Raw genomic sequence first — 57671 nt, forward strand, 5'->3', positions numbered from 1 at the left:
ACTCCCCAGTTAAACCAATGTTGTAAGTCTTATCACTATAAATAAAACTAAAATTCTTCATTAGCTTTGAAGCAACGGACGTGAACCATTTCACACTTTAAGTGTACGGACCCGCCGGGATTTGAACCCGGGACCACCGGCTCCGAAGGCATAGAGAAGAGCATTTATCGATCTAAAATTGCGTTAGTTGCCAATTTACGCCAATTCGCCACGGAGGGCAATATTAAGTCCTTTTACGAATATTTGATAAAAGAGAGGGGAATTAGTGAGAAAACTGCCAGAGAATATGTTTCCGCCTTAAATAGACCTTATCGTGAAACACGAAATACGCAGAAAGCTTACAGATTATTTGCAAAGTTTCTTATGTCGCGCGGGATAATAAGCGAGAATTTTGCTGAAAAGATATTAAAAATCATAAAAGTAAAAAAAGCGAATGTAGACCTTTATATACCTTCAATTGATGAGGTAAGACAAACATTAGAGATCGCCCGCGAATATAGCGAAAACATCTATTTTATTTATCGTCTCGCTTTGGAATCTGGGGCGAGACTTTCTGAAATTTTGACCGTATTAAGAAACCCTGACAGAGATGTCTGTGAGGACATATGTTATTACCCTCTGTCATGGGAACGTGGATTTAAGCGCAGTTTTTATATTTTTCATATCACACAGCTGAAAAAAATAGATATAACGCAGTGGGCGGTAAGCGATTTTGAAAAAAGGTATGATGTTGTTAAAATTAAATATATTCGCAAATTCGTGGCGACTAAGATGGCTGAATTAGGCATTCAACTAGATATTATCGATTTCATTCAGGGCAGAAAGCCTTCCCGCGTACTTACACAACATTACGTCTCATTGTTAGGCATAGCTAAAGAGAATTATAAGAAATATGCGGAGTGGCTGAAAAACGTTTTGCAATGAAATGAGAAGAAAAAATTAATAACGGTTAAAGATAAGAGTAAATTAGGGGAAAGGGGTCAGCTCCCAAGCCGTTCATCCTGGCTCAGTTCTGGCGTGGCTCATCATTCCCCTTTCCCCGTTTTCTAGTTTTGCAAAATAGGTTTAAAAACTTTTCTGTTTTTATTTTTGTCCTTTTAATATCTCATTAGGAATAATATTTTAAAAGGTTATTTAACTTCCTTCTTCTCTACAACTATTATTAAGAAACTCATAGGGGGTAATTTAGAAGAGACGTAACAAGACACTTCTAAAGGTTCCTTAGCTCTAATTACGCTCTCTTTTATGAATTTTAAATGAAGATCAGACGACACTAATACTAAATACTTAGTACTATCAGGAATAAAAAATCTAAAGAACTTTTCATAACTAGAAATTATTCTAGCGTTAATGAAATAAATAAAATTAATTTGCTCCCGATTTATAACCCTTAATAAATCCTCATCAACATAAGTTTCTAGTTCTTTAGGGCTTAACGATTTCATATAGTATATATCATGTGTGAAGACATTTATTAAGTTTATTATAAATTCTTTAATGGTGTAGTTCCATTGCTGCAAATATCATTATAATTCCTAGTACTATTGCCAATCCGTTAATTAATGAGCTATCATACGAGAAGTGGGCTAATGCTACCCTCTTCCACTTTCCGTTTCTCTTAACGTAAATCCCATTCTCAGTGAAGACGTCTAATAGCATATGTGATGGTCCAACTAAAATCCCATCAATTAACGCTGTCAAAATTTTTGTGTTTAACATACCGTATGCTAAACCTAACACTATTATTACTGGCATTGAGGAAATTAAACCCCAAAAAACACTTCTTGGCAGGGTATGAGTTAGAGGAGTCCTAACCGGAATTTTCCCATACCTTGTACTTATCTCTTTATGCCCCAACCTATCGATAAGGGTATTTCCTAAGACACTTATAATAGCAGATATTATCAAAGAAAAACCGAAAAAAGAACTAGCCAAAGTCAACAACCCAATAGAAAACACAAAATGAGTTTTTAACTTCATACAAGTCTTTTTATTAAATAATATTAGCTTATAAATAGAGAGGTATTCGGTGCTGTTCAACCCTATGCTCATTACTAGTAATCCCGTGATGATGCTGCTGGCCCTGCTAACTGACTTCCTCATGCCCTTTACAGTAGACCCAAAATCACCTCCTTAAGCGTTTCTACTAGATGGAAAAATTCTCTGGATCAATATCCTATTTGAAGATTATTTTGGTGAGGGATACTGAGTGTTATCATTTTGCTCTCTCACGCGTAATGCACCTTCTCCCTCACCTTAAACTTTTTCTCCAAATCTTTCATATTGTTACAAATTTCATTACCCTTCATTAATGCTATATTATTATATCAGGGTTATTTTTTACAATATGATTTTGTGTCTATCGTGAATGGTGAGGCTTTCATTTTTCTGTAAGGTAAGCAAGCATTGCTCCACTTATAGTAATACTATTAGTAAAATAATATTTTTATCGTTAAGTTTCATATGTGACTGTATTACCTAAGGGATATATAAACCAACGTATACTAATTCAATTTTACCTTTCTAATAAATAATATATGTTATATCTTTCTTAGAAAATCAAATGCCAAATTATTTATCATTCTCTTATTTCCAGCATTTAATTGCATATTCCTTCATTTATATTGCATATTTATTATAAAATATATAACATAATACGTCATGAACGGTTATAAATATGATTTTGAGAATTAATTATTACAAAATTTGATATAATATTACTAACATATTTTTATTAACAGTTAATTTATGATCTGTACTTTCAAATCCAATTATAAAATTTAAAGATTTATAATGGGGCTACTATTAGTTGATATAGGAATGAAAAAGCTATATAGCGTAAAGGTTAGAATATTACATAAAGGATGTTGGACTGAAAAAATAAAACAGTACAAGATAAGGACTATTAAGATCTCTCCTTACGGGAGCAAAAGAGTGAAAGTTATAATAGCGTCACCAAGTCATCAGATAATAAAGGACTTAAAGGAGTCAGAAAACGTAAATGAAGTCATTAAATATAGAAAATTAAACGGCGGATATTTAATTGAGTTTTCGGAAGATAAGGATAATACTATAGCTGGAATGCTATTAGAATTTGAAGACAAGATATTGAATTACTCTAACGTCATCAATAAGGGGGTTGAGTTTTGGGACTTCGTTGCTACAAGTAAGGGCGTTATAAATTCTCTTAAGGAGAGGTTTGGAATAGAGGACATCGAAGTTAAGGGGGTGAGTTTAGATAAATTTTTAGGAAACGCGTTAACTGAGAAGGAGGTATTGATCTTAAAGATAGCATTAAATATGGGATACTTTAACTATCCTAGAAATATTAAGGCAAAGGATATAGCTGAAATATTAGGTATTTCTAAACAAGACTTCCTTTATCATCTAAGAAATTCCATTAATAAAATAATTACCTCAATAGATTTAGACAAATAAGCTCTATATAATAATTTCTTTAAGGGAGTTTAAAATATTTTAAAAACTTCTCCTTTAACAGTGTATAATGAAAGATCGTAAAATCTTATCGTTACGAAATGTAAAGAAAAATAGATAGTTTTGTTTATTAATATATTTAAACATGGACGAAAAAAGAGAGCTAAAAAGAGAAGTATTGGGAACATGGCTAGTCGCGAGTTATGGAATAGCCGCTAACGCACCTATAGCTGTAGCGACACTATATTTTGTTGGTATTGCAGGTTTAGCTGGAGGTTCAATGCCATTGGTTACAGTTCTCTCATATTTGATCTACGCCACAACGCTCCTAGTGGTTTACGAGTGGAGTAAAGATATTGCAGCATCCTACGGTTATCTCGCTATGATTAAGAAGGGATTGAATAGTAGCTTAGCAGCTTTCACTGTAGGGTACGGTTATATATATCAATATTTAGTTGCGGGAGCAGCAGGTTTCGGAGTATTAGGGGTAACTTCTTTCCTCTATCTCGTATCCCCTTCCATAGCCTCTAGTATGCCTTGGTTATGGGCTGTAATATCAGTAATCGTAACATTAGAAACTACGTTAATTATGTGGCTTGGCGTTAAACCTGGAGGTATGTTAAATCTCATAGTGGGCTTAATATCTATAGTATACCTAATAATTACTTCCATAGCCCTTATCATTATAGCCGGAGATAAGAACACCTTAGCACCCTTTACAGCACAGCCGGTTAACGGAAATTGGGTGTTAATATTAACTTCAATGATATTCGGAATTACTACTTTTGGAGGTGCTACTACACCAGTAGGAGTTGCTGAAGAGGCGAAGGTACCTAAGAAAACTCTACCTAAAGCCTTATTATTGGAATTCTTACTGTTGGGAGTAGGGCTAATATTGAACGCTTACGCTCAAACCGTAGTCTACGGTGTAAATAATATGTTCAATTACGCTAATCTTCCAGATCCCATGGTGATAATATACAGTAAATATTTCAGTACCATTACAGTGTTAATACTAATAGTTTTAGTAGCGTTCATGTTCAACTCTTCCACCATAGCTTTTGCTACGAGTGGAAGTAGAATGATTTACGGAATGGCAAGAGATGGAGTACTATATCCTAAGATTTTCACTAAGATAAATAAGTACGGGGTACCAGGTAACGCCATTCTGTTAACCGGTATAATTACGGGAGCCCTCAGTTTGATAAGCGGATATATATTAGGACCTTTAGAGGCTAGCATATTTCTGATAACTTTCGGCTCTTTTTACGTGTCATTGGGCCATCTATTTGCCGCAATAGCGTTAATTAGGCATAAGGTTAAGGTGAGAATGATTAATATCGTTAAACACGTTTTAGTACCTATAGTTTCCTCAATTGCTTATATTCTTACAATTTACTTCGGTACTTATCCCGCTCCAGCTTTCCCACTAAATATAGCGGTTTATGCGGCGTGGGCTGTACTCTTAATACACGTGATTCTATACTATATATTAAAATCTAGGAATCCAGAGGCCATTAAGAAGTTAGGAGATTTCAGTCTGTGATAAAATTTTAATTTCCTTTTTCATGCTTGATTTACACTTCCTTTTTTATTACTTAGTTAAAGGCTATACTTTAATATGGAAATGCGTTATCTAACTTATGGAGCTTAACCTGATTAAAAGGTTTGAAAAAGAGTTCGGTGACAGATTTACAACTGATGAAAGAATTATAGAGGAGAAGTCGAAAGCCCCTTATTTGGTCTCTCCCATTCTCTCGAAAATGGGCAAGAAGGCATTGGGCGTTTTGTTTGCGAAAGACGAGGAGGATGTTTTAAATATATTGAAATTCAGTGGTGTTTCACCAAATTATTTCATTTGAAAGATATAATATTAGTCCTTTCAAAAAGAGATTGATATAGAGAAAAACAATAAAATTATTATGAAACATAACATGTTAAGGTAATTTGCAAAAAATATAGCGTACAATTCTAATAATAAGAGGAGAATTCTGAATTTTTCTCACGTGGTGAAAACGACGTGCATAGTCTCCTCTGAACACCGAGAAAGTTAGAGAAGCTTGACGAATGAATCGAAGGACAAAACCTTCTTACACGTGGACTTGAAGTTAAAGAGAAGATGATTCACTAGATTCCACGCAGAATCCAGAACCGTGTAATAGAGGAACAAGAAGATCTTATTACTCAACTTCCTAACATACCTTATCCTTGCCTTCCTAACCTTGAAACCCTCCTCAACCTGCCACCTCAACCTATAGAGTTCAGCCAGTTCATAGGGATCTCCCTCGAAGTTCGTCACGAACATAAAGTGCCTCGGCTTTCCCTTAACGTAAACCACATCGTAATAATAAAGCCCTTCAAATTCCAAGACCCTATACGCAACGTAAACCTTGTCCTTAACCTCGTATCTCTTCTCAACTAATGGAACGTTAGATAGTTCCTTGAATCCCTTCAAGTTCGACTTCCCTCTCACAATGGTCTTCACGGGCATTTCCTTGATGACCCCTAGGTTCAAGAATCCGGCGTCAGCTACAACGTAATCTATTTCCATGTATTGGCTTACTTCCCTCACGCTCCTGAGTAGGAACTGTGATGGACTGTCGCTTCTCAAATCTGCTACCTCCACTAGGAGGGGTAACCTTAAGGGATATACGAGGTCCAAGGATCTCATCTTTACTCCTTTTCTCTTCCAGTTGTAGAGTAGAAAGCCCTCTGCTTTTTCTTGTTCCTTTTCTCCCACGGTTAATCCGGTCTCATCTACAGCGACTACGTTGATCTCTCCCTTTACTTCTCTGTAGATTGGGTAGAACTTGAAGGTTCTCTGACCTTTACTAATTACTTTCTCGCCTCGTCTTACTACCTTCAAGTAGTATTTTCCTCTGTTTCCGGTTAGCAAGGATGGTGCTGCTTTCACTATTTCCGGGTCTAGATCTTGAGAGATAACGTTAATATTGTTTGTTGCTAAATTTATAGCGAGGGACTTCAGCTCCGTTTTGGATACTTGTATGGTTTGCATAACGGAGTTATGGAGTCCCTCGCTTTAACCTTTTCTTGTTCATCTCGTCCTTCCACCTACTTTCCTCTATTGATAATACTAGACAAATGGTATTACTCTTTATATATAAACTCGTTTTCTGTTAGTTTCTTCAACAAATATGAAAATTTTTTGCTTCTTGTGTTGAAATAAGCCGATTTTTCTAACTCCGCTCTGATATTTTTCTCTTCCATAGAAATTGTATCATTTTGAGTAAAATTGGTGAAACACCACTGATTGAAATTATGTGATGAGTATAGAATTCCATTAGTGCCAAGAGGTGCGGGGACTTCTACTATAGGGCAAGTCCTTCCTATTTACTCCTCAATTATATTAGACATGAATGATATGAAGGAGGTTATAGAGATTGATGACAAATGGGTTAAGGTCACTCCCAGCGTGAAGATTTTAAGGACTTTAGATTACTTAAGGAGAAGGGGGAAGGAGTTAAGGGTTTACCCTAGTAGTTTTTACATCGCGACATTAGGGGGATACATAGCCGGAGGAGATGTTGGTATTGGATCCTTCCAGTACGGTTATCATTTCGATAATAACGGTATTAATTCCGTGAGAGTTTTAGGAGTCACCGGTAAGTATACTTTAAATGGAAAGGACACTTTAGCAGTGGCTCAAGCAGCAGGTACTACTGGAGTTATAACTGAGGCGGAATTGGCGATAATAGACTATGAAGACTGGAAAGATCAATTAATAAGGTTAAATGATTTAGAAGAGGTAGTGAAGATTTTAAAGAAGTTAGGAGAGTTTAGGAGTAAAATTAGGAGAATCACAGTAGAGGATTATGAGGCATTATCCTTAGTTGGGAAGGATAGGTTAGATAAAGTAGGGAAGTGGAACGTTATAGTAGCGAGTACTTTAAGCTTCGGAGAGGAGGTTAATTTGAGGTTTTTAGATGAGTTAGCTTTCGCTGCTATTTACGTTACGATGAGTAAGCTGACTAAATTTAAGGATTACTTTTACGAGGTTAGGTTGCTTTCTTTGGATAGCTTTCTGAGGGTTGTTAAACAAGTTAAAGAAGCTCTAAACTCTAACGTTTTAATACACGGTGATGTAATGACTTTAAGAGGTGAAATAATAATTTATACTGTATTTATTTCTGATAAATCAAATTTTGAAATAATAGACTCGATAATGCTAAAGGAAGGGATACCGTTTGAAATACACTCAATAGAGGTAAACGATAGGGTTGATGAGGAATATAGACTTGAATTAATGAAGAAATACAAGCGAATTATGGATCCACATAATATTCTGAATCCAGGGAAGTTGAGACTATGATGCTTAAATCATTAATTGATGCTATAGAAATACTCGAATCTAAGGACCCTTTAAATCTACTGAGAAGTAAATTAAAGGGTGTGGAGTACGAAGAAAAGAAAATAGGAGAAGTAACTTTCGTAAAGGTATATTACGGGAGTGGGGGAAGGGAAAAGGTTGAGATTTTAGGTAGATTAGGAGCAATTCAGATGCAAAACGCAAGCAAAGGATTGGTTTCAGATGCCGATGGTGCGATAGTAACATTAGCTGTACTTCTAGAGCTCTTAAACCTTAAGGAGAAGGGAATAGCTTTAGACTTAGACGTATCTTTCGTAACGAATATTTCACTTAACGCTAAGCTAATTCCCCATCAACCATTTAACTTTATGGTACCTCTTATAGGATTAGATGAGGCGTTAAAGGAAGAAGTAGACCCTAAGGCTGGCCTAATCCTTTCTATAGATTCAACTAAGGGAAATAGATTAGCTAAGTTTGATGACTTCGCTCTTACACACGTAATTAAGGACGGTTATATATTGAAATTAAAAGATGAGGTAATAGACATTTATAATAGAGTAACTGGACATGAAGTGTATTTAGTTTCTTTAACTACGGGCGATCTAACTCCATTAGATTTCAATGTTTACCATATAAGTACTTTAATTTCCCCTTGGCTGTATACGGATTCACCAATAATCGGCATAGCTACTGTTTCTAAGCAGATGATTCCTGGTTACGTTACGGGGGTTCAAGACATAGAAATGTTAGAACACGCTTCTAGATTCTGCCTAGAAATGCTAAAATACGTTGAAGGTGGAGGTAAGGTCTATGACGAGAACGAGTTAAAAGAATTAAAGGAGAAGTTAGGAGAATCTAACCTACAGAGGGTAAAGAAATGGAAAACGTAATTAAGATATTATCGGAATTGGTATCTTTTAAAACATATAACTCTCCTGGAAAAGATTACGATAAAATAGCTTACTATCTAAGGGATCTATTTGAAAGTATAGTTTTTCTGTTGAGTTAATTGAAATACCAGAGGAATATTTAGATAGAAATTATATTTATTCTCCAAGACATAAAGGAAATAAAAGGATAATAGTTTTAGCTAAAAATAATGATGAGCCTTTAATTCACTTCAACGCTCATTACGATGTTGTTCCCGCAGGTAACGGATAGTTAACAGATCCCTATAAACTGAAATTGGTAGGTGATAAGGCTTATGGAAAAGGAGTATCGGACATGAAGGGAGGAGTAGTTAGTATGTATTTAGCCTTAAGTGAAACTAAAAGACCAGTGGAAATTTCACTGGTCCCAGATGAGGAGAGCGGAGGTATAGGTACTAAATATTTAACTGAAGTGAGGAAAATAAGAGCTAAATACGTAATCATAGGTGATCCTAGCTTCCCTAATATATACATAGGGCATTTGGGAATAATAAGGGGTGTTATTAGGCTTATTGAGAAACAAGCTCACGCAAGCAAGACTAAAGAAGGAGAAAATGCTTTCATAAATGGGGCAAAATTAGCTTTAGAAATACAGAAAATTTATGGTGTTAAAGAAGTATCGTTAAATCTAGGCGGATATACGATCAACTCTTCAGATAATGATGGCGTAGTTCCGGGGGAGTTTGTTTTCAGTTTCTACAGAAGTACTTTACAGAAAAATGAAAGCCTCGCCATTCACGGTAGACTCAAAATCACCTCCTTAAGCGTTTCTACTAGATGGAAAAATTCTCTGGATCAATATCCTATTTGAAGATTATTTTGGGAGGAGGTTGTATTATAATCTTGCTTCATCATGTAGTAATGCACCTTCTCCCTCACCTTAAACCTTTCTCCAATTTATTAAATCTTTCATATTGTTACAAATTTCTTATCTTTATGAATAATACATTATTATATCAAGGTTATTTTTTGTAATACGATTTTTGGGTCTACCATAAAGTGCGAGGCATTCATTTTTCTGTAAAATAGTTATCACGTTAAATTCAATAAAACCGTGGAGTTAAACTAACTTTTCCATAATTTCCGTTAACTTATTTGCGTGGTTTCTCCAAGAGTATTTCTTACTTGTTTCTAAAGCGTTAATTGAAAGGCTTCTTCTAAGCTTGTGATTCTCCAAAACCTCGTTTATTCTGTCTACAGCCTCCTTCCAATCTTTTACCACATAACCGTTTTCCCCTTCAATTACGAATTCCTTTCCTCCTAATCCGTCATTTGCTATTACAGCCGTACCATTACATAGAGACTCTAAGACAGCCATACCTGGTCCTCTTTCATTAAATCCAAAGCGTATAGTTAAGGACGCTTTTTTATAAAGTTCCCTCAGTTTATCTTCACTAATATTGCCAGTTACTATAACTTCTGGGTATTTTCTTTTAAACTCCTCCATAGTATCCCTTCTTGCCCAAGATCCCGCCATTATTAGCTTTCCCTTTATTCTTTTAGCTATCTCGCCGTAAATTTCTGGTTTCCTCCCCTCATCCCACATTGACACCGTTAGAACGAAATTTTCCTTGTCTTCTTCAATCTTATCTATTGGATAACAACCTGGATATAACACTTCAGCTTTTATACCTTTATCCTCTAGGATTCTTTTGTTCCATTGTGAATTTGTAAGAACGATTTTAGCGTCTTCCAGTACTTTTCTTTCCATTACTTTAGGTATTAAATATTTAATACCCTTTAAAGTTAAAGAAGTTTCATGAAGGTATATAGCGTAATCTTCTCCATCAAATACCTTACGTAAATAACCAGTAATCCCAGCAAATTGATCGTGAAACAGTGCGGGACCCTTAATAATTCTAGACGCCTTAACTATAAGATCTAAATCCACAGTTGCCTCATCACCCCTATTTTTAGCGTAAATTTCCGTTATCCTCCTAAAGAGAGGTGTGAGAAATCCTTTCTCTCCTTTCCTTCTCAAGAATTCAACGTATATTCCACTGAGATCGTAATTGTAGAAGGATTCTCTATATACTAATAATTTAGCCTTAGCGTTCCTAGCCTGTTCCACTGCAATTCTGGCAACTCCTCCATTCCATAAAACTCTTAAAGCGATGGTAAACATCACATATTATCTAAAAAAGGGCGTAAATATAAAAGTTAACCTAACTTTCTCCCGTTTGTCCTTACACTTTCATTTCACTCATTTTATTAAGTGTAGGGACTTAGCCCTCAACCACCTTTTAGGTGGGTCATGGGAGCCCAACAGCACGGGGCTCACATCTCTATAATTTGGGCATAGCCCACATCGGTGTGAGAGATCATCTTTTTATCAACAAAAGCATTATAAACTAATATAAAAAGTTTTCTATTAACATGAAGAGTGTGTCCAATTATTTTTGTTTTTTGTATAAAATTTTAGTAGGGCGGTGAGATGGTAATATAATATGAGAAGCAAGTTGGAACGCCTCATCGCCCTTAAGTTATGTTTTTCATTAAACATTTCCCCTCGTACTAGGGATGAAGTTGCAAGAGTTTTATCAGCCTGTTGAGGAGGGTCGAGGCATTATTTCACGTATTGTGTCGGAGGAAGTTGGGCGAGTACCCTCACCCTATGCTTTTGATGAGAATTAGGGTAGTCAATAACTCAGTTTATTGGGTCGTGAGGGATTTAAACACGGTATTTGTGGTCTGAGACTAGGATTAAACTTTGAGGGATTAAGCTTGACTGGTAAAATACTTCACGACGGTGGACCTTGGTATACTTTCTGCTTTTGGTGCAAAGCATGAGACATTCAGTGAACTTGGTAGAACAAGCAGAAGTTTGAAGTTAAGGCTTGCAAATTGGTAAACACTTCCTACACAACGCTTCAATAATGAGGTGGATTAAGACGTTCTTTACTTTATACAACCTATTACAACAAGGTGAATAAAATTGTTGGACACACTCGCTGAGTAGTACAAAAATTTATTAAAACGTAGGCTTAAAATAACGTATGGAAAGTCGCAACGTGGTTCTAAACTTTAACTCTGTGAGTAATGCTCAAACCCCTTACACTACTTACTCCTTCTCTTCCTCAAATACAATTGTTATTGATAACAAATCTGGCATCATAATAAGGTTCAAGCCTCACTGGACAAGAGTGGAGTACCACGAAGGAAAGGTAATTATTTACCGAGACGAAGACGGAAGCGTAAGTATCGTCGAGGTAGAATACGAAGATGAGTGAGGCCGTTTATACATTTGACGTGACTCTAATTAAACCTACCGTGTTCAAGTTCACAATTGGGGAGGAAATAGTCACCGTAATGCTTTATCTCATCCCTCAAGCTGTTATAATTTCAGAAAAAGAAGAAGAAGGAAAGAAACTTCCCTCAGTAGTATCGATGGGCACCCTCACTGTAGTGTCTAATAAGCCAAAAATGGGTGAGTTATGCTCTGCAGATAAGTTCTCAAGGCACACGCCTTTTATTCCAAAAATAGAAATTGTGAGCAATGGAGTGACTGAGGTTAAAGTTAACTATATGAAGATTAAGATTAGCGCAAAAGTCACTAACGTTAACGTTTACCCAGATTTGAGAGATAGTTTGGGAAACCCGTGTGTGAACGTTTCATGGATTCAATTGATAAGTGTAGAATAGAGTGCAAATTCGTTGAGAACAAGGATAAAAGGGAGTTTCTTGCTGAAAGGCTTAACAATCTCACGAGGTATTTAGAGAGAATATGCAGGGCTCTAAACGACGTCTGTAAAAATTCGGCAACAGTGTCTTGTTACCAGTGCTTTGACGAGGTAAACAAGGCTTATAATACTGCCGTCTGTGAGGATTCGTGCAAGGGGAAAAGTAGGTTATCGTTTTGCTTCTTACTGAGTGAGGGGCTAATACTTAATGTTATAGCAGAAGACGAAGGAGGATGCAGAACAATAATTACTTTTTACCCCATTAATAGAGACCGTGAAAGGACTATAGAAAAGAAGTGCGATAAAATATTCAACCAGGTTTAAACGAGAGACTATAAGTGAAGTCAATCGAGAGAAACCATCAACTTACGATAAGACCACATGTTCACTGTAAACTTATTACCCTTCTCCTGCACAATGTTAAATGGATAACCTAGATAAATTGTTGACACTCCTAGTTCGTGGAGTGTTTCAATAAGGTGAGAAGCTAAGTTACGATATAGATGAGTGAGCCTCCTAGTTAGTTTCTTAAAAAACCTCCTCTTTTCCCTCAACAATTCTAGGTACGCATCATATTCACCAATGTTTCTGGTTCTGTCAGCTAACGATTGCACTTCTGAAATCCTTCTTTGGAAGTAAAAGTAGTCCTCCTTTGTTCTAACACCCTTATACAACAACCAAGTTCCGTCGTTAACTACTACACTAGCTATTACGTTGATGCCTAGATCGATTGAAGTTACTTTGTTTCCCTTTGGTTTGGAAATCTGGATGGACTTTCTCTCACCCTTGACGACGTGCTTACTCTTCTTTCCAGTTTCCTCAACACCTACTTCAATTGGTATGTGAGCATACCAAGCGTTCTTGGTCTCGTCAAAAATTATTTCTAATCTACCTTGTTTACCATACCATTTGAGTCTACCGACAAAGTCTATCTCCATGTTAAAGTCCTTGTGATTTCCAGCATCTACCTTGTAACGATCTTGTCTAACAACTAGTATTTGCTTTCTTTTCCCTGCTTCTCTGTCCTTCCAGTATCTAGGCGGAGAAACGCGGTTCATGTGTGGTGGTAGTTTTCTTTCCTTCTTCAGTTTTAACAAGGAGAAGAAGGATGACCACGCTTCATTATTCTTCTGAAGGACAGCTTGAGCATTAACACCCAGTATAGTCTTGTACTTCTCGTAGTATTTGTTCCACGTTCCCTTAAAGTCTACTTTCCCTTCGTGAAAGAATTGTTGCCTCCTTTCGAAGTTAACTTCGTTGAAGAGCTTTGCAGAGAGATTAGCTAACCTCCTCAGCTTTCTTTCTTGAAAACCATTTGGAAGAAGACGTACTACATTGGTTCTTCGATTTGAGTATTTAACTTCGTAGACACCCTCCTCTGGCATTGCGGGAGTAGGAGTCGGCTCCCGCTCCTCATCCCCTAAGAGTTGACCAGAGGAGGGTGCCATAACTACTCGTTATTGCTGAAGTTTAAATAGCTTTACCCTGCCCCTAGAAGGGGCGAGGTTTTTCCTTTTTAATAAGAAGATTGTTATAGAGTCAAATGTTCAAGAGAATATTAGTAGGATTTGATGGTTCTAAGGAATCTTTAAAGGCGTTAAATTTAGCTCACCACTTCAAGTCATTAGCTGAGAATTTGCAAAAGAAGTATCCTAGAAGGATTCTACACAGAATTAGTTCTTTTCATCAAAAGGCTAAACGAATTATGGAAGACTTCTCTAGGAAAGTGGGTTGTTGAGATTGCTGAGAAATTGGGTGCCAACGTTATAAAGTTGGAGGACTTGAAGAACCTCATTAAGAACGTTAATAAACTGCCAGCTGAGTTTCACGATAAACTCTATTTGATGCAATATCGTCGTATTCAGTATTGGATAGAATGGCAGGCTAAGAAGCACGGAATGATTGTTAAATATGTTAATCCATAGGTACTCTTCCGTCTCTTGTCCAAAGTGTGGTAAGAAGATGGTTGAGATTGCTTTTCGCTGCCCCTCGTTTGATCGTGACGTCGTTGCTATCACGAATTTAAACAAGGGTGGTTCTCTGGACCACCCGACTGCCCACCAGATGAGGGATGCCGACAGTTTTCGACAAACTATGAAGTTTAAATACTTTGCGTAATTATATTATTAAGGATACGTTATGCAGGTTGTAGAATATTCGATATCAACATATCTACCCAGAGACGTAGTTTACTTTGACGGAACCTCCGTTACGTTACCTCACGAATATGTAATAAAGGAAGGTAATTTAAGACTGTTTGTTCCAAAAAATAAGATTAATGATGTAGTTAATGCTTTAAAGAGTGCAGGGTTTAAAGGTGAGAAATACTCTTTATCGACAAAGTTTTTCAACATCTGGGAACTTCACGTCAGAATATATGATGATGGCTTTATTGACGCTCATTTTGAAGTCAGTAGGGACTATCTTGAACACTTGACGTATCCCACAATCCCTTCAATTTATGAAGTATTTGAAATCTACAGAACAGTTTATGATAAATTACACATCTTTGACAACGGTGCTAAGAAATGGATTAAAGAAGTAAAGACGCACTACTTTGTAACCTTAAACCCACCCAGATCAATAACAGCTTTGCAGCCAATAACAGTCAGTGTAGGAGCTTTAAGTGCAATTGGAATCTTAGCTTATCTTCTCTCGAGACTAGATAAGGGAGAGGATAATATTAGGGAAGTTGTAGAAAAAGCCTTGGATGAGGCAATAAAGGAGAAGGAAAAAGAAAGGCTTAGAGAAACTGCGCTAAAAATTAAGGAACTTATGAAAGACGTGAACGAGGAAGAATGGGCAACAGTCATAAGGGAAAATAGGAATGAAAGGTAACGGGTTTTTATTCGACGCTTCAGCTTTATACCCACTTTTAGACTACATCGACAAGATTGACGTCAAGAAAATTTATATACTTACCTTGACTTTTTACGAGGTAGGAAACGCGATATGGAAAGAGTATTATATACACAAGAAGGTAAAGGACCCAATAACCCTTTCTATGCTTTTTAACGATTTACTTAGGCGCTTTAACGTAGTAGAAGACCCACCTTTAGATAAGGTAATGAAGGTCGCTATAGACAAGGGTTTAACTTATTATGATGCGTCTTACGTATACGTTGCTGAGTCTTTAGGCCTCACTCTAGTATCTAACAATCGTGAGTTGATAAGAAAGGCCAACGCTATTACATTAGAGGAGTTGATAAAAGGGGTTTAATGGGAGCTAACAACAGCAGCATTAAGTGAGATCATCAGTAACCTACCGTTTGTCCCTACACTTTCATTTCACTCATTTTATTAATCATGATCAAGTGTAGGGACTTAGCCCTCAACCACCTGCACGACAGGTGGGTCATGAGACTCCTTAGAGCCCAACGGCACGGGGCTCACATCTCCAGCCCTTTTCCTCAAATTATATAACGCAACAACATCCCTATGCCACCTCTCTCCTCCCTTCCCACAAACACCAACCCTTGGGGCAGAGCCCCCATCGGGCTGATAAATAATCTTCGACCCGTGAACAGGGCAAATAGAAGAAGTATAAGAAGGATCAACCAAGATTACGGGAACACCAAACTCCCTAGCCTTCTCAACAATAGCATTTTTCATTGAAGAAAATGCCGAACGATAAATCCTCAACCTAAGCTGTTTATCCTTCACACCCTTAACCATATGCTCCGGAACCCCCCTTGGCAAATCCTCCAAGACTATAGCACTCCTACTCCCAAAAGCCTCCTTAACAATCAACTTAGCAAACTTCCTCCTAACATCAAGCTTCTTATCCCTCTCCCTCAACTTTCTCCTAACCTCCCTATCCTTAGTAGACCTACCATTAGTTATCGACCTCCTTTTATACTCATAACCCAGAGTAATCATCCTAGTGTTAGTCTCTAAAAGTATCGGTTTCCCATTAATTAATACAGAGACTGAATCCTCATTCAAATCAACTGGAATAAAACCCCTTGGATCGTAAGATTTAACATCCTTCTTAAAAACTATAAAGAACTCTACAACATTCCCCTTCAACAGTTTAAACCTAGCCCCACTAGCAATTAACCAATTGTCGTTATAATACCTCCAGAAGATCTTTGGAAAGATTGGGGAAATGCAAACCCTACCCCTCTTAGTAGCAATTGAAATCACGTTGAGGCTGAACTTCCACAAGTGGTCGTCAAGATGGACAGTAACCCTCCTAACTGACGGTCTGTCAGTATAACTCCTTCCTCTCTTCTTCAACTTATTGAAGCTATCTAGCCTCTCGCTGGCATCTTCACAAGCGGTGTAAATATAATGGGATGGTAAGTCCCTATGCTTCTCCCTCTCAGTCTTGTAAATCCCGGCCTTAATTCTAGTGAATGATGTTGTGTTCTTTGTAAGCCCGTAATTTATTGCCTCCTCTAGAATCTCTCTAGTAAATATCATGCTTAACACTTGCAAAAAACTCGTCTAATCGCCTCCTAGACACAAGGTTAGTCCCTATCGCCACAAAATATATTTTTGTACCATTTGCCTTAGTCCAAACCAATTTTCCCTCATTTTCGTAAAAAAGATTCTCGCAGTAAGGCAGGGACTAAAATACAGCAGAAAGTTTTTATAAAATGTTTCATAAACATATTGTGTAGATTGATATCTATGTCAGTAGAACTTTCAACTCCTTTTGAGCAATATTACGAGACTTTACAGAGAGTGAAAAACAGGAATTTTCCTTTACAGTATTTAGAAAAGATGCTGGACTATTTGCTTGAGAAGTATGAGACAAATTTGTTTGAGATTTATGAAGGCATATTGGCAATAGCTCTGAACCCTGAAGATTTAGATATAAAAATGCTATTAGAGGAGGTTAGGAAAATAAAGGAAGATTTTGAATTATACGCCTCTTTGTTCGAAAATAATACTACCATAAGAGAATACTTAGAAATAACAATTAACGCGTTGGGCAAACTTATTGACGGACTAAGGAAAAATGAGAAGAAGTTTTACGATGAAGTAAATTCTACTAATCCTAATTTCTTATTAACTACGTACTACTCACTGTATCTGCGTTATTTAACAATCGTGTATGCAAAATTGTCCAAGTTAAATATACAGAACGACGTCAAAACGAAAGACTCTCCGTTTAAGAATACGCTTCATTTCGTTAATTTAATCGTTGGACTACTCGGCATGCCTATTCTGCACTATCTAAAGACGAAGGAGGTATTTCCTTATATATCGGAGCTAAGTGGAGTATTGCTACACACATTAACCAACGAGGCACCTATTCCCTCAAGGGACTCGTTAGGATATTATCTTTTTTCCAGAATTCATGCAAAAAATGAGTGAATATGGAGACTTTTTTCTTAGATACTAACATTCTCGTAAAATGGATATATAGAAAGCTCTTGAACGAGAAAGAAGATATTGAAAGATTTATTTCTTCATTGAGCAAAGATCAATGTATTATACTTGATATTAACTTATCCGAATTCGAATCGATAATCAATGACGCATATAACATGGTATCTCATATCATCTACGAGAAGATACTGTCAAGATCTGATTGGAAAGAATTAGATATAAAAGGTAAATTTCAAATTATTAATGATATAAGAAAGAATTTTGATCGGCTTTATGATGAAATACGAAAAACCCATTATAATGAACTGATCTCGCCCGGCGGAATAAGGCAAATACTTGCGAAGGAGTTCTTTAAAAAGTTAGAAGATAAGGTAGTTAACTTGGATCCGGAAGTCCTTAGAAACCATATAGCTTTAAATGGGCGAACTGAAGATCTGATTGACTATCTGTCTAGTGTAAAAGCTATAATCAAACAAAAATTTACTGTACTTGACAACGTTAAGATACTTATTAATGATTATGTTATTAAGGAAATTCAACTAATTTATGAGGGTATTAATAGACATTTGCGTAATTTAAAATCCCAAGGATATAAAAAAGTACCAAGTAGGAAGGATCAGTTAATATTCCAATATCTTTTCTTGCTTTTACGCGAAGGAATTTACGATAATATTGTTTTTATTACTGATGATAATGATTTTGAAAGAATGTATAGGGCTATTCTAAATTATTCTGATGATATTATAAAGGGGAAAGTAGACCCTCGCGGAGAATTTAGAGGACATGCAATGGAAATTAAGAATACATTAGGCAAGTTAGTAATCAAAAATATTAACGAGTTAATTTCCAACAAATGAAAACCAAGGCTATTCTTATATGAACTTACTCCATGAATATCACAGATTACTTGCTCTCCTTTTTCCACATTTCACCTCTCAAAGCCTTGAAAGAACTCCCTTGTTTGAGGTATAACTGACGCGATCAACATAGCAAGAAGAGGGAAAAGCTTCGGCAAATAAATTGCCGTCAGAACTATACCGAGTACTAAAAAACCAGGGGTTTATTAGTGTAGATAAAACTCCTCGAGAAAAATGTTCTTACTCCTCATCACTTTAAGCAAAATGTAATCACCTTCTGGTCTTCTTGGCAAGCACTCAAATGCTCTTATTGCTCCATATCCCTTTAAAGCAATAAGCGTAGCTATGCTGCTATCATTTCGTCTGTAAGCTCTTTCTGAAAGTGTTAGTTCGCCGTAGTGGAGTAAATGGCGGACTCAAACAACGTGTGGCGTAACTTCTCACGGGCTTAATTGGTAATGCACCCTACGAGGGAAACGTAACTCCTAAGTGAGCAGTCACCAGTTTGGAGATTATTAGTAAAAATACACGTAATACCTAAATATAATTATTCAAAACTGTATTTAGAAATGATTAAAATAGCGAGTGGTTTAGTAAAAGTGTTAAAGCCTTTCCAGAACCATTAGGTCCTACAACAAACTAAAACTCCATGTCGTGATAAAATGAGAGACAAACCTCGCCCCTTCTAGGGGCAGGGTAAAGCTATTTAAACTTCAGCAATAACGATTAGTTATGGCACCCTCCTCTGGTCAACTCTTAGGGGATGAGGAGCGGGAGCCGACTCCTACTCCCGCAATGCCAGAGGAGGGTGTCTACGAAGTTAAATACTCAAATCGAAGAACCAATGTAGTTCGTCTTCTTCCAAATGGTTTTCAAGAAAGAAAGCTGAGGAGGTTAGCTAATCTCTCTGCAAAACTCTTCAACGAAGTGAACTTCGAAAGGAGGCAACAATTCTTTCACGAAGGGAAAGTAGACTTTAAGGGAACGTGGAACAAATACTACGAGAAGTACAAGGCCATACTGGGTGTTAATGCTCAAGCTGTCCTTCAGAAGAATAATGAAGCGTGGTCATCCTTCTTCTCCTTGTTAAAACTGAAGAAGGAAAGAAAACTACCACCACACATGAACCACGTTTCTCCGCCTAGATACTGGAAGGACAGAGAAGCAGGGAAAAGAAAGCTAATACTAGTTGTTAGACAAGATCGTTACAAGGTAGATGCTGGAAATCACAAATTAATCCTCAAGGATTTCGACATGGAAATAGACTTTGTCGGTAGACTAAAATGGTATGGTAAACAAGGTAGACTAGAAATAATTTTTGACGAGACCAAGAACGCTTGGTATGCTCACATACCAATTGAAGTAGGTGTTGAGGAAACTGGAAAGAAGAGTAAGCACGTCGTCAAGGGTGAGAGAAAGTCCATCCAGATTTCCAAACCAAAGGGAAACAAAGTAACTTCAATCGATCTAGGCATCAACGTAATAGCTAGTGTAGTAGTTAACGACGGAACTTGGTTGCTCTACAAGGGTGTTAGAACAAAGGAGGACTACTTTTACTTCCAAAGAAGGATTTCAGAAGTGCAATCGTTAGCTGACAGAACCAGAAACATTGGTGAATATGATGCGTACCTAGAATTGTTGAGGGAAAAGAGGAGGTTTTTTAAGAAACTAACTAGGAGGCTCCTTCACCTCTACCGTAATCTAGCCTCCCACCTTATTGAAACACTCTACGAACTAGGAGTTTCAACAATCTACTTAGGTTATCCATTCAACATTGTGCAGGAGAAGGGTAATAAGTTTACAGTGAACATGTGGTCTTATCGTAAGCTAATGGAATCCATAGAATTGAAAGCACAAGAATATGGTATGAAGGTGTTTGAGGTTGTTGAGTACAATACGTCCAAGTATTGCGCTTATCATGATGTGGAAGTAAAGAGGAACCCAAGAGGTGTTGTCAACCGTCCTTTAGGTCATAAACTTCACAGCGATTTGAATGGTGCGTTAAACATTCTAAAGAAGGCATTAGGAGTAATCGCCGAAGCCGTGAAAAAACCATTATCCTTCATTGTGGATCATAACCGAGTAGCACCCATAAAGGGGTGTAACCCTTAAGACCTCGGGAACCCTCGCCCTTTAGGCGGGGAGGAGGTCAGGTTTTGCGGGCTACATGGTTCGCCGAATTTAGGACTATTAGTATCTACCGAAATTACTATATTAATTTGCACACTGTAATTTTCACCGCTCTTAATTACGTGAATCGGTATAGGGAAAATTCTAACCTTCAACTCCTCATTCTCTACTCTAGCAATTAAAATTCCCGGTCTAATAGAAATTAATTCATAATCTGCAAGGGCTATCATTCACTATCGTCCTCGTAAACTATATCAATTGAAACTATCCTTCCATCTTTATCCCTCCAAATTTGAACGTTTGCATCGTGATACTCTACGTAATAAGGGGAGCCTCCAAAATCTATGGAAACGCCATCATTATATTCCTTAATGCTTGGGGTAATCATGTTCGACGAGAAGTTTTGAGAGAAAGTACTATTGAAGCTGAACGAAGTGTTTTCAGCAGAGGCATTAAATGATGAATGTTGATTAAATAGTTCTTTATACATGAATCATTATTCTTACCGTGAAGTTAAAATTTTTTATTCTCCTAGTTACGTTCGACGCATATGGAGCTGAGGGAACTAGCTTAGGAAACTAACTTTCAATCTAATGTCTTTTCGAACTCCTTTCAAATAGATAAGACATATTTTGAGAGAAGAATTACACATCTAAAATAAAAAGGAATATAATACCTTATGTCTTTGCTAAAAATTATTTTCTCCTTAAGAAAACAATAGTACTTCTCTTCGCATAAGCCTGAGGGTTATGGTGTACTACTAACTCTGAGGAGCATGATAGGGTAATGAAAGAAATGGGTTTTTGATAGGCATATGGCGTCGGCTTACTTAATAGCGTTGAAAGGATTAGGAATGATAAATGATAACAAATAGCATAATCATGACTCTTCTTTTTGCCACTAGTTTAGGACGTCCATTAGTCTGACTTCCTTATATAAAACATATTAGTCAGATCTGAGTAATACAGATCTAACTGGGGTGTAGGCCGTTGACTCCCTTGAGCTTAAAGCTCGACGGTGAGCTTGGCCAACCTCCAAATTCAGACTGAAATTGGGCAAAAAGCCCGAATAAAACATAAGGGTGAATACACATAAAGGCCCCAGTTGCAGGGATAGATGTATCAAAAGATAAACTAATAGTATATTTTCAAGGTAAATTCTACGAGTTTCCTAACGATAAGCAAGGTTTTGAGGAAGTGAAGAAAGTCCTGCCAAGAGGTTGTAAAGTAGGTATTGAGAGTACCGGAGTTTACCACGTTAACCTTGCCAAGTGCTTGATGAATGAGTATGAGGTGAGGGTTATTAATCCCTTGGTAATCAAGAAGTTCAAGGATTTTAGGGGCGAGAAGAGTGACAAGAATGATGCTAAAAAACTCGCTGAACTAGTTGTTAATATGTGAGTTTACGTTAAGTGATGCTAGGGAGTTGACGAGTCAATGGGATTTTATCGTTAAGAGTATTGTTAGGGTTAAGAACAGGTTGAGGAGCGACTTAATCCTCTTGGGTTATAGTGATAGCTTGTCTAGGAAGAATTTGAGTGAAGTATTGGAGGGTGGGGATAATATCATCTTGTCTGAGGTTAAGTTTCTTTTGGATGAGTTGGAGAGGCTTGAGGCTAGGAAGAGGGAGGTTGAGAAGAGGCTTGAGGATGTTGTTCCTAGGGATAGTTTGATCTTTACTATACCGGGTATTGGGAAGACGCTGGGTTTGATAATTTTAGGGTTAGGTGATGTTAGGCGTTTTGATGATAAGAGGAAGTTTGTGGCTTATTGTGGTCTTGATCCTGTTGTTGAGTGGGGGGAGTGTTGTGTCGCGAGGTGTCTCAAGGAGGGGTGATGCTGTTTTGAGGAGGGCTTTCTATCTTGCAGCTTTGACTGCTATCAAGGTTAATCCGGTGATCAAGCGTTTTTATGAGGAGCATAAGGGTAGGTTAAAGGGTAAGAAGTTGATTGTTGCATGTGCTATGCTGTTATTACTTGGGCTGTGCTGTATTATAATAAGCCATTTAATGCTAACGGGTGATGACGAGGGCTTTTGTTTGCATAAGTAGTGTGGACTATGCTCAATTTTTGGCTAAAAGTTTTTATACCGGAAGCTCCCCGCCCTAAACGGTAGACCCAAAATCACCTCCTTGAAAATAAATCTATAGTGTAAATAAGCGTTTCTATTAACTTAAATGGAAAATTCTCTGTGAATAAATCAATTGAGAACAAGAGAATGAGCAATAGTCTAAACTCTTCCCTCCCCATCATCTCCTTGAATATACAAGGAGTAGAGCACCAACACGAACACCAACACGCGAAAAACAAACTTAGTAGTGAAGGGGAGAAAGGCCTTAATACCCCAAAATATAGGACCCCTAACCTTATTATACAACCTCAACACTTCCCCCTTAGGCAAGTCTAGGTTAGTAGCCCTAGCAAAGTAAACACGAATTCTCCTCTTCCTCCCTAGTGTAGACAAGAAGCCTAAACTTAGCCTCATCCCTCCTATGCCTCTTACTATATGTAATCCCCATCTCCTCATAGACCTTCACATCCCCAACTGGAACAGCAATCACATGAAATGAATTTGAGCACATCAATAGAAGCCAGCGTCGAGAGTTATTAGCCTTATCTTGAATCCCATAGTAACCACTTGCTCCACGAGAAACTATCTCGTCCTTGCTCATTCCATTGAAAGGCTAGGAGGAGTACTTTATCCTTGTTGCGTAGTTCCAAGAGTTTCCCTTCTCAGAACTCCCAAGCCCTTCCACTGGTTTACCATACCACGTCTATTGATAGGTCTACCTCCTTTACCCCCTTTAATACCTCTATTGATATTTTTCTGCTCTAGGAGTTTCTTAGTTATCTTTATTCCTTGCTTCTTTACGTAGTTTCTTACTGTCTGTGGTTATGTTATATGCTCTTGACTCTCTATTGAGTTTTTCCATACGCGGAGATGAGGGTTTTATCTACTTCTTCTCTTTCCCTTGAAGTTAAGCAGGAAAATAATTTATACCCTATTTTTTGAAGGTTATTTTGGTGAGGGAGAGGTCGTGTTATCATCTTAGATATTCACGTGGTAATACACCTTCTCCCTCACCTTAAACCTTTCTCCAATTTATTAAATCTTTTATATTGTTATAAATCCTATTATCTTTATGAATGATATATTATCCTATCAGAATTATTTTTTGCAAAAAGATTTTGGGTCTACCGTTCCAGGGTGGGGGAGCTCTACACTCAAGGAAGTCAACGGCCTACACCCCAGTCAGATCTGTATTACTCAGATCTGACTAATATGTTTTATATAAGGAAGTCAGAATACCTCAGTTATCGCTTCTTTTAGTAAATTGTCTATATCTACGTCTTCTAAATCTTTCCTGAATATGCCATAATACTTGTCAACATCTACTACTATAGGCTCTAATATTATTTTAGAATCTTCCACCCTCAATTTTAATTTCTTACTTTTAATTAATTCCCTCACTTCTTTAGGTATAGTAATTCTGCCTTTGTCATCAATTGTTAGTATAAACTCCTTACCCATAATTATGCATCGAGTAACCCATAAATATAAATGTTTCTTTAAGCAGTATAGAAAGTGTGTTATCCAAGGCTATTTCATCAGTTCCTTCTCAGCAAGATTGTAATGTTCTTCAATTTCCTCATCCCAATATTCCTTAAAGAATTCTTTTATAACCTTCATAATTTCCTTAGACAAGTAAATGATGTCATTAATAGCTTCTTCCCTTTCGTAATAGTCGCTCGCCCCTTTATAAAGCCCATTATAAGCATACCTATGTAATTCTAACGCAACCGAAGTTAGGGAATTTACCTTATATCCAAGTTCTTCAAGCCTCTGTGAAATTCCTTTTAATCCAGTGGTAGGGGCAAGGAATCCAGACTTATAATACCACTCCTTCTCTTTTTCGTTTCTAGGCATTTTCTCAAGGTTTATGACTGTTAATGCACTTATTATTGCCTTCCAAGACTGAAATACTTTATTAGCGGAGTTCCTGCTAAACCCTTCCTTTAGTAATTTTAATCCTAAAGCTAGTTCATCTAGGCTTTCTATTATCCTTATCTTTACGTAAGCATCTCTGTGTTTCTCTATGGCGGGTATTTTTGACTCCATTAATCTATCATTAACTACAGAGCTAAAAAGTTTGAGAAGCCATTAAAATTAGCGTTTTTGCGAAAGAAATTGAGTAATAATTAATTGAATAAAATAATAATTGCCTCTATCTTAATATATTCCATAGTCTGTCTATAACAGCTAACAAATCTGTAGCTATCTTACCACAGGCGGGATTGACTTAGACGCAAACCCTTCGTTCTCAATGACTAAAGGTTTTTCGTTCTCAACTTCTTTCGGAATTATCTTTGCAATTTTATAATAAGTTTCAACCACGTTATTTAACACTACTGGGTTCTTTACAACATTCATAAAATATTGGCGCAAAAGTGACGGTAAACCATAATTTTCGAGTTTTGTCACTATCTCTGCTATGTTGCTTAATTTCGCGAAACTGAGTTCACCGGATGGTTTCGTTGGTGGTGTGGCTAGGAATGTTGGGTTTTCAATACCCGCTTGTTTCGCCAACATTAAGACTTGATTCGGATTGGATAAGTATAGCTCATTAATTTGGTTAACCAGCTCGCCAACTAGACTTTCACTGTTTTTTTGACCTGTCATGTTAGAAACAAAACCGCGAGACTAAAAAAAGAAAATTCGTAAGCTAACTTCCTTTCTTTTGGATTGCAAATGCAATTAAAAGAAACAAAACCGCAAAAATACCGAACGCGAATAGATACAGCACAAAATCCAGGTTAGACAACAAAGAAGGTGAGAGAGGATGGTGGGCATAAGTGGCGAAAACACCGTTAAGAATGCCGAGTAATAAAAATGCTACTACAATGAGAAAGAGAATTGTGAATATGAATAGAATGACGAAGAACGCAGAATAGCTAGATTCAGACATTTAAAAAAAAATGAGAGAACAAGCAAATAAAAACAAAACAGCTGTGTTTTAAGAACCATGCACTTTTTCGCACGCTTCCATGAAATCTTTGCCTTCGTCGAGAATATAGTGAATCAGCAACTCATTCTTTTTGATTAGCTCCTTCAGTTCACTTGATGGGACTGAATATCCTGTTGGTGTTTCGAGTCCTTCATTTCTGAGATAAAAATGTGTCATAGCTAACGTAAAATCGTATGGATCATTTTTGAGAATCTTTGCCTCTTCAAATGCCTGTCTTAACTTGGTGCAATCTACTTTCATTTCCCCCCCCCCTCTTTAATCTTTTCTCTCAGCTTAAAATAATCTTCAGCAACCTCCAGCGTATGGCTGCGCATGATATGGTTAGAGAGTATTCCAAAATTCCTATAGTGGTTGTGGCAATAAGGGCAAAATCCATTCGCAATTAACCAATAATGTTTGCGGAAATACGCGAGTACTACCTTATGTGAAACTTTCGTATCGCGGGAATAAGAGAGAATACGTTTAATCTTCAGAACTCTCCTCTGCAGTGGCTGATGAGAAGAAAGTATTAACAAACCGCTTTCTGCGCTCTGCATTATTTAAAAAAATCTAATAATGCTTTACAGTTGGACACACTTATTATAATTTATGGAAAAAGCTTATGACTTTGAGGTAGAAGCTCCTCCAGAGGTGGTTAGAGATTATCTCATGAATCCTGAAAACTTAATGAAATATATTCCTCATTTTAAGGATTTAAAACGAGTTGACGATGGCTGGGAGTTATATGTAAGCTGGTTATTTACAATAAAATTAAAAGTTAAGAGAGTTTTCACTAATACAGATATCATCTATTTAGTGGAAAAAAGTGAAGGTTTAATAAAGATAAAATCCAGTTTAAGGTTTACAATTTTTCCTTCGAAAGGAGGAATTACTATAGTAAGGTTAGTATTCTTTTATGATGGACCATTTGAAAGTATAGTCAAGGGGCAAGCTGATGCGTTCTATAGAAAAGGAAAGGAAGTGTTTAAAACTGAAATGACAAAGGAAAAAAGGATTCAAGAGGAACAGAATGGCGTAAAGGGAGAAGTATCAATTTACGAAATGAAAACGATATTTTCGGGTAAAATAAATAAGGATGAGTTAGAAAAGTATCTGGAAATAGCGATGGTTAAGAGCGTTAATTCAACAGTTGTTGTAATTTTATCTGATGAGAGAAATATTATAGAGATAAAATTTAAGGGAGGAGAGCTAGTGGCGCAGAAAGGGGATTTAGACAGTCTTTCGTCTCCAATAACAATATTAATAAAGCAATAAAGGTTTTATTATGAAAATTTTTCTAGAAAATTATAACTTTTATCATTTAGAATCTTGAATGTTTTTATCTTAATTTCACTCCTTTATAGTTTAAGGGTATCTAATAATTTATAAATGAAGAGAAGAAATTTACCTATTCCTCGGAGGGTGACAGTGTATTATCCCTTAAGCCGTTGCTGAATTAGAAAAGCCACGGGTAAACGCTTACTATGGGTTTACGTACCTTTTACTTTTATTTTTTCCTAAGTACTTAAAAGGAACCTTTAGTGCGGCATGGTTCTACTTAGGGTTGAATGGCGAGGCTTTCCGCCCCCTTAACCCCCGTTTTCTGTAATGAAGCCTTGCGAAAGTGAATTGCCTGTTCAATGCTTTCTCGAAATTCAGGCGAGGTTGCTTGAAGTGGTTGAATTCATTGCGACGCATATGAACGCAAGATTTTAGTGAAAAACACAGCTGCGTTTTTCACTGGCAAAAGAAGTTGTAATACCGGGATTTAGTGAGAATTGTTTATTTTTGTTTTTTAGTAGACGGTAATATTGGACGGTTCTTTAATTCACGTTAAGTACGTAATAATTTATGATAGAAAGATTTATAGACATTTTTCATAAAGTGGATTAGTATGAAGAAAGGTAGGAAAGGATTAAGTAATGCAGTAACTGCTCTAATATACTGGTAATAGCTTCAGTAATAATAGCATTAGTAGTTGTTGGATTTGCTTTCGGGCTATTTGGTGCTTTTGGTGCGCAACCGAGAATATCGGTAGTAAACGCATACGTACAAGATAATCAGCTATATGTTATACTGCAAAATACTGGTAATGCACCAGGTACGATAACTGCAATTATAATAAACGGTGGAGCACCTACTTCTGCAAGTATTCCAGTTCCTGTTGGGACAACAATTATATCTACATCTCTACCATCAAGCTTATCTCTCTCCCCTGGCCAGTCAATAAGCTTTACTTTAATTACTAGTAATGGTGTAGATATACCGGGAACAGCAATAGTAGAAAGCTAGAGCGATAGGATATGATTAACAAAAAGGTATTTCTTATTTTTCTTTTTGTTCTTTTAATTTACCCATTTATAGTTTCCTCCTCATTATCTATAGGTTCCTTTGTCATAAAAATTATCAAGCTAATTGAAAATAGGACGAGAGGTTGAATACAAATTCATGAAACCTCAATGAAAGTCCGACCCCTACCTAAGATACGGTCCTACTTTTTTATAAACTAAACTTACCGAACAGAAAAGGAATACCTCTGGCTAAGTAAAGTATATAAAGGGTAAGTCGTCCTTTAATACCACCAACGCATATTTCCCTCCTCTTCCTGCTCACAGACGTCATAAAGGAGTAAGGAGTGTCTTTAAGCACTTTCAAGCTCTTCCCGTAACGGTAATACTTCCTCACGATCTCCTTCAGGGTAAAATCGCCGTAGTGGTAAACTAACTCGTCTTTTATTACAAAAATGTCGTTAGAGAATCCGGATGCCTCGTAATAAATTAGCTCGTGATCCGGGAAAACCACTTGGCTGAACTTTTCTCTCAAATTTTCCCTTAGCTTCTCTAACGAAGCAGTCAGTAACTCCCTCTTGAATAGCCTAGGCAAGGCAAAGCCCCTAACCGCTTCCGGTGAGTTACATTCCATTATGTTCTCCTTGTCCAACTGGGCAGCCCTACTCCAGAACGAGTCACCTAACTCCCTCTCGCCTATTATAACCATGTCGTGAAGGTTCTTAGAGAGTATCTCAAGAGCATCTTTCCTTAAGGGTCTCGTCTCGTCAAGCAAAAAAGCGTAATCACCCCGGCTCTCCTTGTTAGCTAAATAACGAGCTTCCAAAAGTTTAACGTCTTTTCTCACTTCTTTGAAACCGTACTCGTGAACTATATCACTGATTACTCCTCCTCCAGAGTTAACCACTACTACTTCATAATCTTGAAAAGTTTGCTCCCTTATTGATTCCAAGACCTCTCTTAAGTACTTACCGTGAAGTGCTGGGATTTGAATTGAAAACACATAAGAAAGAAGATGAAGTAATTAAAGAGTTTTTACCTATTCATTTCTCTCAAGCTACGAAACGTTTTATCTGCTCTCCCATTTACGTCTACAAAGAGAATTTTAGCTACTGAGCAGAATTTTAACAGTAATGAGACTCAACACCGGCTGAAGACCTACCTCACATTGACCCCTACATAATAGGTTGGCAACACTTTCAGTGGGCATGCTTATTGTATTTGGCTTCGAGGTCTACTGCGGTAAAGTCTACAGCTGGACAAACGTAATTTGTGAGAAGAATAACGTAAAGCTTTGCTAGTTGCGTAGTCGAGGAGGAGTTTCGCTGAACTTACTAGTTAATTTTGTAGCGGATAAGTATCTCAGTGTCTTTATTAATTATACGACTTTCGAGAACTGGCATTCAGTAATGCTCAGTATTCATAAAGAGAGGATAAAGTGTAAACTAAGAAATGGGCAACTACTGTATTTGAAACCTAACGAGATAGTCTTGCTCGCTGGGCTAAAGATCGTTGAACTTAATGAAGATAGTGTGAGATTTCAATTTAATGGAAGGGTTGGAAATTAAGTTATCCAGGTGATTCCTTCTCAGATTATTGGAGAATAGACGTTAGGGGAAAGAGAGTGTTAGATATAGGAGCAGGGATTGGGGATTCCCCAATTTACTTTTCCATTGCAGGAGCGAAAGAGGTGGTAGAAGTAGAGAGTAAGAAAGTATATAAATCTCAGCAGTTCCAAAATAGTAATTACTCTTATAAAGATAATTTTTAACGTAAATAACGTGTGCATATAGTAAGAATAAAAACCAAGGATTGGCAAAAACTGAAATACCATAAGCTGTAGGTGAATAATTACCAGCTTTAACATTTATGGAATTGTTAATAACTGAAATTACTTCCCTACTATTAAGAATTGATAAGGCCTCATTGAATAAGCTACTGTAACATGAAGACGGTACGAGGACTATTTTAACAATTCCGAGGTTATTACTAATAACGTGAATTTGGTGGTTAACTAGATTTAATTTTCCTGCTAAAACCCAGCTAACATTGTATTAGGAATAATTATATAAAATGTAAATTAAATACTACTGTATTAAATTAAAATGTACTTAAAACTGCTGCGCTTTCCTAAAATGATAGAATGAACATAAATTTAAAAAATTAGAATCGTTTAAAGATATTGTTACTGCGTGTAGATATTTTATTATTCCTAGTAAATTTAAAGAATATATAGATAAAATACTCGGTAAACCTTTAGAATCATCAAATATAATTACTAAGACTGGCTAAACCATCAGATACGTCACTCTACATACATAGCACTCTTCACAGAGGCGTTTCTTTTTATATTTGGATTTATTCTCAACAAAAATTAGACAGAAAAGGATTAATGACCTAGATACATGGATAAAAGACTGAAATTTTACAAGAAAAATTTATAAATGCATGACACTATTTATAATTATATACGTATACTTTTCTCTAATAATTTTGTAACCAAAAGATTTATATCTCGTCAAAGATAGAGATTGTTGATGAAAATACTTATAAGTGGAGGAGCGGGATTCTTAGGTTCTCATCTAACAGAGGCATTGTTAGAAAAAGGAGAGGAAATAACAATAGTTGATGATCTATCAACCGCAAAATACTTTAATATACGAAAAGATGTAGAATTTATTAAGAAAAAAGTTGAGGAATTTGAGACAGAAAAAAAGTACGACGTCGTCATCCATTTGGCAGCTAGACCTTCACCGGAGGACTACATAGAACATCCAGTAGATACAGCTCTTTCTAATTCACTAGGTACTTACAAAATGCTCGAAATAGCCAGAAAAAGTAATGCAAGATTTATATACACATCTTCATCTGAAGTATATGGTTCTGCCTCAATAATTCCGACCCCTGAAACGTATTGGGGTTACGTAAATCCTATAGGAATAAGGAGCTGTTATGACGAAAGCAAGAGATTCTCAGAAGCTTTGATAATGGCTTACCACAGACAATATAAGTTAGATACAAGAATCCAGAGGCCTTTTAATGTATATGGCCCTGGTCTAAGAGAAGATGGAACTTATGGTAGAGTGGTTTCAAGATTTATTTATCAAGCACTAAAAGGAGAGGACGTAACAGTGTTCGGAGATGGGAATCAAACTAGAGCTTTTCTATATATATCTGACTGGGTTGATGCTACAATAAAATTAATATACAAAGATGGACTAGAAGGTGAAGTATTTAATATAGGTTCAGACAAAGAAATAAAGATTATTGAGTTGGCTAATATGATAATTAAGCTTACCGGTAGCAAATCTAGAATTAAATATCTTCCCCCTAGACCAGATGACCCACCTAGGAGAGCAGCTGACATAACTAAGGCTAAGGAAAAATTGGGCTGGTATCCTAAAATTTCCTTAGAAGAGGGATTAAAACTTACCATAAATTGGTTTAAGGGTGTATTAAAATGAGAATAGGTGTTGTAGGATTAGGTGTTGTAGGATTAGTAACGGGGGCAGTATTAGCAGATCAAGGACATGAAGTAGTTGGAGTAGACATTGATCAAAATAAGGTTAAAGGTTTACAGTGCAACCGTTCTCCCATTTATGAACCAGGTTTAGATGAACTTCTCTTAAAAAATAAGAATAGATTTCTCTTCACCACAGATTACTCCGCGTTAAAAGACGTGGATATTGTCTTTATTACAGTCGCTACACCTACCGTAGAAGGGAAGAACTATATAGGCTATGTTTTAGACGCTGCTAAGACTATGAAACCTTACCTTAAGAGGGATGCGATCGTTGTTGTGAAAAGCACAGTAGTTCCAGGTACAAGTAGAAAAGTAAAACAGATAGTAGAGAGGGAAGTAGTAGCTAACCCAGAATTTCTAAAAGAGGGTAGTGCTGTAATAGACACCATTAAACCTGATAGGATAGTTATTGGAAGTGATAGTAAAGCGGCTGGAGATGTAATTGAAAACTTATGGTCATTTACAAAGACTGTGGTTTTAAGGACTTCAATTGAAGAAGCTGAAATGATCAAATACGCTGCAAACTCTTTTTTAGCGACAAAAATTTCATTTATTAATGAAATAGCGAATTTGTGTGAGGTAATACCTAACTGTGATGTCAATACCATAGCTAAAGCTATAGGATTAGATAAAAGGATAGCTCCCTATTTCTTAAACGCTGGCTTAGGTTACGGAGGTTCATGTTTCCCTAAAGATACTCTAGCTTTTGCATCCTTTGCTAGAGAATTAGGCGAGGAATTAAAAATAGTAGAAGCCGCGATAAAAGTTAATGAGGAAAGACCTAGAAGAGCTGTAAAGATAATGGAAGAGTTATTAGGCGAACTAAAGGGTAAAACAATTTGTATTTTAGGTATTGCATTTAAGCCTAACACGGATGATACTAGAGAAAGTGTAGCGTTAAAAATTGCTAAACTTTTAGTCGATATTGGGGCTAACGTCATAGCATATGATCCTAAGGCTAAAACATCGTTAGTGGAAATGGTAAGCAGTAAGGAGGAGTGCGTGAAGAGATCAGATGGTGTAATAATAGCAACAGAATGGGATGAATTCAGAGGCATAGAGCATATGCTTAAAGATAAGGCTGTCTTAGATGGTAGAAGAGTTCTTGACCCTAATAAGATGTCAAGAAGTAAATATAGGGCAATAGGATTATCTAAGGTGAGGTAAATATTCACGCAGTAATTACCGCAGCTGGTTTGGGCACTAGATTACTTCCAGCATCTAAAGAAATTCCTAAGGAAATGTTTCCTATCCCTTTTAATGGGCAATTTAAACCTATAATTCAGATTATTTTCGAACAGTTATATGACATCGGAATAAGGGACTTCGTTATTGTAGTCGGAAGAGGGAAGAGAGTTATTGAGGATCACTTCACACCAGACTATGACTTTATTAATTACCTCGAAGCTAAGGGCAAGGTTATCCAAGCAAATTATTTAAGGCAATTTTACCAGAAAGTTGAGAATAGTAGAATAGCTTTTGTTAATCAACCAGAACCTAAAGGTTTCGGCGATGCGGTGCTAAGGGCAGAACCTTTTATTCAAGGAGAATTTCTAGTAGTGGCCGCGGACACAATTCTACCCATGATACCTATATCATCAATGGTTGTTAACTCATTTTTAGTTACTACTGTCCAAGACCCAAGACCTTACGGTGTCGTTTTAGTAGATAAGCAGGGGTATGTGATAGATATAGAGGAGAAGCCGAAGCAGCCTAAGTCTAACTTGGTCGTAGTTCCTTATTACATGTTTGATGAAGAGATATTCGATGAATTAAGACAAATAAAATACGAAGAGGAATTGCAATTGACAGATGGTATTAAAGGTCTTATAAAAAGGGGTAGAAGATTCAAGGCTATAATGGTTGATAAAGTTTACGACTTAGGCACTGTCGAGAATTATATAGAATCCTTAAGAAGATTACTAAACAACGATTAGTATTTAAATTTTAACTTGCTATAAATTCAATACTATTATTTTTGATAGAAAACGTCCCAAATGTTGAAAGAAGTTAAGCTTGGCAAAGAACTACAGTCAACTGATAGTATTAAAAATTAATAAGAATGTTAATTTTAGAGCAGTTAGAGTAATCGATACTTATGATTTAGGTAAGTTTGAGAGGGATATCATACATCAATATTATTTAAATATTGCATACAAAACGAAAATAACAATAATAGTTCTAAAGGTATTGCAGTAGCAATTTATCTATGGAAAAGCTTTTCATATCTAATTTCATTATCTTACTTGCCTTGGATATCATAATATCAGCCTATGACAAGGGAAGCTCTGGAATATCCTCATACACTTTAGAAGTAGCTAAACTGCTATCAAAGGATTTTAAGAAAGATTATATTTAAAAACTTTGGCACCATAGATATACATGCATGATGGTCGACTTACGACCTTTTACGGGGATTCCAGCTAAGGCGATACTCTCACGGAGAAGTGACTTTGCCGCATTTTATCAAGTTATAATAGAAAATATTTACTCTCACCTACTTTCAAGTATTAGAGAAGGAGATGTAGTTATAGATGCAGGGGCCAATATAGGCTTGTTTTCTATCCTTGCATCATTTAAGGTTAAGGAAAAGGGAAGAGTTATTGCTATAGAACCTGAGCCCAACAACTTAAAAATCTTAAAACAGAACGTAGAGTTAAATGGACTAAACAACGTGATCATTATTCCTAAAGCACTGTACGACAAACCAGGTAAAAGGGTCAATATGAGAGGAGAAGGTGTAGGAGCTTTTGTATCTGAGGACGGTGAAGGTACTGTTGAGACGACCACTCTTGACGTGATAGCAGAAGAAAACCGTTTAAGACCTAGAATACTTAAAATGGATATAGAAGGAGCTGAAGGTAAAGCGCTTCTCGGCAGCATAAACACCGTGAAATACCTAGAACTAATTGAGATGGAGGTACATGACGAGGAAAACATGAAACAAGTTGAGGAAATACTATTTAGGTTTAAGTTTAAAAAGAAAGAGGTGGCAATAGAGGATTTAAGAAACGTTTACAGACAGTTCATAAGGCATCCAATTAATATACTTAGGATTGAGGCAGCTAATAGGTTTTCTACTACAAAACGTGTATTATTATCAAGAATTAATGGTGGTAAGGTTTCTCTTTTCCCCAAACAAATAGTTTACTATAGGGGCTAGTGAATGGCTTCTCGTCATTGCTAACTTGTTGGAAAAACTACGTCGCCATAATCTTTGCATCTACGCTTTTATCTTTGTTATTTTCATTCTTGAACTTGCTTATATCTGCAAGTATACTCACACTATTTTATCTCATAGACTTAATTGTACCGCCATTTTATCCAGCTAACGTGATGGAAAAGCCTATAGTCTTCCTTTCTCCGATCCTAATTATATCGATTACAATTTATATTTTGGTGAAATTATTTTTTAGTAATTTAATATTTTTTATATCTCTTATTATATTGTTTATTCTAGACGTGATATTGTCGTTTAAAAGAGCAAAAAATTAAAAATAATTCATGTGGAATACTTAACGCCGAGAATATTGTGAGTTCTGATATCCTTTGGACTTATAGCATACTGAAAATTTCTGGTTTGATCAGTTTACTTGAAAGATAGAATATAACCGAGCAAATTTCTCTAAAGGCTACCAATATTATGAAACTATTTAAAAAGTTAAATTGTAGAGTAATAAAATTGGAAACACATATTTAATCTTTTATTATTTTACTAGAATCGTAAAGGTGCTCTATCACCTCCCCAAAACATCGATTGAGGAAATCTCTAAAGGAATCTCAGTAACGTTTACGTCAAGTATAAACGGGGTTATGCCCTTCTCCCTAATTTCCATCTCAGCAAAAGATGCTATTTCCACACAGTAGGCGTTAGTGAAATGAAACTTGTTAACGTAGTAAGACAAGTTCTCTCCAGTACCGCAGCCTATTTCTAATATCGACTCTTTACTTTTTGCAAATTTTTCAATCGCGTCCTCAGTTAGTTTTATCCTCCTAAGCATGTGGGCTGTTAACTCTAACTTAGCGTAGTGTTGCTCGTAGAATTCCTTTATTGGGTCTTTAGGCATATATGAGTACATAATGTTTATATTTAAAAAACCTATTGTGGAAATGTGGAGTTCATTCCGCCTAAACGATTGCTTGAATTAATAAGACAATATAGTACGACTTTCGAGAACTGGCATTCAGTAATGCTCAGTATTTATCTTCATAAAGAGAGGATAAAGTGTAAACTAAGAAATGGGCAACTACTGTATTTGAAACCTAACGAGATAGTCTTGCTGGCTGGGCTAAAGATCGTTGAACTTAATGAAGATAGTGTGAGATTTCAATTTAATGGAAGGGAAATTTGTTTGAAGGGTTGGAAATTAAGTTATCCAGGTGATTCCTTCTCAGATTATTGGAGAATAGACGTTAGGGGAAAGAGAGTGTTAGATATAGGGGCAGGGATTGGGGATTCCCCAATTTACTTTTCCATTGCAGGAGCGAAAGAGGTGGTAGCAGTAGAAGTAGACAGTAAGAAAGTTGAACTAATGAGGGAAAACTTAAAGGCTAACAGTATCAATAACGTTATTGTGGTAGACAAGGGCGTAGGCATAAAGGACGATGAAAATTATATCAGTTGGCCAAAATTAATCTCTAATTATGGTCCATTTGATGTAGCTAAAATAGACTGCGACGGATGTGAGAAAATCATAGTCCCTTATATCAAGGAAATACCGAGTTTGCTCATAGAATGGGATTATAACTATAAGGATATAGTAAGTAATCTGACTAAAAACGGGTATAAAGTAAAAGTTGAGCACACCCTAAAGAACTTAGGGTTTATTTATGCAAAGAAGCGGTGATAAACCATGAAGATCTTTTTCCTCACCAGTCGTCTTAAAGAAAGAGACGGGGCCAGTAGGGCTATAATAAATTTTTCTAAAGGAATAAAACAAATAAGTCGATATGAACCAGTAATTATTTCATTATCTACCTCAATAGGCGTAAACAAACTTGGAAACATAGAAATAATTAATATCGATAAAGGTTTAGGGCTGCTTTCAAGCTTTAGAATTCTTTTAGGCTCTCCGTCCCCTCTAAAGCCCTTTAAAAAATATCTTCATGATGATGGAATATACATAGTCGCTGTTGAAGACATAATTCCCGTTTCAGAATTTAAAGACGACTTAATCTATTGGAGTCAAGGAGTGTTAACTAGTGTATTTTTCTGGGAACCGTTTATTAGAAGGAATAAGCTAGTTTCAGCATTAGCGTCTCCATTTCTCCTATATAATGCGATAAAATTCTCGAATTTCGTTAAGAAATATAAGGTTGTATTAGCGAATAGTAAAACCTCAGCCGTCTATGTTTCTTTACTTTACAACAGACCCCCTAAGGCAGTAGTTTACCCGCCCTTAAATACAGATTTCTTTAAACCTTCTAAGAATAAAGAGAAGTTCGTGTTAGTGTTTCTAAAAAGAGGATATCCTTCTCACGTAGATCTGCTAACTAAAATCGCGGAAAAAGTAAAGATGAAGAGCATAGGGTATAAGATACCTAACGCCGAGTATTTAGAGAGAGTTTCTGATGAGGAATTAAGGGATCTCTACTCTTCAGCATTGGTTACATTGTACCCTATTGACTTCGAGTATTATGGTTATATACCGGTTGAGTCTATGGCCGCTGGGACACCAGTAATTGCTTTTAGGTATTCTGGGGGACCAGCTGAGACTATAGTAGATGGGGAAACAGGTTGGTTAGCATCAGATGAAGAGGAGTTTTATAGACTAACAATAAAAGTTTATAACGAAGGTTACCCAGAAGATACTAGTGTGAAAAGCAGAAAAAGAGCTGAAGAGTTTTCTATACAAAATCAGACTAAACTGCTGTTATCTATTATTGAGAAACTAAAAGCATGATTATATAGAGAGCATTGAGTTACTCCGAACTTTTTTTAGATAGAGACTTCTGCTTTTCTCCGCTGAGAACACTGATAATAAGGAAAGTCCTTGTAGGAAGAAATTCCACTTATTAGGGTATTTTAGGGAATATCTTAACATCTTTACCATGCTAATTAAAGCGTCTCTTTTACTAATTTCTTTTTTAGAAATAATCTTATATAAGAAATCATGCTGAATAATAGACATTTCAATAAAATCTCTCAGGGCTTTGCTACTAAATATTTGCTTAAAATACAATGCGTCTTCGTATAGCATCTTAAACAATTTGTCATTTACCTCTGTATTACTATTTTGGCTCATAATAATCCTGTAATAAGTCAACTTTCTAAAATCTATCATTATAGGTAGGTTATTTTCTACGGCACAAAATAATAGAAATGTATCGACAGATATATTAACATTTTTCAATAAGTCAACGCATCTCATCGCCAAGTCTCTACTAATTACTATAGAACTACCGTTAAACCCTGCTTTAAACTTGTATAAAAGTTCCTTCAGCCTTCGAGTGTCAATACTAGTATAATACATAAATCTTTGATTATCCGTAGATAAATTAGAACCAGTTAACTTGTTATGAATTACCTCTTGAGCGTTATGATAAAACCCTATATCATATTTACTGAATTTATAGATAACTTCCCTAATTTTATCTTTACTAAATAAATCATCATCATCCAAAAAGAACAATATATCGCCAGAACTCTGATATATGCCTAATGAAATCTTTCCGCCCAATGTTTCATCATCAGTATAAATATTCTTAACATGATAAGTTTCTAAAAACGAGTCAATCTGATAGTCCTTGAAATTCTTCACTACTATAATCTCTGTTGGTTTCAATGAATTTTCCATGACAGACTCAATAGCGTCCTTTATAAACGCCTTCCTCCTATGCGCTGTAACGATTACTGTTGATCTTAACACAAAAACTATAATAGATATAACCTATTTAAACTTTCATAATGGCTAACTATGCATCATTTATAGAGGTACTAATAAGTAATTTCAATAGGTATCCATATACCCTTTTCCCTTTATATGCAAAAGCATACAAAAATCCATTAATTGTAGCCCTCAAATCATTATTAAGACATTACCCATTTGTTGTTGAATTAAAAAACGGAGAAAAGGTTTTAGTGACCGGAAAAGGGTATAAGATCGCCTCTTATTATGCTTTTCTCTATTTAGCTCGCAAAAAAGGTAAAAAAATAAATATAATAGACATAGATGAGAATACAATTAAAATAATTTATGATACTAATGAGATAATTTTGAAGGATTATACTAAAGGTGATATCATTGGAGTTTACATTAAGGAAGAATATCAAGATGTAAACGTAAAAGATAAAACCGTCATTGATTGCGGAGCTGCGATAGGAGATTCTGCTATTTACTTCTCGTTAAAAGGAGCCAAAAGAGTTATTGCGATAGAAGCGTATCCAAAGATAGCTAAAATTGCAGAGGAAAACGTGAAACTCAATAACTTTAAGAACATCCAGATTGTTAATGCCGCGTGCGGAACTGATGGTATTGTAACGGTGAATCCGAGGCTAGGCGGTGGACCAACACCACTGATGAGTTCAAATAACGGTTATACTGTTCCGTCGTTCTCGTTGCAAGGCTTAATAAAAAATTTCCAAGTAGAGAAAGGAAGCGTGTTGAAGCTAGATTGTGAAGGATGTGAATACGAATTCTTATTAAATGCTGATAGTTCCACATTAGAGTATTTTGACCAGATCATAATGGAGTACCATTATGGATATTCTCATCTGAAAAGAAAATTAGAGAAGGCCGGATTTAAAGTGAAGGTAACCAAACCAGAACTATGGAATAATCAATATAAAAAGGGTTTAATCCTAGGTAAATTATATGCTTCTAGAGAATAATTACATCACTAAAATAACGACATTAAATCTCTATAATATCTTTCGACTACTAAATCCCAGTCAGTATGTTTTTCGATAAATTTATCCATTTTGTCATTAAAAATAAGGGAGTTGTACTCATCATCATTCATAGTTAAGATTTTTGTAACTTCGGTCGCCATAAGTTTTATATTATATTCCTCAACGAATTTTACCGCACTTAATCCACTATATACAGATTTAGGCCCAGGTATGTCATAAGCCACCACTGGAGTTCCCACAGTTATTGATTCCAATATAGCTAAAGAAAAAGAATCTTCATGTGTAGGATATATCATGCATCTAGCTTCCGATACCATATTAAATAATTCTTCTCTACTAGTCAGATATCCTTTATATATTATGTTATCTTCTAATTGAAGTCTCTTAACAATTTCGAAAAAAATTGCTTTTAAGTTATCATCAGGAAACTTTCCCATGACTACTATCTTTAACTCCTTATATCCGCTCATTGTTATAACTTCCTTAACTATAAATGGAAGCTCTAGAACTCCTTTTAGTGGAATTAGCCTAGCAAAAAACACTAGATAATCTTTTTTCTTTGACGCCTCCTTTCGCTTATTTAATAACTCTTTCTCAACAGCTAATGGGGATCTATAACTATTGCCTTTTTAGAATTGTTAAGCCCTAATGCTCTCAGTTGACCTCGTGAAACTCCATAAATACGTGCTATGAGGTTAGAATATTTAATAAAATTGGAAATTAAGCTTTCTCTGACACCTTTATAAAATGTATATAAGCTTGTTCCTAGTACTAAGAAAGATATCTATAGGAAAGTTTTTCCTTATTTTCAAGTACTTAATTAGATTGTAAGGAATTCCAAGCCTAGATGCATGCAAACCCATACCTTGAAGCAACAAAGCGCTTCTGACTTTAAGTTTTCTAGAATAATAATAACTATGATCCAATAGAATATGATAATTGTTTATTTTAAAATTATTCTTAAAAAATTTAATTTGATGATAATTAATAGGCCAATAGTTTAGGTCAAAAATCATTTTAATATTATCATTTTTTAACTCATTTAACATTTTATCAATATAACTCCAATCATTAATCTTGTATGCCACCTTAATATTATCGCCGAATTTGTTTAATAACCTCCTGCTAATTTGAGCTTCCACGTATGCTGAACCACCCTCTGGTTGCGGATCCATAAGAACTAAAATTTTTTGTGCTATAATCTGACACACCCCTTTTCAATAGTTTTTAAAATATCTAAATATCTTAAATCTTTGTAACACATAGATTAAGACCAGAATAATGAAGCCCAGAAAGACCAATAAATACGTTATGTGCACGGTTTGTAATATACTCAGTTTTAATGTGGCTACGTAATTTCCAGCTGGCATTAACCACGCATTTGCGTAACCATTAGCTATATAGTGATGGGTATTTATCTCACCGTTTATTGTAACTTCCCATAAGGGCGAATACCCCTCATCGAAGACTAAATAAAATGGTCTTGAGGCATTGACTTGAATCTCGTATACCTCGTTACAGTAATCGTTAACCACTCTAATATGAACGCCAGAGATATTAGTTATATTAATCGCACCTAACCCGTAAATCACGCTCTGTTTCTGTGCTTTTAGCATATTATTCGCGTAAAGAAAGAACAACTGGTCACTACTTAGGTTTTCCGCAAGCCCCTCAGATGGATATAATAGACTTACGTTTAAGTTTATCATATACACGTTGTAATAACTATTTTCCATTACTAACGTTATATTAGGGGTACGAGCTAAAGCCTCAATAAATTTCGTGTAATTCCAAGGATATCCTCCAGCGTAACCCAGAGGAACGCCTGGGCCTGGATATTCTTGCTTGTTTAACACAATGTACTTCGCCCCTAATAATACGAAATAGTTGGTTATGTTAGTTATGTTAAAAGCTGGAAAGTACTTATAAATGGGGTAAATCGCGCTGTTAGCAAGAGATTTTATAATCGCGTTGTTAGCAAGAGCAGGAGATTTTATAACTTGCCCCATAATGTAGTCTGACAAAGGATAAATTGTATACCATACAGCTTTTGTTCCGTTATTATCGTACATTCCCGCAGCATACTGCATTGGGAATTCAATTACATTATAAAATTCGTCGTGCACAGAAAGATAGTTTCCCACACTGACTAACTCAGGGGGTGGGTAGAAAATATTTGTAGCATTAACTGGCAAGTTAAATGCCCTAATTTCTGGGTGTACCTCGCCAGCTCTAAAAGAGTAAATATAAGACGAGGATAAAAGCAAAATGATTAAGATGAAAAGAATCTTAATGTAATTTCTTCTTTTGCCTAGATATTCAAGGATATACAAGAGTGTATAACCTATTATTAGACTACTAACAAAGGAAACAGGAAAACCAGAAAAGATGTATTGTATACTGTACATTAAGCCTATAGCAATGAAACCTATGGGAGTAGAGTGTAAAGAATATAAGGGTAAAACATTTATGATTCCAGTAGACAATCCTCCTATTATTAATAATAGAAATAAAAGGGGAGCAAAGAATTTACCAGTTTTACCTTTTATAAAGAGTATCGTAGCGAAAATCAGTACAAATATTAATACCCCAATAATTTCATATTTTTCTGGCGAATATAAAGATATAAAAGAAGATAAAGGAAAGTTTTTGTATTGTGCCTCTGTTTCATATATAACTATTGGCTTCCCTAGAAACTCACCGTGAACACCAACTTGATATGCTCCTATTGATGCATTATATGTCTGATAAAGCTGTTCTAATCCAGCTACGATGACAATTAGAGCTATAACGAGGTTCTTTACGGTAAACTGTACAAAAGAAGGTTTACGTGAAAGTAACCATATTGGAACTACAGTAAATAAATAGAGCACTATAGACCAAAGTAGGTACGTAAATTCGGAAAATAGAGTCCCACTAGCCAGAATTAAATACAAAATTATTAAAGAGAATGAAATGACTTTTTCCTTGAAAATATACTTTATGCTAAAATATAGGACTAAAGGAAATAACATATAAAAAATAAAAAACGGGTAATTTACTCCTAATATAGGCGGCGTATAAGAATAAAATCCCCATGAATATATAAATCCCCCTAATAGTCCAGCTATTAAGGTAAAATAGGAACTGTATCGCTTCTCAAGAATTTCAAATATAATATTTAAGAGTTTTACAAAACCCACTTGAGATAGATAAATAAAGAGAAGTAAGTAAATAAACTCTGATAACTCTAAGGAAAAATGGAATATATTGTATAGTAGAAAAATAATAATTCCCATGAATAATGAATCTTGAGAATAGAAAAGTGGAGCTCCAGGGAAAAAGGGATCGTTCCAATAATAAAATAAAATTTTCCTAAGTAATATTAATGGAGAAAAAGGATAATTAGAGTCTAACCAGTATATTATTCCATTATCAAGATATGTGTATAAAAGTATAATATCAAACATTAAAGGAGTTAAGTAGAGTAATAAATATAAGGGTCTAATTTGCTTTAACATTCTAACACTTTCTCGTTCTTTGTAATTTAAGTTTTATCGTATGGTTAATAACGATATCCATTAATCAACTTAACCAAACAGATTATTGTACATTTTAACTCTAAAATTATAAATCCTTCTTAGAATGATCTTCCTTAATGTGAATGGGAAATAGGAAGCGATTGCAAGGATAAAGTTTCTAAGTCTGTCTTCGGCGTATGGATTATTAATAACCTTAAGGATATCATAAAAATTCAATTTGCAGATATCATCTGATGGTTTCTTTTTAGTGTTTCTAAATAATTTGTGCAGTACTTTCAAGAACAAATAGTCATACCTCAAAAATTTCTCTATTTCTGAACCTTTACTTAATCTATAAATTATCTGCATATCTTCGCATTGAATTCTAAACTTAGAAGAGTAATTGTTTATAAAATTATTAATTAGTTAAGTTTGAAGATGCAGAATATTTTTGTAATCTATATTTTCCTAGAACTATGTGATCAAACAGCATATCATAGTTTGATAAAAATCCTATAACCAAATAAAATGAGTCAATAGCTAATTTGATTTGTTTCAAATAAGTATCATATTCCTCTAAAATTTCTCTTCTGATTGCCATGGAAGACACGGACACATAACCGCCTCTGTGTAAGTTAATAAATATTGTTTTCCAATATTTCGACTTTTCTTGATAACAATTTTACCAGAATTATATAGGTTGTAAGGTAAATTTGCTTCCTTACCGTTTTCATTAATAATCTTAACTTTATGTCTATAAAAACCTAAATTTTGATTTTGCTTAAATATATCATATATTACCTTTAATTTGGTTCTTTCAAATAGATCATCATCCTCTAAGAAAACTACCACATCACCAGATGTTTCTTTTAGTGCTTCAGAAACCTTGGGCCCTATCCATCTATTTTTGGACTGAATAAATTTCCATTTATTACATAAATACCTAGAAATCTCAGCTTGATCAAAATTGGCTACGATAGCCTTTGTATTAATCCTAGTAAAGAGTAAAGTTTTTAACCATCGTCTCATAACTAAATTACTTGATGCAAGTAGAGTGCAAAGAAGATCTAGATGATCTCACACTAGTGATAATATTAATGATATAATAAAATTCTATTATTGCTTTAATGATGTCAATGAGTTAATTAAATGGTCTAGATCTAGACCTTCTGCTGAAATAAACATCGTTGAAAAAGAAGGAGACTCAGAAATAGTATTTGTAGTCCCTACACCGAATGTCAAAGATAAGTTAACATCAAATTTATTGAAATCTATCAAAAGTTTCCATACAATCCTAGTGGAAAGTAAGGGGAGGTATTTTAACTATGCAAGGAGTGTTAATAAAGGTGTGGAAATATCATTAAAATATAATCCAAATGGATAATTATTAGTAATATGATATAATTATCAGAGATAATATAAAACAGCTTGTATCAAAGCTACTAAATATTGATAATAAGAGATTTAATTCAATTATAGGTGCTGGAGGCCCACATAAGTTTAAATTATGTAGATTCAATTTCTTGTCGAATTTACTACTTTTGTCAAAATATAGGTAAAAATTTACTATTTTAAAGAAATTTAATACAAAATTTTATATATATGAATATAAAGAATTTTTTAGCTTAATTTGTAGACCATTAATGAGCGTAGAGAATATCTCTTTCTTTGGAGAATTTTTGATTATAAGTCCATATTATATTCTAAGAAATAATGGAATATTGTTCGATGAAACCTATATTAATGGAGTAGAAGATTTTGATTTATTTTTAAATATATTAAGCACGGGTTCTTATAAGTCTATACGCTTTAATATTGAGCATTTAGGTGGTAGATCACTAGGAACCGATGATAAAAGATTTCTAAGAAATTATATTAATATGATATATTTAAATTATAAAATTGTAAATAAAGTTATAAAAATTAAGAAGATTAATATAAAATTATGATTTTTATAACATAAATAGAAACCGCATTATAAGCGAAATATTGACAAAAGATTTAAATATGAAAAATTGTAGAGATAACAAAGATATTAATGGGAGTGTTTAGTAAATTAAGAAAATCTGTGGGGTTTACACGATTATTATTACGATATGTTGACAATTGGTTTGACATTTTATACCTTACTATTGCTAATAAAAAATTGGCATTTTTAGAAGTTAAATTAAAAGACAATAATAGAATATTTTTAAAAAATAGTATTTACGATTTATACGCTCTTCTTAGCTTATTAAAAAAAGGTTGGAAGGTTAAAGAAGCAGACGAGAATAATGCTATTTTATGCAAAGAAGTCTGTTTGAAAATTAGAACTAAAAAAGGTGCAGATATTGGACATATAGATGAAATATATGAGTGCAAGACCTATGGTGAGTCTTTTAAAGGAGTTGTAATAGATGTAGGAGCTTCCAATGCAGATTCGTCTATTTTCTTTGCAACTAACGGGGCAGAAAAAGTTATTGCGTTAGAACCTTTTCCTGAGTCTTATGAACTTGGAAAATATAATATAAAAATTAATAATTTAGATAATAAGGTAATTTTATTGCCTTATGCATTAACTAATTATGAGGGGTATGTAGATTTTATTATTTCTTCAGACAATCCTAATGTAAATACTGTTAGCCCTTCTACTCAAGTTATGGGATTATTAGGAATTAAATTTGACCAAAAGATTAAGGTGCCTACGACGACTCTTGCATCTTTAATTCAAAAATATAATATTGATAGAGTATACTTACTTAAGATGGATTGTGAAGGTTGCGAATACGCTATATTAAGGGATCTTCCTGCAGAAGTATTGAATAAAATAGAAAATATAATATTAGAGTTTCACGATTATCCGCAAGATCTTCCAGATATTTTAAGAAAAGCTGGGTTCAACGTTAATTACGAGAATAAACCTATAGGAATTTTAAAAGCATATAAAAACGATAAACTAGCGTAATTTGACTAGATCTAGAATTACTAGATAATATTTAAATTTGTTAAAATATCTGTTTTTATATTTGAGTTGTGTATTTATTAAAAATTATGGATATTCTGTGATTATATGCATAATCACTACATCTAAGGTGTGAGAGCCTTTGTTATCTCATATCTTCTTAAAATAACTATTTATGTGTTACTATAATTGCTCAGAGTGTGTCTAACAATTTTATTCACCTTGTTGTATAAAGTGAAGAAAGCCTTAATACACCTCATTATTAAAGCTTTGTGTGGGAAGTGTTTACCAATTTGCAAGCCTTAACTTCAAACTCCTAAACACATGTTCTACCAAGTTCACAGAATGTCTAATGTTTTAAGCCCAAAGCAAAGAGTGCATTATACCATGTCGTGAAGTATTTTACCAGTCAAGCTTAATCCCTCAAAGTCTAATCCTAGTCTAAGACCACAAATACCGTGATTAAATCCATCAAAACCCAATAAACTGAGTTATTAACTACCCTAATTCTCATCAACAGCATAGGGTAAGGGTACTCGCCCAACTTCCTCCACAGTACTCCTACGCGAAGTGATACCTCGACCCTCCTCAACAAGCTGATAAAGCTCTTGTAACTTCATCCCTAGTACAAGGGGAAATGTTTAAAGCAAGGTGAGGCGTTCCAACTTGCTTCTCATATTTCCCCTTATATTACCACCTCACCATCCTACTAAAATTTTATACAAAAATTGTTGGACACATTCAGATAAAGTATAATTCGCACAATCTGTGATATCGTCTCTTTAATGTCAAACGCATGAAATTAGTGCACAGAATGAGAGCATGTGAAACATATTGGCAGAATGAATAGAAAGCAAAGTTAAGGGAACCATCGTGAAGGCTAAAATTAACCTAGGTAATCTTATAAAAACTTTGTCTAAACTGTCAACCACGGCTCGTCTTCTACGAAGAACTTATCATTAATTAAAGGCTCCCACCACCATCTGTTATTCAAATACCATTCATAAGTCCTCCTCAGACCCTCCTTAAATGGCGTTACTTCATATTTCATACTTGTTGTCATACAATACCTTCTATCGTGGCCAGGTCTATCTGAGACAAACTTTATCTTAACCTCTTTACCGCTCACTTCCTCCAACATCTTCAAGATCTCGAGCACATTATACCTCTGCCCTCCCGGTATGTTATATACTTCCCCTTTCCACTCAGCTCTACTCACCACGTCGAAAATTATCCTAGCAGTGTCCTCTACAAATATCCAGTCTCTTTCAGCTTTCCCATCACCGTACACTGGAATGTGTATCCCTAGTAAAGTCCTAATTATAGCCTTAGGTATTAACTTTTCAGGGAACTGCCTAGGACCGTAGTTATTAGATGGTCTAACTATAACCGCACTTATCCCATAAGTCCTTACGTAAGCCTTTACGAACAAGTCAGCTGACGCTTTAGACGCGCTATAAGGAGAAGAGGGTTTTAAAGGTGAGTTCTCATCCCCGCACTCCTCACCGTAAACCTCATCTGTAGAGATGTGGACGTATTTGAAATTGAATTTCCGTGAAGCCTCAAGTAAGTTTACCGTACCTAGAACATTAGTAGTTACGAAATCTTGTGGTTTATAAATTGACCTATCTACGTGGGTCTCGGCTGCGAAATTTATGACGATGTCTGGAGAATACTCCTTAATTATATCATGCATTTTTTCGCTCCTAACGTCGGCTTGGACGAAATCGTAGTCTGTCCCAATGAGGTTTTCCTTCCTTCCAGCGTAGGTTAAGAGGTCTACTACGATGGGCTTTATACCCCTCTTGTTCAACTCCCTCACGAAAGCGGAGCCTATGAACCCAGCACCACCAACTACTATGATTTTCATAATATCACCGAGGAGTTCTCACCTATAATTAGCTTTTGCCATCTCCCACCTTTTTCAACAGTAGAGTTATTCCCTATTAAAGAGTCCATTAGTGTCACCCCCCTTATCTTAACGCCGTCAAGGATTACGCTGTATTCTATCTCACTGTCCGTTATTTCGCTCTGGTCACCAATAGAAGTGAAAGGACCTATATAGGAATTGATAATTTTAGTGTCCCTCCCTATGTAAGTTGGTCCCCTTACCACAGAGTTCTTTATTACAGCCCCCTTCTCAATTATCACTTTGCCGTCAACTGTAGAGTTGTCTACTACACCTTCAATCCTACTTTCAGCGTATCTGTCTAGTAGAAACGCGTTAGCCTCTAAGATGTCCTTTGGAGTCCCAGTGTCCTTCCACCAACCCTGGATTATTTCATAATTTACTTCCCTACCTCTGTCTATTAACCCTTGTATTGCGTCAGTAATCTCGAGTTCACCTCTCCAGCTAGGCTTTAACGACTCAATAACGTCAAAGATCTCCCTTGTGAAACCGTAAACACCTACTAGGGCTAGGTCGGAAATCTGTTCTTTAGGCTTTTCGATGAGCTTTACGACCCTCCCGTCTTTTATTACAGCCACGCCAAACCTATTGGGATTATTAACTTTGGCTAGTAGGATTGAAGCTGAGCCTTTGAAAGAGGAGAACTTGCTAAGGTCATAAGGGACTAAGTTGTCCCTAAGTAGACTAAGAACTTGTCCGAAACCACGTCCTTCACTTTATAAACCGCGTCAGCTAGTCCTCTAGCCTTACCTTGATAAACGTAGGTTATCCTAACCCCGAACTTGCTACCGTCTCCGTAATACTCCACGACACGTGTTGGCGCGTTGTCTCCAAGTACAATAATCACGTCCCTTATCCCTGCATCCCTGATCTGTTCTAAGACCCACTGTGAAACCGGCTTTCCTGCGACTTTTATCAACTGCTTTGGGCCAGTATGGGTTAACGGCCTGAGCCTTGTACCTTGCCCTCCATGTAGGATTACTGCCTCCATCTCACAACACCATACCTTCTAGGTCTAAACTGTAAAAATCGACGGATAAGATTTTCTTAGCTTTTGAGTAGTCCAAAGAGGAGTCAAAGGGCCTCCTAGCTGTCCATCCTTTAACCTCATCTACTTCCTTCACTTCTCCTGGCAAATTGAACTTTTCCTTAATCTTTAGAGCCAGCTCGTAACGCGATATTCTCTCTCCTGCAACATTTAGTAAACCAGTTTTCCTAAGGGCCAGTAACTCTTCTATTGCTGATGCTAGTTTCCTCGCTGAAATGGGCGAGTAATAACCTTTATACGCGAAGACTGTCTTCCCTTCCTTTAACGTTTTGTACACATATACTGGAACCCCTTGTGTCTGAATACCCCAGAAGTCCTTATAACGAGGCTGTCGTCGTATGATAAGGCAAAGGTCTCTCCTAATAACTTTGTCAGCCCATAGTAGTTTATTGGATTTGGTAAGTCATCCTCTTTGTAATTCCCCTTCGTGCCGTCAAAAACGTAGTCCGTACTCACGTGAATAAAGTAAGCTTCCACTACCCTACTAGCTCTTACCATGTGTTTTACTGCTTCGGCATTTATTTTATAAGCCTTTTCTCTTTCTACCTCGCACTTGTCTACGTCAGTCATAGCTGCAGTGTTTATTATACATCAGGCCTAGTCTTAATTATGAAATCCTCCAAACGGGAAAATCGGTTATGTCCATTTTATGACTGTCAGGAATTTCAGACGAGTTATACACCTTGATCACTTGGTATTTTTTAGAAAGTAACTTATTTAATTCAATGCCTAACTGGCCAGAGGCTCCAATTAGTAGTACTCGCATTGTACTTATTATTCCAATAGAAATTATAAATCTTTTTCAACAAGTGGTCTAAGAAACACTTCTGCCTTATCAAGTGGGGGGCACTGTTTGTCCTTATCGCTGACTATGATTTCTTTAATCGGCCATTCGATATATGAGTAGTTTATGCACCTCTCGTGTTGAGGCGAGTAGTCGTTATGGGTTACGAAGTAAACGACTAGTGAATCATCTAGAGCTTGAAAACCGTGGGCAAAGCCTGGGGGAATCCACAACATGTGGTGGTTAGACTCACTTAATTCCGCACTTGTGTACTTTCCAAAAGTTGGTGAAGACTTTCTGACATCTACTGCAACATCTAATATTTTCCCTTTAGGTACGAATACTAGTTTTCCTTGTTCCTTTGGCGTTATCTGATAATGCAATCCCCTCACTACTCCTCTAACTGAGAAGGACATGTTAACTTGAACTGGCATAGGAATGTTGTGTTTGCTGAAGTCAGTAGCCTTAAACAGCTCAAGGAAGAAACCCTTTTGTCAGGGAAGACCTTAGGTTTAATTAACAGAACTCCCATACCTAGGTCTTCAAAGTCAAAAGGCATGGTTTAAAATTGTATCTTCAGTATAATAAAATGTTTTAGTTCGGATAGCGAGAGCTATGATCTTAATATATGCAGTAATGTATGTGGAATCCTCCTTGTATAGGCATTCGTTATTTTCTTCTTTTACTCATAATCTCTTCTCTCTCCTATGGCAAGCCCATGTGTACAAACCCTCGTCAGTAACTTTGTAGAACCTATTGTCATAAGTAAAAATGTAAGGATTTGAAACGAAGTCAATTCTGCTTGAAAATCCCATAAAATACAGCTGTTTTATAAGTCTCGTGTCTTAAGTGGAAGTGCCCTACTGAGTTCCTACCCGCCTTGGAATGGCAAGTCCTTCGTTTTGTTAAACCAAACACTTCACGGTGAGGATTGGAGTTTTTAGCGTTAAATACAGCTGTTTTGCATTCACCTTTCCTTAGAATCTTTTTAACCTTTTGTCTTGCTTTATCTACCGAATAAAAATGAAAATGACAACCACAAAAGGAAGGTTTAATGAAAAATCAATCGAAAGTCTATCAATGGGTATAGGTATAATATCCGTTGTAGTTCTATTAACAACAGGCGGTTCAATTAGCATAGCATCCATGGTATTGCTATCAACGGCAATCATTTTCCCAATATCATTTCTTTTAATAACTAAAAGAAACATAAACAGACTTGTGATAAGGCTAACAAGACCTATAATAAATGCAAGTGGGTTTGACGATAAAAAGTTAGAAATTGGTAATGTATTATTATTACTGCTAGTAGGACTGCTAGTAATAATCTATATCATCGTAAAATGTATCCCCAAAGCTTTTGAAGAATACATATCTACAGTATCGCCATCAAACCCTCTATATAACTCCATTATGACCATTATGACTATCTATAAGCCATGGCAAGGTCTAGGTAGTTTATTCAGCAGTCCCATCGGTTTAATCATAATAATCTTAATAGTAGTCATGATAGCAGTGATAATTGCCCTAAAGAAAAGAAGTTTCTCCAGTTATGCAGGCACATAAAAAGCTAAGCTTACAAGCTAATATATTTTTTTGAAATTCTCTTTTCTTCTCATCTTGCCTTCCTTTATTAACAAGAGCATTGAACAATTTATAAATGAACGGAAAACTTCGCCATTCACGGTATAACCAAAAACTTTTTACAAAAAATACTGAACGAGATTAGTATGGAGATTAGGTCTTCTATTAGTTCTTGTTCTGGTGTTTTTTCTTACTACGAGTTCGCAGTTGTATGCTTTGGATACTCGAGACCAAACCTGACTAGTCTGTCTGGGTATGTTATGACTACTTTTGATACTTCATTGTCGAGTATCATTCCTAGTAGTTTGAGGAATCTTTTCTCTTCATGTTTAATCCAAAATGGTGATGACTTGGTCGTAATCTTTGACGTTCTCCTCGAGTACTTTACTTGGTTTATCAGGTCGTCTTTGTTTGATGATACTCTGGCGTATAGTATTACTTTCCTCTTCCTGATAATTCCCATTAATCTTTCTACGTCTTCTTCTTTGAATCTCAACTTTCCGGTCGGTAGTACTATTGGCTTAATGTATCCTTTCTTTACGTAACTCTGTAGTGTGCGGTAGGATATTCCTAGTTTTTAGCATACTTCCTTAGGTTTAAGCATTGTAATTAAATGATCATGTAAAGTATATAATCTTCACGGTTTGTCGAAACTGTTATCAACGGCTTTATATTGAAAAGTCTGAAATTAACTAATTTTCTCTGCTTATAATCTGACTATTAATCACTATCAAAAGCTTTAATATTTTTTCTCAAAGAACTAAATTGGATGAATCCTATAAAGAACGCGTTGAAGAGCCTCAGCGTAATCACCACTAATGTCCTAATCGCCTTAATCTTCTTCATAGTCACTGCAAAAATTTCTAATCCAGCGTTCTTTGGGAAAGTTGCAATAATTCAACTTCTTGAAGTAGTTACTTTTACGTTCTTTTACTTTATCCCGGGACAAATAATAACAAGGGAAATATCTTACCTTTACGCAAAGAAGGAGGTAAATAAAGGGGTTGTGGGAAAGTTCCTCTCATTCCCTTTCCTCGCTATACCAGTTTTTCTAATCTTCCTACTTTTCCCAAATTACGTTAAGTTAGCGATCCCTTATCTCTTTCTCTACCTTCTGAATAATGTCCTAGTTGCTATAATGATAGGGATGGACATGTTTACTGAGACAGCAATAACTGGGAACCTTTTTCTAATCATAAGATGGGGGATTTCAATTATCGCCGTCCTCTCTCACAATATTTACTTATTCGTAGAAATATGGATTTTGGGAGGAGTACTCTCAGTCCTCCTTAACTACTCTTTTCTGTCTAGAAAAGTGGGGCTAGTCTTACCTTCTCTAGACTTTGCATTTCTGTTTAAGCACTTCAAGGAAGGCTTACCTCTCTACTTGTCTTCTTCAGCTAATTTCCTCTCATCGCAAGGGGACAGAGTTACAACAGCCTATTTGTTAGGCTCTTACTATCTAGGTTTATACCAATTTTCTGCATTAGTAGCTGGGGTTCCTGCAATGGTTTTAGGGGCGTTGAACAACGTTCTTTTACCTACTGCCTCATTCTATAAGGCTTTAGGTAGTGACGAAAAGAAGATGTCTTCAATTTCTTTTCGCGTATTGGCTTTAATCTCCTTTCTGTCAGTAATTATTTCAATACCTATTGCTATCCTGGTCGTGGAAAGGTTTTTCCCAGACTACACTGAGGGTATAAGAGTTTTGATCCTACTACTTTTAGCTACAACCCTACCTTTTCCTATAAACTCTCTAACGAACTTCATAATAGCTGCTAAGAAGTCTTTAAGGCCCTTTTTATTCCTTTCGCTGCTTAATGCTGGTGTAGTCTTACTGACTTCCTTCCTTCTAATTCCAAGAATTGGAATAATGGGGGGAGCAATTTCCCAAGTAATAGTCACCGTTATCTCCTCTTCTTTTATCCTTGTGTACGCTTTAAGGACTTCAACATTTATTTTGGGCAAAAGGGAGGGCATATTACTGACTGCAATGCCTTTAATAGCTCTTTATGAAGTTTTCGTAGATCCTCCATATCTCGACCTCCTTTTGCTTCTCTCGGTTATTGTTCTTTTTAAGTTATTTAAGATAATTTCTACTGAAGAGGTGAGATTAATAGAGTCTTTTTTACCTTCTAAGCTAAAATTCATAGCCTCGCTATTAAAGGTAATTAGTTGAGTGAGGGGAGAGAAAGTTAATAAGTAACTGATAGTCGATTAAGGTGAGAATTTTATGCAGCGAGTTTTTCCGTCCACAGCCTGATAATATTTATTAAAAGGCGAAAATAAGTATTTTAAAGGAGAGAGGCCGTCTTCATGATTTTCACATATGGCAAGACTAAGCTGAAAGTCCCGGAGGGTTACGAATACGTTTATTACGCTACTTTCATAGCCGCTGAATGGGACTTCTTGAAAGTTAAGGACATGGACACTGTGCTTGATGCGGGCGCATTTATTGGGGATTTCACCGTAAAGGTGGCTAGGAAGGCTAAGGAAGTAGTTGCCGTTGAACCTTTACCTTGGGCTTTCAAACTGTTGAAGGAAAACGTGGAGATAAACAATTTAAAGAACGTTGTTTTGGTGAACAAAGCTTTATATGATGTTGACGGTGTTAAACTAAAGATTGTCGATGAGGGGACTGGCTCGAGGATTGGAGAAAGCGGGGTCGAGGTCGATAGTGTTAGTGTGAACTCTTTAGGCAAGTTCTCAGTAGTGAAGATGGACATCGAAGGAGCTGAGGGGAGGGTGATGAAAAGCGGGGAGTGGTTAGACTACGTTAAGCAAATAGCTGTTGAACTCCACGGTAGAGAAAACATAGAGATTATACCACACTTGTTGAGGAAGAGGAGTTTTGTGATCAGGTTCATGACAAGGGGTGATTTGGTTAGAAACACTGTAAGGAACGCGTTACTCCACCCCATTTCGTTTATAAAGGCTGAGGCTAGGACTAAAGTGGTCTTGAACTACTTTAAGAGGAAGTACTACGTACCGGCTCTGAGCGGGGATGAGTATAAGATCGTTTACGGTAGGAGATGAAGGGGAAGAGAGACTAAGAAACTGATTTACGTTTAACACGTTTTTCTATCAACTGTAGAGTAGTAATAGTGTTTACTCGTGACGTAACTTTTCCTTACTTCTAATTCAGCCACTGGCTTAAGGGATCATACCCCTCGAGGAAAACACCTATATAAATGTATTCAAAACTGTATTTAAAAAACGAGTAGTTACGTGAAAGAGTTACAGTCTAAGAATTAACACGAGCTGATATTAGTAATCTTTAAAAATGAAGAAGAGGATGGCTGTTATTTTCACTTACTGCAAAACTCAAAATCCAGGCAATTACGAATACGTTTTTATTTTAATAGCCGATTAATGGGACTTCTGAGAGTTAAGAGCTCTAGCATTTCCAGAAAGTTCTTAGACTAGGATTTAATGGTGAGTCATTAGCTGAAAGCTATTAACTTTAGTGTCTGCCTTAATTAGGAATACAAGACGGAAAGAGATAAAGGCGAAAGTAAGATGATTAGTAATATGAAGGAAGTAAATTAATATATTAATAACTTACTTCTTACTTAGTGGGTTTGGGCTTCATTGAATTTTCATGAATTTGTATCTAATTCTCAGCCCTTGGGCTTCACCAGAGTCAAGGGCAGACCCGTTCATACCCCTTAGCGGGATAACCCCAACCCACAGCCTTGAGGATGTGGGGAAACCCGCACATCTTGAGGTCTAGTGCGAACCCACACCTAAAAGTCCTACCAACCTTTCGGGAAACATCTGGGGCAGGACCTAGATGTGAGGTGTGTGTTCACTTCACAATTAAATGTACACGCAAAGTATTTAAACTTCACGGTTTGTCTGAAACTGTTGACAACGGCTTACCTCTATTTACTATTTAGTTACTTTTTGCTAATCGTCAATGGTGAACTTAGGGGTCGGATTATCATTTAGGTTTCATAATTTAACTTCTAGTCCCCATTCTCCCTGTCCTGCCCCACGCCTAGGTTAGGGAGCCAACCACGACATGATAAGCCTTCATTGAACTTATACTCCCCCTCACATTGCTCATAGAGTTCATTGTAGAACTCTCTTCTACATTGCAATGTGTGACTACGAAATTTATAAACTTCCTTAATAGCGTTGATAACATCGGATCTTATGTTGATCTATGAATAAGTTTCAAATAATCTAAATTGTTGAACACACTCATGAAATCGAGAAACTTTAAATTAATGTAATTAGTTAGACTTATCTATGAGATTACTATTGTTACTATTAATGTTGACAATTACCTTACTTTCATCAGTAAGTTCGTTCACTGCCTCAGTTTCTGTGCAATATCCAAAGGAGGTAATATTAGGTAGTAAAATTTCCATAAACTTCTCGTTAACTCAGCAGGAGATAAATAGCACCGCCTTCCCTTTCATAACTGCAGGGGTAAGAGAGATAAGCGAAGAACCACTAATACTTGAGGGGGCGGGGATAGCAGGATCATTCGCAGTATTTAAAATAAACAACTCCTCACAAGTTGTGGTAATTACGTTTATAGGTAAAGATAATACATCTCCAGGGTGGAATCCTGGCATAGTAGTTTATGGAGGGAATTTTAATCCTCACGTATCAGATTTATCGCAGGGAGACTTTACCGCAGTCTTAATTACCTTCACTGGTAGACTTTGGGTTCACACTCCTTCTAAGGGTTGGTTTACTCTTTCTTGTTCTCTCCCTAGCATAGCTCCTCAAAGGGACGGTTGGATTAACGCTACTAAGCCTTTCAATTACACTGCAATCTTGGAAGACGTTAACGGTTCGATTTTTGTTAATTATGTAATCCTTAACGGCGAAAAATACATTGTTGACTATCAAACTCCTATTCCTTGGAATTTCACTTACGTGGGAGTTAGAATTGACCCCTCTACGGTAACTGTATGCGGTTTTTATGTAACAATTCCTTCTCCTCATCAACCTTACGTAGTTTACGTTAACGGCAAGGAATACACTAAGGGGTATACAAATAGCCTGGGTGAAGGTTCAGTTTCACTTACTATATCTTCTCCTTCCATGGTCGTTAACATAAGTTTCCCTTCAGCCCACGTCTTTCGTGTTATAACAATTTCTGCTCAAAGAGACGCCAATATACACGTTGAATACCCAATCCTTCAGTATGCACTTTTAGGTGTTTCTGTAGTTTTGGTTGCTATCTCGATAATTTGGAGGAAGAGACTATAACGTTTTCACATAACTTTTGATAACTGTGGAGAGGTACTTAACACCTAGCGAAGTTGCTGAAATATTCAACTGTTAATTCAGAGAAGTTAAAATCAAGGCTGTGGAGATTAACGGTAGGTGGAAGATTCCATACAGCGAAGAGGTTGCTAAGCGGAGGTGGTAAAATAGTAATTATAACAGTCTTTTTAGTGATCCTATTTTCTTTTTAGGAGTAGAATATTCGATGCGAACATTCCTTATGTAATGTAGAAATATATGAAAAATTTTTATTAGATAGAATAATTTCTTTATTTCACTCAATAAGTCTTAGGTGTAGAAATAGAATTCTTAAGTTTATTGTATAGATCCTAAATTGATGGGGATTAAAAAAGTTCGAGATTCGGTTTTCTGAAGGAAAATGGGCTTGAATATGAGCATTTCAGAACTCTTCAATTTCAACTAATTCAATGCTCTTAATTCTGTTGATTCCTGCTTAACAATGTAATTACTGGAAGACACAAAATCATCTATAATACGTTACATATGGAAAATTATTTGCGAATAAATCACTTTTCATAAGGTTTTTATTCATTCAGATGACACAGAATAAAAAACCTAGCTAGGAGTATTAAAATATTTCAAGATAATAGTTATGGGTCCTTACTTTCACAAGATGGCGATTTCAACAATGTTTAACTAATATAGTAATTAATAATGAATAACTATACTTCTAAGGAAGACAAAAATATTATAAGTTGATTGTGAGAAGCACAATGTTATTAGCCTATTGAACACGACAACGCTGTAGCTATTATGGACGGAATTGCGGAAATATATTTGAAGATAGTTTATATACAGTAGGCTGTGTTTAAGATATCTTGGGAGGATTGGTAAAGGCGAGGTATATAGGATCCTAAGTAAAGCACAAGTAAATATTTATCCATCTATATCTGACAAATAAACGACAAGCCTCGCCCCTTCTAGGGGCGGGGTAAAGCTATTTAAACTTTAACAACGACTATTAACTAAGATGCCCTCCTCTGGTCAACTTTATGGGGATGAGGAGCGGGAGCTAACTCCTACTCCCGCAATACCGGAGGAGGGTGTCTACGAAGTTAAATACTCAAATCGAAGAACCAATGTAGTTCGTCTTCTTCCAAATGGTTTTCAAGAGAGGAAGTTGAGGAGGTTAGCTAATCTCTCTGCAAAACTCTTCAACGAAGTTAACTTCGAAAGGAGGCAACAATTCTTTCACGAAGGGAAAGTAAACATTGAGGAAACATATAAAAAATATTATGAGAAGTATAAGGTCATACTGGGCGTTAATGCTC

At 36.0% G+C, this 57671-nt stretch carries 53 protein-coding genes, 1 tRNA gene and 13 pseudogenes (1 of these 67 running past the window's edge); 37 read left to right on the forward strand and 30 right to left on the reverse strand.

Going from position 1 to position 57671, the window contains the following annotated elements; genetic code table 11:
- Positions 1–109: 109 nt before the first annotated feature.
- Positions 110–218, reverse strand: a tRNA-Ser gene (locus SSOP1_RS16820).
- 25 nt (positions 219–243) lie between these two features.
- Between SSOP1_RS16820 and SSOP1_RS04085 the strand changes: the two genes are divergently transcribed.
- Positions 244–924 carry an integrase gene (locus SSOP1_RS04085; RefSeq protein WP_010923075.1) on the forward strand — a complete coding sequence of 227 codons (681 nt, stop codon included), beginning with the start codon at positions 244–246 and terminating at the stop codon, positions 922–924.
- A 206-nt stretch (positions 925–1130) separates the two neighbouring features.
- Here the strand turns inward: SSOP1_RS04085 and SSOP1_RS04090 are convergent, their stop codons facing one another.
- Entirely contained in the window at positions 1131–1445 is a 315-nt protein-coding gene (locus SSOP1_RS04090; protein WP_048054182.1) for a DUF4898 domain-containing protein, read from the reverse strand.
- A 49-nt stretch (positions 1446–1494) separates the two neighbouring features.
- Positions 1495–1980 carry a DUF1286 domain-containing protein gene (locus tag SSOP1_RS04095; protein WP_048054183.1) on the reverse strand — a complete coding sequence of 162 codons (486 nt, stop codon included), beginning with the start codon at positions 1978–1980 and terminating at the stop codon, positions 1495–1497.
- Between the two features lie 813 nt (positions 1981–2793).
- Between SSOP1_RS04095 and SSOP1_RS04100 the strand changes: the two genes are divergently transcribed.
- From SSOP1_RS04100 to SSOP1_RS04110, 3 genes are all read left to right on the forward strand, one after another.
- Entirely contained in the window at positions 2794–3438 is a 645-nt protein-coding gene (locus SSOP1_RS04100; RefSeq protein WP_010923078.1) for a helix-turn-helix domain-containing protein, read from the forward strand.
- A 142-nt stretch (positions 3439–3580) separates the two neighbouring features.
- Positions 3581–4981, forward strand: a complete 1401-nt coding sequence (locus SSOP1_RS04105; protein ID WP_010923079.1) for an APC family permease — start codon at positions 3581–3583, stop codon at positions 4979–4981.
- Between the two features lie 97 nt (positions 4982–5078).
- Complete coding sequence (locus SSOP1_RS04110) at positions 5079–5297, forward strand: hypothetical protein (protein WP_048054184.1); 219 nt, start codon at positions 5079–5081, stop codon at positions 5295–5297.
- 188 nt (positions 5298–5485) lie between these two features.
- Here the strand turns inward: SSOP1_RS04110 and SSOP1_RS04115 are convergent, their stop codons facing one another.
- A complete protein-coding gene (locus SSOP1_RS04115) occupies positions 5486–6451 on the reverse strand; it encodes an ISH3-like element ISC1439A family transposase (protein ID WP_010923788.1) in 966 nt (321 codons plus the stop codon).
- 255 nt (positions 6452–6706) lie between these two features.
- Here SSOP1_RS04115 and SSOP1_RS04120 point away from each other — a divergent pair, with 255 nt between their 5' ends.
- The 3 genes from SSOP1_RS04120 to SSOP1_RS17525 all read left to right on the forward strand — a co-directional run bounded on the left by SSOP1_RS04120 (position 6707) and on the right by SSOP1_RS17525 (position 9502).
- On the forward strand, positions 6707–7765 hold the full coding sequence (locus SSOP1_RS04120) for an FAD-binding oxidoreductase (RefSeq protein ID WP_010923081.1): 1059 nt from the start codon (positions 6707–6709) through the stop codon (positions 7763–7765).
- A complete protein-coding gene (locus SSOP1_RS04125; RefSeq protein WP_010923082.1) occupies positions 7762–8652 on the forward strand; it encodes a DUF1177 domain-containing protein in 891 nt (296 codons plus the stop codon). Before SSOP1_RS04120 ends, SSOP1_RS04125 begins: the two co-directional genes overlap by 4 nt.
- A 295-nt stretch (positions 8653–8947) precedes the next feature.
- Positions 8948–9502, forward strand: a complete 555-nt coding sequence (locus SSOP1_RS17525) for a M20/M25/M40 family metallo-hydrolase (protein WP_010923083.1) — start codon at positions 8948–8950, stop codon at positions 9500–9502.
- A 249-nt stretch (positions 9503–9751) separates the two neighbouring features.
- Here the strand turns inward: SSOP1_RS17525 and SSOP1_RS04135 are convergent, their stop codons facing one another.
- A complete protein-coding gene (locus SSOP1_RS04135) occupies positions 9752–10816 on the reverse strand; it encodes a glycosyltransferase family 4 protein (protein ID WP_048054185.1) in 1065 nt (354 codons plus the stop codon).
- 322 nt (positions 10817–11138) lie between these two features.
- Here SSOP1_RS04135 and SSOP1_RS16180 point away from each other — a divergent pair.
- The 4 genes and pseudogenes from SSOP1_RS16180 to SSOP1_RS04150 all read left to right on the forward strand — a co-directional run bounded on the left by SSOP1_RS16180 (position 11139) and on the right by SSOP1_RS04150 (position 12695).
- Positions 11139–11624 (forward strand): annotated as a pseudogene (locus SSOP1_RS16180) (IS6 family transposase).
- Positions 11625–11687: 63 nt separating this feature from the next.
- Positions 11688–11921, forward strand: a complete 234-nt coding sequence (locus tag SSOP1_RS04140; RefSeq protein ID WP_158011688.1) for a hypothetical protein — start codon at positions 11688–11690, stop codon at positions 11919–11921.
- Positions 11914–12333: a hypothetical protein gene (locus SSOP1_RS04145; RefSeq protein ID WP_010923085.1), complete on the forward strand. Its 420-nt coding sequence runs from the start codon at positions 11914–11916 to the stop codon at positions 12331–12333. Before SSOP1_RS04140 ends, SSOP1_RS04145 begins: the two co-directional genes overlap by 8 nt.
- The gene (locus SSOP1_RS04150) at positions 12306–12695 is read left to right on the forward strand and encodes a hypothetical protein (RefSeq protein ID WP_048054187.1); all 390 of its coding nucleotides are present in this window, start codon (positions 12306–12308) and stop codon (positions 12693–12695) included. The genes SSOP1_RS04145 and SSOP1_RS04150 overlap by 28 nt, the downstream gene beginning before the upstream one ends.
- A gap of 20 nt (positions 12696–12715) precedes the next feature.
- On the opposite strand, the gene SSOP1_RS04155 is transcribed toward SSOP1_RS04150, so the two are convergent.
- Positions 12716–13819 carry an RNA-guided endonuclease InsQ/TnpB family protein gene (locus tag SSOP1_RS04155; RefSeq protein WP_063492728.1) on the reverse strand — a complete coding sequence of 368 codons (1104 nt, stop codon included), beginning with the start codon at positions 13817–13819 and terminating at the stop codon, positions 12716–12718.
- A 149-nt stretch (positions 13820–13968) separates the two neighbouring features.
- Between SSOP1_RS04155 and SSOP1_RS17530 the strand changes: the two are divergent.
- The 3 genes and pseudogenes from SSOP1_RS17530 to SSOP1_RS04175 form a co-directional block, all read left to right on the forward strand.
- Positions 13969–14489: pseudogene (locus tag SSOP1_RS17530) on the forward strand (IS200/IS605 family accessory protein TnpB-related protein); the annotation flags it as partial.
- Positions 14490–14510: 21 nt separating this feature from the next.
- Positions 14511–15209 carry a hypothetical protein gene (locus SSOP1_RS04170; protein ID WP_010923092.1) on the forward strand — a complete coding sequence of 233 codons (699 nt, stop codon included), beginning with the start codon at positions 14511–14513 and terminating at the stop codon, positions 15207–15209.
- Entirely contained in the window at positions 15199–15591 is a 393-nt protein-coding gene (locus SSOP1_RS04175; RefSeq protein ID WP_010923091.1) for a type II toxin-antitoxin system VapC family toxin, read from the forward strand. Before SSOP1_RS04170 ends, SSOP1_RS04175 begins: the two co-directional genes overlap by 11 nt.
- 55 nt (positions 15592–15646) lie before the next feature.
- Here the strand turns inward: SSOP1_RS04175 and SSOP1_RS04180 are convergent.
- Positions 15647–16784 (reverse strand): annotated as a pseudogene (locus SSOP1_RS04180) (RNA-guided endonuclease InsQ/TnpB family protein); the annotation flags it as partial.
- Between the two features lie 222 nt (positions 16785–17006).
- Between SSOP1_RS04180 and SSOP1_RS04185 the strand changes: the two are divergent.
- The 3 genes from SSOP1_RS04185 to SSOP1_RS04195 all read left to right on the forward strand — a co-directional run bounded on the left by SSOP1_RS04185 (position 17007) and on the right by SSOP1_RS04195 (position 20680).
- Complete coding sequence (locus SSOP1_RS04185; protein ID WP_048054189.1) at positions 17007–17696, forward strand: hypothetical protein; 690 nt, start codon at positions 17007–17009, stop codon at positions 17694–17696.
- A 2-nt stretch (positions 17697–17698) separates the two neighbouring features.
- Entirely contained in the window at positions 17699–18568 is an 870-nt protein-coding gene (locus tag SSOP1_RS04190; RefSeq protein ID WP_048054188.1) for a hypothetical protein, read from the forward strand.
- Positions 18569–19300: 732 nt separating this feature from the next.
- Positions 19301–20680, forward strand: a complete 1380-nt coding sequence (locus SSOP1_RS04195) for an RNA-guided endonuclease InsQ/TnpB family protein (RefSeq protein ID WP_063492729.1) — start codon at positions 19301–19303, stop codon at positions 20678–20680.
- On the opposite strand, the gene SSOP1_RS04200 is transcribed toward SSOP1_RS04195, so the two are convergent.
- Together SSOP1_RS04200 and SSOP1_RS04205 are read right to left on the reverse strand one after the other, a co-directional pair.
- The gene (locus tag SSOP1_RS04200; RefSeq protein ID WP_048054191.1) at positions 20677–20928 is read right to left on the reverse strand and encodes a hypothetical protein; all 252 of its coding nucleotides are present in this window, start codon (positions 20926–20928) and stop codon (positions 20677–20679) included. The genes SSOP1_RS04195 and SSOP1_RS04200 overlap by 4 nt on opposite strands.
- Positions 20925–21188: a hypothetical protein gene (locus SSOP1_RS04205; RefSeq protein ID WP_048054192.1), complete on the reverse strand. Its 264-nt coding sequence runs from the start codon at positions 21186–21188 to the stop codon at positions 20925–20927. The genes SSOP1_RS04200 and SSOP1_RS04205 overlap by 4 nt, the downstream gene beginning before the upstream one ends.
- A 601-nt stretch (positions 21189–21789) precedes the next feature.
- On the opposite strand from SSOP1_RS04205, the pseudogene SSOP1_RS04210 reads away from it, so the two are divergent.
- Positions 21790–22720 (forward strand): annotated as a pseudogene (locus tag SSOP1_RS04210) (IS110 family RNA-guided transposase).
- Positions 22721–22821: 101 nt separating this feature from the next.
- Here the strand turns inward: SSOP1_RS04210 and SSOP1_RS04215 are convergent.
- The 5 genes and pseudogenes from SSOP1_RS04215 to SSOP1_RS04240 form a co-directional block, all read right to left on the reverse strand.
- Positions 22822–23745 (reverse strand): annotated as a pseudogene (locus tag SSOP1_RS04215) (DUF4322 domain-containing protein).
- A gap of 253 nt (positions 23746–23998) precedes the next feature.
- Entirely contained in the window at positions 23999–24229 is a 231-nt protein-coding gene (locus SSOP1_RS04220; protein ID WP_048054193.1) for an AbrB/MazE/SpoVT family DNA-binding domain-containing protein, read from the reverse strand.
- 69 nt (positions 24230–24298) lie between these two features.
- A complete protein-coding gene (locus SSOP1_RS04225; RefSeq protein ID WP_010923098.1) occupies positions 24299–24817 on the reverse strand; it encodes a PaREP1 family protein in 519 nt (172 codons plus the stop codon).
- A gap of 156 nt (positions 24818–24973) precedes the next feature.
- Positions 24974–25378 carry a hypothetical protein gene (locus tag SSOP1_RS04230; RefSeq protein WP_010923099.1) on the reverse strand — a complete coding sequence of 135 codons (405 nt, stop codon included), beginning with the start codon at positions 25376–25378 and terminating at the stop codon, positions 24974–24976.
- Positions 25379–25712: 334 nt separating this feature from the next.
- Positions 25713–25964: a hypothetical protein gene (locus SSOP1_RS04240; RefSeq protein WP_048054194.1), complete on the reverse strand. Its 252-nt coding sequence runs from the start codon at positions 25962–25964 to the stop codon at positions 25713–25715.
- Positions 25965–26312: 348 nt separating this feature from the next.
- On the opposite strand from SSOP1_RS04240, the gene SSOP1_RS04250 reads away from it, so the two are divergent.
- Positions 26313–26978, forward strand: coding sequence for an SRPBCC family protein (locus SSOP1_RS04250; protein WP_010923101.1), 666 nt, complete (start codon positions 26313–26315; stop codon positions 26976–26978).
- A 1224-nt stretch (positions 26979–28202) separates the two neighbouring features.
- Here SSOP1_RS04250 and SSOP1_RS04255 read toward each other — a convergent pair.
- Positions 28203–28994, reverse strand: a complete 792-nt coding sequence (locus SSOP1_RS04255) for a glycosyltransferase (protein ID WP_010923102.1) — start codon at positions 28992–28994, stop codon at positions 28203–28205.
- A gap of 370 nt (positions 28995–29364) precedes the next feature.
- Here SSOP1_RS04255 and SSOP1_RS04260 point away from each other — a divergent pair.
- The 7 genes and pseudogenes from SSOP1_RS04260 to SSOP1_RS04285 all read left to right on the forward strand — a co-directional run.
- Positions 29365–29705: pseudogene (locus tag SSOP1_RS04260) on the forward strand (FkbM family methyltransferase); the annotation flags it as partial.
- An 823-nt stretch (positions 29706–30528) separates the two neighbouring features.
- Complete coding sequence (locus SSOP1_RS04265) at positions 30529–31455, forward strand: UDP-glucuronic acid decarboxylase family protein (RefSeq protein WP_048054195.1); 927 nt, start codon at positions 30529–30531, stop codon at positions 31453–31455.
- Positions 31452–32681, forward strand: coding sequence for a UDP-glucose dehydrogenase family protein (locus SSOP1_RS04270; protein WP_010923104.1), 1230 nt, complete (start codon positions 31452–31454; stop codon positions 32679–32681). The genes SSOP1_RS04265 and SSOP1_RS04270 overlap by 4 nt, the downstream gene beginning before the upstream one ends.
- Before the next feature lie 2 nt (positions 32682–32683).
- Positions 32684–33451, forward strand: a complete 768-nt coding sequence (locus SSOP1_RS04275) for a UTP--glucose-1-phosphate uridylyltransferase (protein WP_063492731.1) — start codon at positions 32684–32686, stop codon at positions 33449–33451.
- Between the two features lie 79 nt (positions 33452–33530).
- Positions 33531–33713 carry a hypothetical protein gene (locus tag SSOP1_RS17285; RefSeq protein ID WP_048054197.1) on the forward strand — a complete coding sequence of 61 codons (183 nt, stop codon included), beginning with the start codon at positions 33531–33533 and terminating at the stop codon, positions 33711–33713.
- A 10-nt stretch (positions 33714–33723) separates the two neighbouring features.
- The gene (locus SSOP1_RS16835) at positions 33724–33873 is read left to right on the forward strand and encodes a hypothetical protein (RefSeq protein ID WP_158011691.1); all 150 of its coding nucleotides are present in this window, start codon (positions 33724–33726) and stop codon (positions 33871–33873) included.
- 27 nt (positions 33874–33900) lie between these two features.
- Positions 33901–34677, forward strand: coding sequence for an FkbM family methyltransferase (locus SSOP1_RS04285; RefSeq protein ID WP_010923106.1), 777 nt, complete (start codon positions 33901–33903; stop codon positions 34675–34677).
- A 574-nt stretch (positions 34678–35251) separates the two neighbouring features.
- Here the strand turns inward: SSOP1_RS04285 and SSOP1_RS04290 are convergent.
- Complete coding sequence (locus SSOP1_RS04290) at positions 35252–35581, reverse strand: class I SAM-dependent methyltransferase (protein WP_048054198.1); 330 nt, start codon at positions 35579–35581, stop codon at positions 35252–35254.
- A gap of 45 nt (positions 35582–35626) precedes the next feature.
- On the opposite strand from SSOP1_RS04290, the gene SSOP1_RS04295 reads away from it, so the two are divergent.
- Both SSOP1_RS04295 and SSOP1_RS04300 read left to right on the forward strand, forming a co-directional pair.
- Positions 35627–36361: a 50S ribosomal protein L11 methyltransferase gene (locus SSOP1_RS04295; protein WP_010923109.1), complete on the forward strand. Its 735-nt coding sequence runs from the start codon at positions 35627–35629 to the stop codon at positions 36359–36361.
- A 6-nt stretch (positions 36362–36367) separates the two neighbouring features.
- Positions 36368–37417, forward strand: coding sequence for a glycosyltransferase (locus SSOP1_RS04300; RefSeq protein WP_010923110.1), 1050 nt, complete (start codon positions 36368–36370; stop codon positions 37415–37417).
- Here the strand turns inward: SSOP1_RS04300 and SSOP1_RS04305 are convergent, their stop codons facing one another.
- Entirely contained in the window at positions 37418–38383 is a 966-nt protein-coding gene (locus SSOP1_RS04305) for a glycosyltransferase family 2 protein (protein WP_010923111.1), read from the reverse strand.
- A 38-nt stretch (positions 38384–38421) separates the two neighbouring features.
- Here SSOP1_RS04305 and SSOP1_RS04310 point away from each other — a divergent pair, with 38 nt between their 5' ends.
- Positions 38422–39345 (forward strand): FkbM family methyltransferase, encoded by a 924-nt coding sequence (locus SSOP1_RS04310; RefSeq protein ID WP_010923112.1) that lies wholly within the window; start codon positions 38422–38424, stop codon positions 39343–39345.
- Positions 39346–39353: 8 nt separating this feature from the next.
- On the opposite strand, the pseudogene SSOP1_RS17540 reads toward SSOP1_RS04310, so the two are convergent.
- From SSOP1_RS17540 to SSOP1_RS04335, 5 genes and pseudogenes are all read right to left on the reverse strand, one after another.
- A pseudogene (locus tag SSOP1_RS17540) lies at positions 39354–39935 on the reverse strand (glycosyltransferase); the annotation flags it as partial.
- 171 nt (positions 39936–40106) lie between these two features.
- Positions 40107–40577 (reverse strand): hypothetical protein, encoded by a 471-nt coding sequence (locus SSOP1_RS17545; protein ID WP_010923114.1) that lies wholly within the window; start codon positions 40575–40577, stop codon positions 40107–40109.
- 6 nt (positions 40578–40583) lie between these two features.
- Entirely contained in the window at positions 40584–42302 is a 1719-nt protein-coding gene (locus tag SSOP1_RS04320; protein ID WP_231918205.1) for a hypothetical protein, read from the reverse strand.
- 633 nt (positions 42303–42935) lie between these two features.
- Positions 42936–43235, reverse strand: a complete 300-nt coding sequence (locus SSOP1_RS04325; RefSeq protein WP_010923116.1) for a hypothetical protein — start codon at positions 43233–43235, stop codon at positions 42936–42938.
- Between the two features lie 207 nt (positions 43236–43442).
- Complete coding sequence (locus tag SSOP1_RS04335) at positions 43443–43895, reverse strand: glycosyltransferase family A protein (protein WP_010923117.1); 453 nt, start codon at positions 43893–43895, stop codon at positions 43443–43445.
- 614 nt (positions 43896–44509) lie between these two features.
- Here SSOP1_RS04335 and SSOP1_RS04340 point away from each other — a divergent pair.
- Positions 44510–44815, forward strand: coding sequence for a hypothetical protein (locus SSOP1_RS04340; RefSeq protein ID WP_010923118.1), 306 nt, complete (start codon positions 44510–44512; stop codon positions 44813–44815).
- Between the two features lie 197 nt (positions 44816–45012).
- Positions 45013–45810 carry an FkbM family methyltransferase gene (locus tag SSOP1_RS16200; protein ID WP_231918206.1) on the forward strand — a complete coding sequence of 266 codons (798 nt, stop codon included), beginning with the start codon at positions 45013–45015 and terminating at the stop codon, positions 45808–45810.
- A 433-nt stretch (positions 45811–46243) separates the two neighbouring features.
- On the opposite strand, the gene SSOP1_RS16840 is transcribed toward SSOP1_RS16200, so the two are convergent.
- The 6 genes and pseudogenes from SSOP1_RS16840 to SSOP1_RS17815 all read right to left on the reverse strand — a co-directional run bounded on the left by SSOP1_RS16840 (position 46244) and on the right by SSOP1_RS17815 (position 50363).
- Positions 46244–46399, reverse strand: coding sequence for a hypothetical protein (locus tag SSOP1_RS16840; protein ID WP_158011693.1), 156 nt, complete (start codon positions 46397–46399; stop codon positions 46244–46246).
- Between the two features lie 324 nt (positions 46400–46723).
- Positions 46724–47677, reverse strand: coding sequence for a dTDP-glucose 4,6-dehydratase (locus SSOP1_RS04350; RefSeq protein ID WP_010923120.1), 954 nt, complete (start codon positions 47675–47677; stop codon positions 46724–46726).
- Positions 47674–48707, reverse strand: a pseudogene (locus SSOP1_RS04355) (glucose-1-phosphate thymidylyltransferase). Before SSOP1_RS04355 ends, SSOP1_RS04350 begins: the two are co-directional and overlap by 4 nt.
- A 1-nt stretch (position 48708) precedes the next feature.
- Positions 48709–49530, reverse strand: a pseudogene (locus SSOP1_RS04360) (SDR family oxidoreductase).
- 23 nt (positions 49531–49553) lie between these two features.
- Positions 49554–50107: pseudogene (rfbC, locus tag SSOP1_RS04365) on the reverse strand (dTDP-4-dehydrorhamnose 3,5-epimerase).
- 127 nt (positions 50108–50234) lie between these two features.
- The gene (locus SSOP1_RS17815) at positions 50235–50363 is read right to left on the reverse strand and encodes a hypothetical protein (RefSeq protein ID WP_269454381.1); all 129 of its coding nucleotides are present in this window, start codon (positions 50361–50363) and stop codon (positions 50235–50237) included.
- 265 nt (positions 50364–50628) lie between these two features.
- Here SSOP1_RS17815 and SSOP1_RS04370 point away from each other — a divergent pair, with 265 nt between their 5' ends.
- Entirely contained in the window at positions 50629–51114 is a 486-nt protein-coding gene (locus SSOP1_RS04370) for a hypothetical protein (protein WP_048054200.1), read from the forward strand.
- Between the two features lie 115 nt (positions 51115–51229).
- On the opposite strand, the pseudogene SSOP1_RS04375 reads toward SSOP1_RS04370, so the two are convergent.
- Positions 51230–51700: pseudogene (locus SSOP1_RS04375) on the reverse strand (IS607 family transposase).
- Positions 51701–51901: 201 nt separating this feature from the next.
- On the opposite strand from SSOP1_RS04375, the gene SSOP1_RS04380 reads away from it, so the two are divergent.
- Both SSOP1_RS04380 and SSOP1_RS04385 read left to right on the forward strand, forming a co-directional pair.
- Entirely contained in the window at positions 51902–53311 is a 1410-nt protein-coding gene (locus tag SSOP1_RS04380) for an MATE family efflux transporter (protein ID WP_010923126.1), read from the forward strand.
- A 137-nt stretch (positions 53312–53448) separates the two neighbouring features.
- A complete protein-coding gene (locus SSOP1_RS04385) occupies positions 53449–54168 on the forward strand; it encodes an FkbM family methyltransferase (RefSeq protein WP_010923127.1) in 720 nt (239 codons plus the stop codon).
- A 552-nt stretch (positions 54169–54720) separates the two neighbouring features.
- On the opposite strand, the pseudogene SSOP1_RS17555 reads toward SSOP1_RS04385, so the two are convergent.
- Positions 54721–54959, reverse strand: a pseudogene (locus SSOP1_RS17555) (RNA-guided endonuclease TnpB family protein); the annotation flags it as partial.
- A gap of 427 nt (positions 54960–55386) precedes the next feature.
- On the opposite strand from SSOP1_RS17555, the gene SSOP1_RS04390 reads away from it, so the two are divergent.
- The 3 genes and pseudogenes from SSOP1_RS04390 to SSOP1_RS04395 all read left to right on the forward strand — a co-directional run.
- A complete protein-coding gene (locus SSOP1_RS04390) occupies positions 55387–56361 on the forward strand; it encodes a hypothetical protein (protein WP_010923128.1) in 975 nt (324 codons plus the stop codon).
- 25 nt (positions 56362–56386) lie between these two features.
- A pseudogene (locus tag SSOP1_RS16845) lies at positions 56387–56546 on the forward strand (IS607 family transposase); the annotation flags it as partial.
- Between the two features lie 824 nt (positions 56547–57370).
- Positions 57371–57671, forward strand: the 5' portion of a protein-coding gene (locus tag SSOP1_RS04395; RefSeq protein WP_010923129.1) for an RNA-guided endonuclease InsQ/TnpB family protein. 1082 nt of this gene lie beyond the right edge of the window; only the first 301 of its 1383 coding nucleotides appear in the window; it begins with the start codon at positions 57371–57373; its stop codon lies beyond the right edge, outside the window.

This window comes from Saccharolobus solfataricus (assembly GCF_900079115.1).
Taxonomy (GTDB): domain Archaea; phylum Thermoproteota; class Thermoprotei_A; order Sulfolobales; family Sulfolobaceae; genus Saccharolobus; species Saccharolobus solfataricus.

Bases quoted from the DNA above. Each gene is read 5' to 3' on its own strand.
- SSOP1_RS04090 (WP_048054182.1), bottom strand. From the start codon at position 1,445: ATGAAATCGTTAAGCCCTAAAGAACTAGAAACTTATGTTGATGAGGAT.
- SSOP1_RS04095 (WP_048054183.1), bottom strand. From the start codon at position 1,980: ATGAAGTTAAAAACTCATTTTGTGTTTTCTATTGGGTTGTTGACTTTG.
- SSOP1_RS04100 (WP_010923078.1), top strand. From the start codon at position 2,794: ATGGGGCTACTATTAGTTGATATAGGAATGAAAAAGCTATATAGCGTA.
- SSOP1_RS04105 (WP_010923079.1), top strand. From the start codon at position 3,581: ATGGACGAAAAAAGAGAGCTAAAAAGAGAAGTATTGGGAACATGGCTA.
- SSOP1_RS04110 (WP_048054184.1), top strand. From the start codon at position 5,079: ATGGAGCTTAACCTGATTAAAAGGTTTGAAAAAGAGTTCGGTGACAGA.
- SSOP1_RS04115 (WP_010923788.1), bottom strand. From the start codon at position 6,451: ATGCAAACCATACAAGTATCCAAAACGGAGCTGAAGTCCCTCGCTATA.
- SSOP1_RS04125 (WP_010923082.1), top strand. From the start codon at position 7,762: ATGATGCTTAAATCATTAATTGATGCTATAGAAATACTCGAATCTAAG.
- SSOP1_RS04135 (WP_048054185.1), bottom strand. From the start codon at position 10,816: ATGTTTACCATCGCTTTAAGAGTTTTATGGAATGGAGGAGTTGCCAGA.
- SSOP1_RS04140 (WP_158011688.1), top strand. From the start codon at position 11,688: ATGGAAAGTCGCAACGTGGTTCTAAACTTTAACTCTGTGAGTAATGCT.
- SSOP1_RS04145 (WP_010923085.1), top strand. From the start codon at position 11,914: ATGAGTGAGGCCGTTTATACATTTGACGTGACTCTAATTAAACCTACC.
- SSOP1_RS04150 (WP_048054187.1), top strand. From the start codon at position 12,306: ATGGATTCAATTGATAAGTGTAGAATAGAGTGCAAATTCGTTGAGAAC.
- SSOP1_RS04155 (WP_063492728.1), bottom strand. From the start codon at position 13,819: ATGGCACCCTCCTCTGGTCAACTCTTAGGGGATGAGGAGCGGGAGCCG.
- SSOP1_RS04170 (WP_010923092.1), top strand. From the start codon at position 14,511: ATGCAGGTTGTAGAATATTCGATATCAACATATCTACCCAGAGACGTA.
- SSOP1_RS04175 (WP_010923091.1), top strand. From the start codon at position 15,199: ATGAAAGGTAACGGGTTTTTATTCGACGCTTCAGCTTTATACCCACTT.
- SSOP1_RS04185 (WP_048054189.1), top strand. From the start codon at position 17,007: ATGTCAGTAGAACTTTCAACTCCTTTTGAGCAATATTACGAGACTTTA.
- SSOP1_RS04190 (WP_048054188.1), top strand. From the start codon at position 17,699: ATGGAGACTTTTTTCTTAGATACTAACATTCTCGTAAAATGGATATAT.
- SSOP1_RS04195 (WP_063492729.1), top strand. From the start codon at position 19,301: ATGGCACCCTCCTCTGGTCAACTCTTAGGGGATGAGGAGCGGGAGCCG.
- SSOP1_RS04200 (WP_048054191.1), bottom strand. From the start codon at position 20,928: ATGATAGCCCTTGCAGATTATGAATTAATTTCTATTAGACCGGGAATT.
- SSOP1_RS04205 (WP_048054192.1), bottom strand. From the start codon at position 21,188: ATGTATAAAGAACTATTTAATCAACATTCATCATTTAATGCCTCTGCT.
- SSOP1_RS04220 (WP_048054193.1), bottom strand. From the start codon at position 24,229: ATGGGTAAGGAGTTTATACTAACAATTGATGACAAAGGCAGAATTACT.
- SSOP1_RS04225 (WP_010923098.1), bottom strand. From the start codon at position 24,817: ATGGAGTCAAAAATACCCGCCATAGAGAAACACAGAGATGCTTACGTA.
- SSOP1_RS04230 (WP_010923099.1), bottom strand. From the start codon at position 25,378: ATGACAGGTCAAAAAAACAGTGAAAGTCTAGTTGGCGAGCTGGTTAAC.
- SSOP1_RS04240 (WP_048054194.1), bottom strand. From the start codon at position 25,964: ATGAAAGTAGATTGCACCAAGTTAAGACAGGCATTTGAAGAGGCAAAG.
- SSOP1_RS04250 (WP_010923101.1), top strand. From the start codon at position 26,313: ATGGAAAAAGCTTATGACTTTGAGGTAGAAGCTCCTCCAGAGGTGGTT.
- SSOP1_RS04265 (WP_048054195.1), top strand. From the start codon at position 30,529: ATGAAAATACTTATAAGTGGAGGAGCGGGATTCTTAGGTTCTCATCTA.
- SSOP1_RS04270 (WP_010923104.1), top strand. From the start codon at position 31,452: ATGAGAATAGGTGTTGTAGGATTAGGTGTTGTAGGATTAGTAACGGGG.
- SSOP1_RS16835 (WP_158011691.1), top strand. From the start codon at position 33,724: ATGGAAAAGCTTTTCATATCTAATTTCATTATCTTACTTGCCTTGGAT.
- SSOP1_RS04285 (WP_010923106.1), top strand. From the start codon at position 33,901: ATGATGGTCGACTTACGACCTTTTACGGGGATTCCAGCTAAGGCGATA.
- SSOP1_RS04290 (WP_048054198.1), bottom strand. From the start codon at position 35,581: ATGCCTAAAGACCCAATAAAGGAATTCTACGAGCAACACTACGCTAAG.
- SSOP1_RS04300 (WP_010923110.1), top strand. From the start codon at position 36,368: ATGAAGATCTTTTTCCTCACCAGTCGTCTTAAAGAAAGAGACGGGGCC.
- SSOP1_RS04310 (WP_010923112.1), top strand. From the start codon at position 38,422: ATGGCTAACTATGCATCATTTATAGAGGTACTAATAAGTAATTTCAAT.
- SSOP1_RS04325 (WP_010923116.1), bottom strand. From the start codon at position 43,235: ATGCAGATAATTTATAGATTAAGTAAAGGTTCAGAAATAGAGAAATTT.
- SSOP1_RS04335 (WP_010923117.1), bottom strand. From the start codon at position 43,895: ATGAGACGATGGTTAAAAACTTTACTCTTTACTAGGATTAATACAAAG.
- SSOP1_RS04340 (WP_010923118.1), top strand. From the start codon at position 44,510: ATGAGCGTAGAGAATATCTCTTTCTTTGGAGAATTTTTGATTATAAGT.
- SSOP1_RS04350 (WP_010923120.1), bottom strand. From the start codon at position 47,677: ATGAAAATCATAGTAGTTGGTGGTGCTGGGTTCATAGGCTCCGCTTTC.
- SSOP1_RS17815 (WP_269454381.1), bottom strand. From the start codon at position 50,363: ATGGGATTTTCAAGCAGAATTGACTTCGTTTCAAATCCTTACATTTTT.
- SSOP1_RS04370 (WP_048054200.1), top strand. From the start codon at position 50,629: ATGGGTATAGGTATAATATCCGTTGTAGTTCTATTAACAACAGGCGGT.
- SSOP1_RS04380 (WP_010923126.1), top strand. From the start codon at position 51,902: ATGAATCCTATAAAGAACGCGTTGAAGAGCCTCAGCGTAATCACCACT.
- SSOP1_RS04385 (WP_010923127.1), top strand. From the start codon at position 53,449: ATGATTTTCACATATGGCAAGACTAAGCTGAAAGTCCCGGAGGGTTAC.
- SSOP1_RS04390 (WP_010923128.1), top strand. From the start codon at position 55,387: ATGAGATTACTATTGTTACTATTAATGTTGACAATTACCTTACTTTCA.